The organism is Enterococcus sp. H57, from assembly GCF_003112495.1.
In the GTDB taxonomy this organism is placed as follows: domain Bacteria; phylum Bacillota; class Bacilli; order Lactobacillales; family Enterococcaceae; genus Enterococcus_B; species Enterococcus_B faecium.
In genome coordinates, this window is sequence record NZ_BEHC01000010.1 from 1 (window position 1) to 57671 (window position 57671).

Below are 57671 nucleotides of genomic sequence, written 5' to 3' on the forward strand. Positions count from 1 at the left end.
TTTGTTCAGTTTTCAAAGGTCTACTTCATCGGGAGTGTTTCCCGATTCGTTTTTGGCTGCCGTAGCAACTTTTATATCATATCAGAGAGACAAGTAATTGTCAACTCTTTTTTAAAAGTTTTTTTTGATTTCGTTTTTCGAAATCTTACAGCAACTCATTTATCATAACTTGTCGTTTGTTATTTGTCAAGAACTTTTTTGAAGTTTTTTTCGATAGAATCAAGCTTCGCAAGCGGTCCTTTTTTAACGACTCAGTTATCTTATCATGTCATTTCTAACATGTCAACAACTATTTTATATGTTTTTTAAAATACTATTTTATTGCTTTGCTACTTAAAACAACAGAAATGAATATATCATGTAAATTTACACATGTCAATATATTTTTAACTCTATATCCCCACCTAGATTTGAATTTTGACCACATAAATTGAGCATGTCTCTATAGTAGAAAAATAAAGTCAAAAAAAGAACACATAACACGCTTGATGCTAAGTGTTCGACTGTTACAACTGTATGGAATGCTCAGTGACTTGATTAAAACAGTTAAAGTCTATTTATTTAAGATAAGCTGTTCCATCAACTGCTCATTGTATCCAATAAATAGAACTTCATCGATAATAATCAAAGGACGTCTGAGGAGGTTGGTATGTTGTGTGCATAAAAAAATCAGTTGTTTTTTTTCTACACAGGAAAGGTCAATCGCAATGTTGTGAAAAGCCTCAGACCAAGTCGCAAATAGCTGTTCTGCTTGCACTTCTTCAAAACTGCATAATTCTTCTGCTTCTTCTGTACTTAGATCGCGTTCTTCTAAGTCAACAAATTGATAAGGCAATTGATGGTGTTCTAACCATTGTTTCGCCTTCAGACTTGTTACACAGTGCGCTGATCCATAGACTTTCACTTCCACGAAGGCTCCCTCCCTATGAATTTAAGATGTTATTGTTTTGTAAATAGATCAGATTTCTGGCAACACATCGAATTTCACGAGGGACAAATGACCGGATCTCATCTTCATTAAATCCGATTAGTATTCTTTTTTCATCAATCAAAATAGGTCGTCTCAATAATGAAGGATATTCTTTGAATAAGACGATCATTTGCTTTAAAGTTAATTCGTTAAAATCTATGCCCAGCTTTTCGTAAATTTTCGACCGAGTGGAAATAATATCTTGAACTCCTCCTTCAGTCGCTGCCAAGATCTTTTTGATCTCACTTTCTGTTAACGGTTCGGCAAAAATATTCTTCTCTTCAAATTCAAGTTGATTCGCTTGCAACCATGCTCTTGCTTTTCTACAGGAAGTACAGCTAGGCGAAGTATATACTTTTATCATTTTCTCACTCCTTTTTAATTATAATCCAATTCTACAGTAATTTCTTTTAAAATACCAATTATTAGCTAATAAAATATAAAAAAAAATCAAAATAACTGATTATTTACGTTTGAATAATGAGAATTATTCTATATATTCTCTATTTTGATAATAGTATTCTCATTTTCAAAATAAATAAGGGAGGTGTGACAAAATTCTTGTCACACCTCCTTTTTCCGAATAAACGGTGTTCCAGAAATAACTTCTTCGAAAATAAGCTGAAATTTCACAAAAATTTGAGAAGCAATTTTCGTACATTCCTTCTTCTTTCTTGAAACTGACCACTTCTGTCACACCCTCTCTTCTATCACTTTCCTTTTTTCACACGACTCCCGGTTTCTTTGATAAATCTCGATACTTTCAATTTTCTTGAATTTTTCATTTGAGGTACACATAGATACAGACGATTTCTTGCTCTAGTCATCGCAACATAAAATAGTCTTCGTTCTTCTTCTATCGTCGTCACTGGTTCTGCTTTTATTTCATTAAAGTCGATTACTTTCTTTTCTGTCGCTCCGTTATAAGGCAAACTTCCTTCGTTACAACCAATCAAAAAGACATTTCGGTAACTAAGACCTTTACTTTTGTGAATGCTCTGGATACATAGTGCATCAAGTTTTCCTTGTCTGTAAGCAATCAAGCGGGTTTTTAATTCTTTAGCTGTCGCTTGGGTTTCTTGCGATAAGGCTTGGAGTCTTCTGAAAGTAGCATGCTGCTTTACTTCTTCTCGTATCCATTCTTGATCACTCTGGTCGATTTCCTTAGCTATACGTGGCAGATGAAGATAGCTTTGAACAAGCGAATAGATTTCTTGATGCTGGTCTGTTTTACGCAACGCTTCCTCAAACTCTCGGATTTCTGCAGATTTCGATTTTAAATTGGGGCTTATCGACAAAATATAATCTGCAACGGCTATATTTTGATATTTAGGAGAAAAGTATTGATCGCATTCACTTTTTTTCAGGTAGCAGTCTGCCATCAGCTGCCGGAGCAATTGCTGGTAGGCCTGATTTTTCTTTTGCAGATTCAGTGCTGTTTGCCAATGAACAATTTTTTGATAGAAATGTTGGAAAGACTTGATACCAAAGATACCTTCATATGGACTATCTGCTTCCAGTACAAAAGGAATATTCGTTTTCAGCAGAGATTGGACAAGCTGCTGCGTTTGTGAAGCTGATCGGTACAATATGATTGATTCCTTATATTTCCCATTTTTTTGAATAAATGTCTGAATTTGTTTGATTAGCCACTGACTTTCTGCTTTAGTATCAGAAAACAAATAGGCTTCCATAACGCCTGCTTCTTTTTGTGCTGGAATCATCGCCTTTGGTATCCGATCATTTTTATTATAGCTGATCAATCTATTTGCTCCTTGGACAATAGCTGCCCGAGAACGATAATTAGTTAATAAGAAAAGAGTTTTGGTAGGATATTCTTTTTCAAAGTTCTTGATGTATGCTGGCTCTGATCCTCTGAATCCATAGATACTCTGATCATCATCTCCAACAACAATCAACTTGATCCTGTTTTCCTTTGTCATCCGTTTCACGATTTCCCATTGAAGTGGATTAGTATCTTGAAATTCATCAATGAATAGATAATCATATTTTTGGCCGATATAATGCTGGATTTCCTCATTCTCCAAAGCGCTTTTCAGATTTTGGAGTACATCATTGAACTCTAGCAATTTCTGGCTTCTTTTTTGTTCTTGGAGTTCCATGAGCAATCCATACAGTCGTTCTGATATCGGCTGTCGTGCATTCTTATCAATGGAATCATATTTTTCTTTAACTAACTGAACCATTTCTTCTACTGAAAGGTTCATATTCTGCCAATAGTCTAACCGAGAAGCAATCGTTTTTTCTCCATATTGATCAAATATATAAAGATTATATTTACGTATCAGCTGTTGCAAAACAGCATTCACTTTTTGTGCAGTATCCTTTGAAAAGTCTCCTTGTATTCCTTGCATTGCTACTTCAGGAAATTTTCGACAAATTTCATTGTATATCCTAAAAAAGATACTATGGAATGTTCCGATATGGACAGCGGTTTTTCTCTGGCTGAAATTATCTACTCGTTTTTTTAGTTCATTTGCAGCGTTCCTTGTAAAAGTGATCATTAGTATGCGTTCTTCGTCTACTTGTTTTTGCGTCATCAGATAAACAGCTTTTGCACAGATTGTTTGCGTTTTGCCGCTCCCAGCTCCTGCTATGATTCGAAGATGTTTCTTCATATCATATGTGATAGCTGCTTTTTGTTCTTGATTGAAGCGATTATAGGAACGTTTCTCCATCATTTTAAAGAAAGAGCTGTTTCCTTCACTTTCTTTTACTTGTACTTCTTCCTCAATAAGTCCGGGTGCTTCGCCATAAGCCGCTTCATAGGTAGCAATGATTTCTTCTTGTAGCCGAAAGACTTGTTGAAGCTTTTTATACTTGTTCTCCCAGCGTTTCAATTCTTTTTGTAATCGGAGAATTTCTTTTTCATTCAACTGATTGATTTCCTTCCCATCTTTCTTCTTTGAATTTGTTTATTTCAAGTTGGTTATTTAAAGTTTCGTTGTCTATTTTTTCTTTATACTAACAGACCTTTCTAAAAATGAAAATGGGAAGCGATATGATTTTAGTTTTCTGAAAATTTTTCCTTTTTTTCAATCGTTTATGCTAAGATAAGGAAGACAAAAATATTCATAAAAGGTGATGAAAAAAATGCAGACTTCCTTTCACGAGGGGCGTACAATAGGACTTTTGCTGACATTTATCGGAGGAGCCATGGACAGTTATACTTATATCCAATATGGTGCTTTTGCCTCTGCTCAAACTGGCAATATCATTCTATCGATCATCCAAGCATTTGACGGAGAATGGCTAAGTGTTGGTAAAAAAGTATTGTCTACCCTTTTCTTTTTCTTAGGGATTCTTCTAACAAAGTATCTAATTGATTATTTTAGAAAAAAAGAAAAACATTTCTGGCGCTTGTTTGTTCTATATTATGAAGCAGTGATTTTTTTCTTTGTTAGTTTGACACCCGTCCATGAGCATCCCGCATTAGTAACGATTTTGATTGCTTTTACTGCATCGATCCAGTGGGTAGCTTTTGATAAAATCAACGGGCGTGCCTACACTAATTTATTTACAACTGGAAATTTAAAAGGGGTAGCAACGAACTTATATGATTATTGTATTTCTAAAGAAAAAGCAGATTTTGATCGATTTTTCCACTATCTAAGTGTCGTTCTTGCCTTTATCGCAGGAGCTATTGTCCTTGTTTTCTGTCATCATCTGTTTGGCGCCCATTCGATTTTGATCGTTTCCATTTTATTTTTGATCATGGCCCTCACTCAGACATTTCATTTATGGCAATTTTATCATACGAATCGGTTCACTATTTGATCTCAATGAATCAAAAAAACTAAGCAAGATGCTGCTCACAGAGAAATATCTGCGAGTGAGCAATTTGCTTAGTTTTTATATTATTTAGTTGTAAAGATTCCCTTTGCTTTCGGGTTATTTGTATTGTAGCGGATCGACTGGGCATCTGCCTCTTCTGTCATTTTCTTTGCCCGCATCTTGATTTCTTGTACGATTTGTTCTCCACATGCCGGATCGGCTACGAAATCATATTTGTCCCCATCGATCACTATTTTGGGACATATATCAAACTGTTCATACCACTCTTCGTATCGTCGATTGAGTTCTTTATAGTAGGAATAGAGTTCAGGATCTTGTTCTAGCTGTTCATATTCCCGGCCTCTTTTTTTGATTCTCGCTAACATAGTTTCAAAGGATACACGAATATAAACCAGTAGATCTGGTTTCTTTTGTGGCGAAATTTCTTCTAACTCCTTCAGCATCGTTTCTAAAAGACCTTCATACTGCTTTACTTCTACTTCAGAAACACGCCCTAAATCTGCATTCAAATGAAACAGCATACTATCTTCGTAGATGGAGCGGTCTAGTACGTTGTCATCATGGCTGAAAGCATCTTTGATTGCCAAAAAGCGTTTGTTCAAAAAGAAAATCTGTAATAAAAAAGTATACTTTTCTGGATTAGAATAAAATAGCGGCAATACTTCATTATCTTCCACGTTCTCATAAAAAGGTTTTGTTTCTAAATCTTGGGCAAGCATTTCAGTCAGTGTGCTTTTCCCTGCACCGATCGTTCCTGCAACAATGATCACAATTATCGGCATCCTTCCTGTAATAAAATCTGTTCTTCATTTTACTACTTCATTTATAGAAATAAAAGCCTTGACTTTATCTGCTCCTTAAAAGCTACTTCTCTAAAAGTAGCCAAAAGTAACTCCTATTCATGAAAATAAAGGCTGTGACAAAAGTCTTGTCGCAGCCCTTTTTTCAAATAAACAGTATTCTCCTGCCAACACCTCGGTCACAAGTGGCAATATTCATAAAACATGAAAAGCTGTTTTTTAACATTATTCCTTGTAACTCAGAGCTAAACGGGAGACTCACAACCTCTTTATGCTCTCAACATTTTATCTGTTTTTATTCTTCTATTGTACTTGATTTGCGTACAACTAACTGCCAGTGCAGATTATGAGCGGTATCATTGTCTTCTACTGCGCATTTCATGACACGTATCATCACACTATTTTCATAGATTTTTTCTATTTTTCCTTTTATTGGTGATTCAAATAAATCAGATTTAAATGCATATGTTTCGCCGACTTCAAACAATTGTTCATTTTCCATAAGAATCCCTCCATCACCTTTTATAAGGTCAGTAATTTTTTTAACATAAATCACTCGAAAAAGCACAAACTTGTCATAAAAAGTACTTTTCGTATCAAAACTGTCACTTTTTTTGGTAAGGTTCTTGGAAAACGAAGATTTTTTTAGGAAATCATGACGGTTTTGATGTCAAAACCACTTTTTATGAAACAAAAGACGTTTTTTATTTTTTTTAGCATAAAATTTGTGGTGGAGGTACGTATGAGATGAAAGATAAAGTTGTGAACAAATTATTAGAAGCCTTATTCAGCGGAGACAAATCGGAAGAAGATATGGTGTATGTCCAAGTAAAATTTGCCTTAGAAGTTTTATTGAATAATCTTGGAAAACTAGCGGTCGTTCTAGTCTTTTCTCTGGTGACAGGCTCATGGGCGGAAACAGGAATCACCTTTCTTTCTTATATATGCATCCGCAGATATGCTTATGGATTGCATTCCGACTCTGAATTCGTTTGTCTGCTGTGGACACTACTTTATTTATGGGGCGTTCCCTTGGTGATGAAACATCTGCAATTGACTATCTCCTTCCCAATGATGGTCTTTTTGTTACTGCTTCGCTATGGATCAAGAGGTACAGCAATCAATCCCATTGAACCCGAGAAACGTCCCCCATTATTAAAGAAGGCGATCAGCATGTTTCTAATTTTTTCTCTCATTACTTTATTTTCTCAGCTTCTTACTTTTCTACCTATTTGCTACTTGGGATTGTTTTAGAAATAGCTACGTTGCTTCCTATTACAAACTACTTGATGAATTTTGTAGGAATCTTTCATGAAAAAACAATCATTAAACAATTAACTAACTTATCTGACTTTTTTGTATCTGGCTGCTGCTTTGGTATGAGTTCTGAATTCAAAATCCCTGAAAAATTAAAAAAATAATACGCTAATTGTGCTATAATTTGGTAAAAATCAATGGGAGCTGTACTTTATGTTTTTATGGTCCATAGCGTTGCAATATTTGATTTACACAATTTGTATCTTATTGATTGACCATCACATCCGATACAAATATCTGTTTGCGGGAGTCATTCTGATTTCTTGTATTTTGATTGGATGGGTCTATTCGATTTTAGGGATTTTTACTGCTCTAATTGCTATAGGAATGCTGATGCTTACTTTTTTCTTCTTTTCGACTTCGCGTCAACAATTGGTTTACGCCCTTCCTTTTGGGTTATTGACGTCGCTTTTAGGAGATCACTTAACAAGCATCGGCGATTTTTTTGTTTTGAAATCTTCGGTTATTGAACCAGGAGATTCATTGCAGTATTTTCACATTGCCTTATCCGCTTTTTTATCTGCTTTATTAGCTTTTTGTTTTAAAAAAACGTTAGAGACTTGGTTTCACACTGTGGACCGCCGTATGATCGGTACGATCGGGACATTGATATTATTTACATACTATATCATTATTTTTTATACCCGTTTTTCTGGTGAAACACCTGATGTCTTAGCTTTGAATACGAGTTTTTTCATTCTATATCTGTGTGTTGGCCTGATCATCTTGGTTTATTATTGGAAAATCTCTAATAAGAAATTAGCTGATCAGTTATTAGAGCAACAAGTCAGGATGCAACAGGATTATATCAAAGATCTAGAAAAAAACTATCAAGACTTGAGAGAATTCAAACATGATTACCAAAATCTGCTTTTTTCTCTTCACAGCTATATTTCAGAAGGCGACTTAGAAGGATTACGGTCTTATTATGATCAAACGATATTACCTACACGCCAGATGATGAACCTTTTTCCGGCCAATCTAAGTATGTTGGATAATATGAAAGTTCCTGAGATCCGTAGTTTACTGTCATTAAAACTCATGATGGCACAGGAAAAAGGGTTGGTCGTCCAGCTTCATTTTCCTGAGCCAATCGAACTGGATACGAAACATACGGTAAACCTTGTACGTATGCTTGGTATTATCTTGGACAATGCGATTGAAGGAGCTAGTGCTGCAAAGAAGAAAAAAATCGAATTGACCATACTCAAGAAGAATCATTCCGTGATGATTCGTGTGATCAATACAACAACAAATACATTGCCGTTAAACCAGTTGAAACAAAAAGGGTTCTCAACAAAAACAAATCCAAAAAACGAAGGCCTTGGCTTGTTTATCTTGGATGAATTGACAAAGAACAATCCTTATCTTTTCCTTGAAACATCAATTGAAAACCAGCGTTTTTCTCAAACGATTTATATACAAATAAAATAAAGGAGTAATGATATGATTCCCATTTATATTTGTGAAGACGATCCAAAACAATTAGAAGTTTTATCAACGGTGATCAAAAATAGAATCATGATTGAAAACTTAGACAGTTATGTCCATATTTCTACCTCTGATCCGGAAGAACTTCTCAATGCAGCCAAGATCAGAACTTCTTCTTTTGGTATTTACTTTTTAGATATCGAACTAGAAGACAGTGAAATGGATGGTGTAGCGATCGGTAAATTGATCCGTGAATTAGATCCTTTAGGAAAAATAATCTATGTGACTTCCCATACGGAAATGTCGATGAAAATCTTAAAAAGCAACATTGAACCGACTGATTATATCGTCAAAGAAGATCTTTATGATTTAAAAGAAAATGTCGAGCATATCCTGAGCAAAATTTTCGAAGATTTTCAAATGTCCCAGATCCAAAAAGATATCTTCAAAATAGAGTTTAATGATGAGATCAAATTTTTACCGATCAAAGACATCCAATATTTTTCTACTTCGCTAGGAGCACCACATAAACTGGAAGTCCATTTGACTCATGCCCAATTACAATTCTATGAGAAGATCAAAGAAATCGAGAAAATGCATCGGAATTTTATCCGTTGTCATAAATCCTATGTTATCAATACACAAAATGTGCGGTCGATTAATAAAAAAACCAGAGAAGTCACGTTGGCAAACGGCGAGACCATCCCAGCCTCTATCCGTGGATTAAAGAAATTGATTTCATAAAAAGAACCGAATAGTTTGGACCGACTAAATGACCAGCCGATCCAAACCCTTCGGTTCTTTTTTGCCTATCAGTGCAAAAGCATTTCCTGTGCAATTTCACGTCCATCCATTGTATCTGGATAAAATGTTGGCCAATTCTCCATTTCTTTCAGCAATGCTTCTTGACTTTCATTTCCTGCATATAAATGAAAATGTTCGGAGTCAGCCGGTGCAATCGTGTGATCACTGAATTGAATATATCTAAAAGCGCCACTTTCCTTATCTTCTGCTTCGAATAGATACCTTACGCCACGGTTTCCTGCCTCGTAGGTCAAGATTTCTTTCCCTACATAACGATAATTTGAACGTTTCGTTGTTCCATCCTTAAACGTAAATGCCATCTCTTTCTCACTGATCTTGATTGAAGCAATATCTGTTTGATAGCCCTTCGTATAATATTCTTTATATTCTTGTGCTGTCTTATCCTGATTCAATTTTTCTTTATATTCAAAAACAGGATCAAATGTCCCATCTTCTATATACGTATCTACTGTTTGCCAAGTTCCTGCCCAATCTGAAAGAGAGCGATCTTGTACATCCTCGTCTTCGAAATAACCGTTATAGACGCTCTTTTCTTTTTTGGGGGTCAAAGTATCTTCTAACGGGTTTTCTGTCTCTGTCGTTTTTTTCAACGCTTCGAGGTTTGATTCCATGATAGAAAGATAGTTTTCTCCATTTTCTATTTGTTCATTCGTCAATCCCTCCAAAGGATTCAATACTTCTAAAGATACACCTGCTTCGTTTGCTAACGTTCTGGCAATACTATCTTTGGCGTTTTCTTCAAAATAAATATAGTTGATTCCATGTTCTTTAACAAAGTGTTTCAGTTCAGCAATTCTCGCCGCAGACGGTTCTTCACTAGAAGAAAGACCAGCAATCGATACTTGATTCAATCCATATTCTAATGCCAGATAGTTGAATGCAGCATGTTGCGTGACAAAAGATCTTTGTTTTGCTTGCTTAAAGGTTTCTTGATAAAGCTGATGGAGTGCTTGAAGTTTCTCGGTATAGGCTGCTGCATTTTTTGTCCATACTTCCTGTTTTTCTGGGTAAGCTTCAATCAGCTGATCACGTATGTTTGCTACCTGCTTGATTGCTAAACTTGGAGCTAGCCATACATGTGGGTCTAGCTCGTGTGTATGGCCTTCTTCCCCGTGTTCATGGTCATGATCATGTCCTTCTTCACTTCCCGGAAGTAAAAGCATACCTTCTGTCGCTTTTATCGTATGGACATTGCCTTCTTGTAATGTTTTTTGGATTGCGGGGACCCATGTTTCCATGTTTTCATCATTATAAACAAAGATATCTGTATCTTGGATCTTTGCCATGTCTTTAGCAGAAGGTTCATAATCGTGGGAATCAGTCCCTGCTGGAATCAATAACTCTACTTCTCCTTCATCCCCGACGATTGCTTTTGTAAAATCATACATAGGATAAAAGGTCGTCATCACGCTCAATTTTTCTTTACTGTCCTCGGCTTTCCTACTTGCCCCGCAAGCAGTTAACATACCTGCTAAAACCAGCATGGCCAATATACCTATCAATCGTTTCATTTATGACACTCCTCTTCTCATCTTCTTTCATTTGAATGTTCCGATTCGTCTTTCTCAAACCGTAATAGTTACGTTTTAGCAACAGGATTTAATTTATCATATGGTTAAAAGAACTGTCAAGCGTTTTCTTATTTTAATTGATGAGAAAGTTTATATGAATGATTGACGATATTTTTGCAATCAACCTCTATCATTTTCCTTTTATACCCGCTTTTGTCTATAATGAAGTTATAGATAAAGGAGGAAAAAGAGTGAAAAAAGAAACAGATACAACGAATCGTTTGATCCGCTTTTTAGGAGGAAAAACCTCTTACTATGTTTTAGGAATAGTTATCTTACTTGCGCTGATCATTTATTTTTTCCATCAGATCTCGTTTATATTCAAGCCTGTCGGGATCATTATCGCTACTATCTTGCCCCCATTATTGTTTGCACTGATCTTGTATTATCTTTTGGAACCAGTCATCAAACGTTTGAGCAAGCACCTTTCGAGGAACTTGTCAGTCATTATCGTTTATGTGATTATTTTATTTTTATTGGGGCTTGGAAGCGTATGGCTTGTTCCTTTTCTTGAAGAACAGGCAAAGACATTGATCAGTAGTTTGCCAGATTTGTTTCAAGATTTCCAAGAGAGTCTCCGACAATTTTTGGAGAAAACACCTTTTGCCGATTCATTTAATCAATTTTTCGCTTCTATTGACGACGTGACGTCTGATATAGCTGGATTTATTGGAAATTATTGGGAAAGTGGCGCACAACGGATCAGCAACATTTTTTCAACTGTTACAGCTATTTTTATTACTTTATTTACTGGTCCAATTGTCGCTTTTTTCCTTTTGAGAGATCCTCAAAAATTTTATCAGTCAGTTTTAGCGATTGTCCCACCAGCATTTCGTACAGATTTTAAAAATTTGACAAAGATTGCTAATCAACAATTGGGTTCATTTCTAAAGGGGCAAATCATTGCTTCATTTATCCTTGGAGCAGTCTACTGGGTTTGTTTCTTACTGATCGGATTAGAATTTGCTAGTGTTTTAGCTATTTCTGCTGGGTTGTTATGTATCATTCCATATATTGGGCCGTTTATCGCCTTCTTTCCAGGTTTGATCATTGCATTCCAAGACTCTACTTTTATGGCTGTCAAATTTGTCATTGTCTGGTTTGCCGTACAACTTCTCCACGGTGACTTGGTGATTCCTCGAGTAATGGGTGATCGTTTACAGATCCATCCGATTACGATCTTAATCGTTTTACTTGTCATGGGTGATCTAATGGGAATTGTGGGCGTTATTTTTGGTATTCCTATCTATACGTTAGTCAAATTACTCGTTACTTTTATTTTCCGTAAATTCAAACAACGCTACAATAAATTTTATGGCGATAAAGGAGAGTATGAAAACTCTTCATTTTCTGAAGAAGATTATTTTAAATAAAACACAAAGCGTCGATCTTACGAGAATAGCTCGTAGGAACGACGCTTTGTGTTTTTGTTTTAATTTTTCAGCAAAGCAATTGCCTGGTATGGTTTTAGCTCCAGACTTTGATGAAGAACAGTATCGGAATAATTATCGATAAGAATATTGGCTTCTGTGAATCCTTCTGGGATGGCGATCCTTGTATCTTTATCATAGAAATTTGTTAATACAAGCAGCTGCTGTCCTTCAAATTGGCGAAGAAAGCCATAAACTTCCGGATGATTTGCTTCATAAGAATGATAATCTCCTTGTGCAACGATTGGATATGTTTTTCTCAGCCGAATCAATTTCTTGTAATAGGACAAAATAGAATCTTCAGAAGATAGTTCTTTTTCTACATTAATCTCTTCTAGCTTGCCTCCAACTTTTAACCAAGGTTTCCCTGTAGTAAATCCTGCTTGTTCTGTGTCTGACCATTGCATGGGTGTTCGAGAGTTATCGCGAGATTTTGCTTTGATCCGACGAAACGCTTCTTTTTCTGTGAATCCTTGTTCAAGGAGTAACTTATAAGCATTCAAACTTTCTACGTCAATATAGTCGGAAATCGATGAATAGTCTGGGTCGATCATGCCGATTTCTTCTCCCATATAAATATAGGGCGTCCCACGGTTCAAATGGATCATGGTTGCTAGCATCTCTGCTCCTTGTTTTCGATACTGATCGATAGCTACAAATCGATTTAGCGCACGTGGCTGATCATGATTATTAAAAAATAGAGCATTCCAGCCGTTACCCTCACTCATCTTTTCTCCCCATGTATGAAATAGTCGCTTTAATTCTGCAAAATCAAATGGAGGAGTAGACCATTTATTCCCATTTTCATAATCGACTTTCAAATGATGGAAATTAAAGACCATTGATAATTCTTCTCTACTAGGTTCTGTATACAAGATACAATTTTCGATCGTCGTAGAGCTCATTTCACCGACTGTGATGATAGTGGAATCCGTCCCAAACGTTGCTTGGTTCAATTCTTTTAGATACGTATGGGTGATTGGTTTGTCCGTATATTCAGGTTTGCCATCATTTTCTTTATTATTTTTCAATTGTTCGTCTTTACCGATAACATTGATAACATCGAAACGGAATCCTTTTACCCCTTTTTCCATCCAAAAACGAACAACTTTGAATAGTTCCTCTCTTACTGCTTGGTTCCGCCAGTTCAAGTCAGCTTGTGTCCGATCATATAAGTGCAAATAATATTTCCCCGTATCTCCAAATGGCGACCAAGCACTTCCACCAAATTTTGATACCCAATCCGTTGGCTCTTCTCTTAAAATGAAGAAGTCCTGATAATGCTGGTCCCCTGCTAGTGCTTTTTTGAACCATTCATGTTCTGTCGAAACGTGATTCAGCACCATATCGAGCATGATTTCTATCCGGTATTTCTTTGCTTCGGCTATTAGCTGTTCGAATTCCTCCATCGTACCAAAGATAGGATCGATGGCTGTGTAATCAGAGATATCATAACCGTTGTCTTTTTGAGGGCTTGGATAAATAGGGTTTAGCCAAATCATGTCGATGCCTAGATCATTCAGATACGGGAGTTTTTCTTTGATTCCTTTTAAATCTCCAATTCCATCACCATTACTGTCTTTGTAAGATTTGGGATAGATTTGGTAAATGACTTTGTCTTTAAATGTCATGGATATTTACCTCCATTCAACTGATTTATTACCTACCACAACTTATATATACAAGTTATCATTTATTATTATAACTGAACCGAAAGCGTTTGTAAAATTTATCTTTATACATTCTAAGAGGTCTGTTGCCCAATAAAAAACAAGAGATCAGACATGTATTTGTCTATCCTCTTGTTTAAAATAGCAAAATATTCTTGTTTCTTCTATAAATGGTGCTCAAAAGCTTTTATCTACGGCAATCAGTCTTCTCAAATGTAAAACATGAGGAGCTAATTTTATTTGAGTATTCTTTTTGCTCGATGCAGGACAGCTTTTTCACAACCGCTGATTTCACAACCTCTGTTTTTATTCATTCGATTTCAACGCATCAATCATATCGATATGCTTTAATTTGAAATGGGTAACGATCATCACAATAACCGTGAATACGATAGTTAATCCTGCTGATAAGACATAAGCCCACCATGTGATCACTAATGGAAAGATGACATTCTCCATAGACGCTTGTTGCAAGATGAAGTCAGTCAATATATATCCTACACCAAATCCTCCGATGATTCCTAAAAGAGTAAAGATGATATTTTCTCGAACAATGTACATCGTGACTTCTTTATCAAAAAATCCAAGGACTTTTATTGTAGATAATTCGCGTACACGCTCGGAAATATTGATATTAGTTAGATTATACAAGACGATAAAAGCCAGCAGTCCTGATAATACGACAAAGATTAAGACAACCGAGTCTAAGTTCGCCATTGATTCTTCTTGCGTTTCGATTTGTTTGGACATGAAAGACGTATTTGTCACAGCGTCTGTGGCAAGCAGTTTCTCGGAAAGCATTTCTTCTTCTTTCGTTGTCATCTTATCTGTACGCAGCAAAAATGCATTATCCATCATCGATTGATCAGTAACTGAAGCATAATATTCAGGGGACATATAAATAAAGCTACCTAGATAGTTTTTCACGATTTCTTTTACTTCGACTTTCCATTCTTTTTGATCTTCATCATAAAGCGAAATATGATCTCCTGTAGATAAGTCAAATAGTTCTGCTGCTTTTTGCGTAATAGCGATTCCTGTTTTAGGCAAGGAGCGTGGGTTCTCTTCAAGATCAGTTAAATGGATAAAACGATCCAAATCAGCTGTTTTACTTGGTACGATCACTGTCAGACTTTGCGAAGCATGTCCTTTTTTTCTCAATTCTACGGTTTGAGTATGAATAGCTAGGATCTCATTTACTTTTTCTTGCTTCTGCAGCATATCCGCTGCTTTTTGACGACTATCTTCCGTGGATGAATCCAATGTAACGATTGCTTGATAGTCAATGATCGGTCCAAATTGTTTGGCTGAGACAGAACTTAGAGAATCTTTTAATCCCACGCCTGCAACCATCAGCCCGGCACATCCAGCAATTCCGATAATCGCCATAAGCATTCTTGACTTATATCGGAAGAGATTTCGGTAACTGATTTTTTGATTAAAGCTAAGGCGTGACCACAGCGGAGTGATGTATTCAAGAAAAATGCGTTTCCCTGGCTTCGGTGCTTTCGGTTGAAGCAATGCAGCAGGCCGTTCTCTTAAATCTTTGAATAAAACGATCATTGCAGCGCCAAATGCGGCAATGAAGAATGCGGCAGCTGCTTGTAAAATCGGCGGCCAGTCATAAAAAATAAGCGCACTCCCAATATCATACCGCTCGTTAGACAGCTCAAAAATGATCCTTGGCAAAAGATTCGTTCCTAATATCGTTCCTAAAACAATGCCTATCCCTGAGGCTAGACTTGCATAGATTGCATATTTTTTTGCGATTTCAACTTTCGTATAACCTAACGCCTTTAATGTCCCGATTTCCCTGCGGTTTTCTTCTACCATACGTGTCATTGTCGTAAAGGTGATCAATGCGGCAATAAAGAAAAAGAAAACAGGAAAAACATTAGCAATCGCAGCGATACGATCAGACAGATCACCAAATTCTTGAAAACCGACATTTTCTGAACGTTCATTGTATAGGTATGATGGTTTAGTTAAATTTTCAATTTTTTCTGCATTTCGATTCAATTCTTCCTCTGCAGAGGCCAGTTCACGTTCTTTCTCAACTAATTGCCTTTCTTGTTCAGCAAGTTGAGCTTCTTGTTGAGATAATGTTTGAACAGCGATTGTTCGTTGCGCTTCAGGAAGCTGCTGGATAGCTGCTGACTGTTGCGCTAACTGTTTTTTAGCATCTTCTAACTGTGTTCTTCCCTGTGCTATTTGTGCTTTGCCTTCTGTTATTTTTTGCTGTGCTGGTTCTAATTCTTCGTTGGCCGATTTTTTCAGCTCTTCTAAGCGTTCTTCGGGTCGATCTTGTAAATACTTTTCTGCCTTTTCTTGATTTTGCTCCATTTTATCTTTGTAAGCTTTGCTGTACGTATTCAAATTCTTTACGTTTGTAAAATCAAGATATAAGACAGAATAAATATCTGTTTTAAAAGCGGATTCAGGCAAATAGACAAAATAATCGACGCTACCATTTCCGATGTTCGCGTATCCTCTCTCCAAATTGTTGATGAACAATGGAGAACGGACAAAGCCCGTGATGGTATACTCTTTTTCTTTCAATTCATCTGAATCAATCTGATAAATATCACCGATTTTATACCCTTCATCTTCCGCTTTTTCATCCAATACAAGCTGGTTTGGTTTTTCCGGGAGTTTTCCATCAGTTAATTGTAGCTTGTTCTGCTTGTTATTTTTGTTATAAGAAAATATTTGAATCACTTCGTTTTTGCCAGTATTGGAATAATAGATCTGTTTTCCTGTTTCTACTTTTGCATCTGGGATCTTTTCTGCTTGAGCAATATCTTTTTGTGTCAAGCCACCAGTAGAAACGATTTGCAAATCAGAAAGTCCTGCTGTACCAACATAGTGATCCATCGTTTTTTGCATGACAGGTCCAGCAGTTTTGACACCTACAAATAAAAGTGTTCCTAGCATGACAATAAGGATGATTGCAATGAATCGTCCTTTAGATTGCCGAATTTCGCGAAAACCTGCTTTAAGATATGTTCTTGTTTTCATAAAATCCCCCTACCATACAATCTCATCAATGGATGAAGGATGATCATTTAATTCAACAGACCTTACTTTAGCATCATTAATGTGAATGACTCTATCAGCGATGGGCGCTAAAGCAGAATTATATGTAATGATCAAAACGGTATTGCCGTGTTGTCTGCTAGCGTTTTGCAATAATTTCAATACTTGCTTGCCCGTTTCAAAATCCAGCGCGCCTGTCGGTTCATCACATAAAAGAAGTTTGGGATTTTTAGCTAGTGCACGAGCAATTGAAACCCTCTGCTGTTCGCCTCCTGATAATTGGGACGGAAAGTTATTCAATCGATGAGCTAGGCCCACTTGCCTCAATACCTCTACAGGATCAAGCGCATCAGGAGAAACTTCCGTTGCCAATTCCACATTTTCTTTTGCTGTTAGATTAGGAACGAGATTGTAGAATTGGAAAACGAACCCTACATCTGTTCGTCGGTAAGCAGTAAGCTGTTTATCTGAAAATTGCGCAATATCTGTGTCATCAATAATGATCTGACCTTCATCAGGTGTATCCATCCCACCTAAAATATTAAGAATCGTTGACTTTCCTGCTCCACTTGGACCAAGTATAATCACTAATTCGCCTTTTTCAATTGAAAAAGAAATATCGTCATTTGCTGTAATGGTCGTTTCTCCCATTTTGTATCGTTTGTATTCATTTTTTACTTCGACATACTTCACTCTGATTCCTCCATTTTCACGATATTTCTCGCTATATCTATGCATCGAATGCGTTTTCTCACACTTATTTATTTTACCACTGAATTTCTCTAGACTAAAGAAAGGAATCCTTTATTTAGTTGACAAATAAACGATTTATGATTTACTTACATAAAAAACATTGTTATTTGAAAGAAGGAACATCATGAATGATTTAAAGGAAAATATGATTTTTGATTTATCAAAAACTGCTTTTGTCGCGATCGACATGCAAAAAGGGATCGTAAATAACGGTACACTCTCTCCACACACTGCACAATCTATTCTGACAAACAATGATTTGTTAGCAAAAACATTGAAACGTACCGCTGCCTTGAAAGTTTTAGTGAATGTAGACATCACTACTTTCTCTTATCTAAGTCATCAGACAGATGCTGGAGGAATATCTGCTTTGTCTGCTCCGGCAGAATTCACTGACTTGTTGTTGAAGGATTCCTTGAAAGATACAAACAATATGTTGACTATCACAAAATACAATCCAAGTGCCTTTTTTGGTACTTCTCTTGATCTTCAACTTCGCCGGCGTGGAATCGAAACTATCGTTTTAAGCGGTGTAGCGACAACAAAGGGTGTATATGCTACTGCATTAGATGCCTTCCAACATGGGTATCATGTCGTACTTGCTGAAGATGCTTGCAGTGATCGTGACAAAGAATCCCATCAATTGTTCATAAAAAAGATATTTCCGAAAACTGCACGAGTACGCTCAACGAAACAAATAATCGAAGCTATCCAACAAAGCAAATAAGTACTGGCACACGTGATTTTCATTTACTTCTTTTTGATTTCATGGGAAAATAACCACAGGATTTAGATAGGAGTATGAACATGGTGAAAAAAAAGATCACAATCAAAGAAGTCGCTAAACTTTCCGGCGTTTCAATCACAACTGTCTCCTTGATATTAAATGGAAATACGGAGAAATTCAGTCCGAAAACTGTTCAGAAAGTTTTAGCTGCCAAAGAAGAATTAGGCTATCAGCCTGACTATTTTGCTAGACAAATGATTACCAAGGAAACGAAAACAATTGGTGTACTCGTTCCTGATATCACGAATCCATTCTTCAGTACACTGATGCGAGGAATTGAGGATATCTTGTATAAGCAGAATTTCGTCACGATATTATGTAATGCTGATTCTGATCATCAAAAAGAAATCGAATATCTAGCCGAGCTCACACGTCGAGGTGTGGATGGATTCATTATCGCGACTTCTGCTGTCTCTACAGATGCAATCAACGAAAATTTGAAAAAACAAGGCCGGCCCTTCATTGTTTTGGATCAGAAAAAATCTGAAGGATTTAGTGATGCCGTACGAACAGACGATTTTCGCGGTGGTTACCTAGCGGGCATGCACTTGCTTAGTCTAGGTCATCAAACGATCGCCCTTGTCTATCCTGAAAATCCGCCGGAAAATGTCCACGCTCGGATTGAGGGGTTTAAATCTGCTCTTGATGTTTACCAAATCTCTCACGACCAACTGATCCTCTTACCTACACAGTTCTCAAAACAAGGTGGCTACCAAATCACAGCAGAACTTCTTGATTCTGCTGCAACTGGTGTGTTTGCTTTAAATGATGAATTAGCTTTTGGATTATATCGCGGATTAGAGGAATCTGGAAAAAGCATTCCTGAAGACTACAGCATTATTGGCTATGATAATATAGATATGTGCGAGTATATCAAGCCGAAACTGACAACGATCGCACAACCGATCTTCGAATTGGGACAAACATCTGCCAAATTATTGTTAGATCGGATCCAATTCCCAGAAAAAGAATGGGAAGAAAAAAGATTACCTGTACGATTAGAAAAAAGATTTTCAACTGCACCCTTGAAATAGCTTTCAAGGTGTGCTATATTTTTATCGAACTATTAAAACGTTTTACTAAAACGTTTTAAAAAATAATTTTTCCCATCAAAATAAATGAGATAGTTGGAGGTTTGTAAAATGAACACGGTTACAGTAATTGGAAGTATTAATATGGACACTACCCTTCGTTTAACCAACATGCCCAAGCCAGGCGAAACAATGCATGCGCATGAGATTTTTCACGCTGGCGGAGGTAAAGGTGCCAATCAAGCAGTGGCAGCCAAACGTTCAGGCGCACGGACATCTTTTATTGGAGGCGTTGGGGCTGACAGCGAAGGACAACAGTTATTAGATCTACTGACAAAAGAAAACATCGATACATCTGGGATAGCTGAAATCCAAGGCGCCACAACCGGACAAGCAATGATTATGGTAGACGCAGCAGGAGAAAATAGTATCTTGATCCATGCAGGTGCAAATAATGCTTTCCATGAACAAGAAGTCCTAAAAAACAAGCAACTGATTACAAACAGTGACTTTATTATTGCTCAGTTTGAAAGTAGCTTAGATGCGACGATCCTAGCTTTTTCTATTGCAAAAGACGCAGGAAAAACAACGATCCTGAATCCTGCACCAGCTCGTGAAACGATCCCTACTGAACTACTTGAAAAAACAGATATCATTATACCAAATGAAACAGAAACAGAAATCATTACAGGAATCAGAGTGACAGATCATAACAGTTTGGTCGCAGCAGCCGAAAAACTCCATGAATTAGGTATTGGAACAGTAATCATTACACTAGGCAGTGCCGGCGCTTTCTATCATACAGAAAAAGAACACGGTATCGTCCCTGCTTTTAAAGTGGATGCCGTTGACACAACAGCCGCAGGTGATACATTTATTGGCGCATTAAGCAGCACACTTCAGCCAGACCTTAGTAACTTGAAAGAAGCGATCCTTTATGGAAATCTAGCCTCTTCTGTTGCTGTGCAGTCTTATGGTGCGCAACCTTCTATCCCTTACCGCGAAGCTTTAGAACAATCAGCAGTCTAAAATTAACAATGAGAGGAAGAAACAAACATGAAAAAAGGAAAAGTAATCAATTCAGATATTTCACGAGTAATCGCACAAATGGGGCACTTTGATAAATTAAGTATCGGGGATGCAGGCATGCCTGTCCCCTTTGGTACTGAAAAAATAGATTTGGCTGTCTCAAACGGTCTTCCAAGCTTTTTATCTGTTTTAGAAAACGTTTTAGAAGAACTTGAGGTACAATCGATTGAATTGGCGGAAGAAATAAAGACAATGAACCCGGAAATATTGGAAAAAATCAAATTATTGTTACCAGATACACCGATTAGCTTTATCCCACATGAAGAAATGAAAAAAGAGTTGAATAACTGTCATGCATTTATTCGTACAGGCGAAATGACACCTTACGCCAATATTATATTAGTGAGTGGAGTGGTCTTCTAATGGAAACGACAATGAATCCTGAACAGATGGTACTGTCCGAGCAGATTCATATGCTGATTGAACAGTTGGGAGGAAAAGACAATATTGATTCTGTCCTTCCATGTGCGACTCGGCTTCGTATCAAATTGAAAAAACAGCCAGTAGCCAATGCAGAAAAATTAAAACAGCAAATCCCTTCCATTAAGTATTTCATTTTACTCGATAGATATGCAGAAATAATCATGGATCAGGGATTGGCTCCTGCTTACAAGGAATTAACGCGTCAAATCGATCATTCAGCTCCTAAAGAAAAGCTAAATCCGATCGAAAAACTATTTGGTTTGATATCGGAAATCTTTACGCCGATCATTCCGCTGTTTGCCGGTTCTGGTATATTAAAAGGTCTGGTTGTTTTAGCGACTACGATTGGCTGGCTTAGTGAAACAAGCGGAACTTATCATATTTTGTCTGCTGCGTCGAATGCCGTCTTTTATTTTCTGCCAATCTTTCTTGCTTTTTCTGCCGCCAAAACGTTTAAAGTGAATGGATATATTGCGGCTGTCATTGCTGCAGCACTGATTGAACCGAATCTGACCTCTTTACTTTCAGACAGTGGCAAAGCAGCTACTGATTTTCTGGGGATTCCTGTAGTACTGATGCAGTATACGTCTACTGTCATGCCGGCGATTTTAGGTATTTTCTTTTATTCTTTTGTTGAAAAATTCCTCAAAAAATATATTCGCGAAAATATGCAATTAGTATTTGTACCTTTACTTTCATTAGTTATCACGGTTCCTTTGACGTTAATGGTATTCGGGCCTGCGGGTGTTTACCTTGGCGAAGGTTTAGCTGCCGCAATTACTTGGATGATGGATATTAACGGACCGATCAGCGGCGCAATCATCGCTGGTGGTTGGAATATTTTGGTAATATTTGGTATCCAATGGGCTGTAAACCCTGTCATGATCAGTAATATTTCTGCTTATGGGTTCGACCGAATCGTTCCGTTGACAGGAGCAGCCAATTTTGGAATGGCTGGTGCAGCTTTAGGTGTATTTCTACGAAGTAAACGTTCAAAAACTCGTTCGATCTCCGGTTCTGCTTTTGCTTCGATTTTACTTGCGGGAGTGACCGAACCAACTGTTTACGGAATTGCGATCCCATTGAAAAAACCATTTGTTGCTGCTTGCATTGGTGCAGCTGCTGGTGGAGCTGTAATGGGATTTGCCCAAGTGAAAGCGATCGCTTTTGTATTTGGTAGTCTGACCACATTGCCTGCATTCATTTCCGGTACTTTTTTCTGGTACTTAGCAGGACTGGCTGTTAGTCTAGTCGTAGCAATGATTACTACTCTCGTTAGCGGGTTTGATGAAGACCTAATGTCTTATGAATAGTTAATGAAAAAGACTGAAGTATGAGATGTTTATCACATATTTCAGTCTTTTTCTTTTTAGGATCATTATTTTTATAAATTTTTGTGATACTTTCCAAACTTTGGTATAATTTACATATGCATAACCATTTTTATCCCACTTGTTTATCCCCAAACAAAGGTGGTCTATGCAATAAAATGAACGTCAATGAAAAACGAATGAATGCTCGTTGCTTATTTACAAATTGTTTTATTTAGAATACACAGACAGATTTATGAAAAGAAAAAGCTTTTCGACACGATTATCTGTTCCAAAAAATGTCTAATGAATGCTGAATAAGACAGAAAATCAATGAAAGGAAAAGGACTAGTTTATTATGAAAAATAAAAAAACGATACGTTTGCTAGCTGCTACTTGGCTGATTGCTCCGTCTGTTTTGTCGACCAATACCGTATTTGCCGTAGATAATCAAACAGCTGATCAAACAGTCACAACAGATACGACTACATCCAGCTCAGCTACTAGTGAAACAACGGATTCTTTTACAGAAGACCCAACTGGAACAACTAACTCAACAACAGGATCGACCGAGCCAACTGAAATTGATCCGGCTGATCCATCAGAAAATGAAAAGCCAGCCGAGACATATTCCCTTACAATTGCTCCTTCTTTGATTGGTAAGATCCAACTGACTGCTTCGACAGCGGATTCCCCTGAACAGCAACCTTTGGATATTACGGAAAGTGGAACGGTAGAAGGTTTATTAGCGGAAACGAAGGTAACTTACACTATTACGCCAGCTGAAGGTGAACAAATTGCTTCAGTCGCTGTTAATGGTGCCAAAGAAGTAAATTATGATGCAAAGACCTTTACAGTAGGTACGAACAATTTATCTATTACTGCAGAATTTGAACCTGTACCGGATACTTCAACAGAGAAACCAACTGATCCTAGTGAAGAAGTCCCTAGTACACCACATCCGGAAACGCCAAACAAACCAGATGTGGGTAATAACAACAATAATAATGGTTCAAACAATAATAACAATAATTCGAACAGCGGGAATTCTTCGAATCAAACAAACCCATCTGGATCGAATAACAATGGAAATACTCAGAGAGAACCAAACCATCCAAACAATGGTTCATCAAATGGCGGAACGAACAATGCTTCATCTCGTCCAAATACAGCAAATCAAAGCGGTATAGAGAATCCATCTTCTGCTTCTTCTGATTTTGTTGTAAAATCACCAATTGATGCTGTATTGCCTACAAATACAACGAATGTCCAACAAGCAATCGTTCGAGAAGCATTCAAGCATCTTGGAAAACCATATGTATGGGGAGCAAAAGGTCCAAATACTTTTGACTGTTCTGGTTTGACTTATTACGTATATATGAAAGCAACCGGTCATTATATCGGTGGCTGGACAGGCGAACAGCAATATGCAGGTACACAGATTCCAGTAAGTCAGGCCCAACCTGGTGATCTCGTCTTCTGGGGACCTTCTTCTGGTGTTACCCACCACGTAGGTATCTATATTGGGAACGGACAATTTATCCATGCGCCTCAACCAGGAGATAAAGTTCGAGTAACTTCTATTTCAGATTTCACGCCTGATTTTGCTGTCCGAGTAAACTTAGCAGGTTTACCTGCTGCTTCAGGTTCGCTGACAGGCGGCTCATCTATTTTAGATGGATTAGATGGCTCGTTCCATTTCAGTCAAAACCAAACAACTGATCAGTTCTTGAAAAAGATTGCAGATGATGCACAGGAAATCGGGCAAAAAGAAGGAATCTACGCATCAGTCATGATGGCTCAAGCTATCCTTGAAAGTGGATCTGGAAACAGCTTATTATCAAGCGAACCAAATCATAACCTTTTTGGTATCAAAGGATCATATAAAGGAAGCAGCGTGACCTTCAATACACTTGAACAAGATAGTTCCGGACAAAGCTACCAAATCCGCGCACAATTCCGTAAATATCCTTCTTACAAGGAAAGTTTGGAAGACTATGCCGACTTGATCAAAAATGGACTGACTGGCAATCCTGATTTCTACAAACCAACTTGGAAGTCGGAAACAAAAGACTACAAAGAAGCAACCAAATATTTGGAAGGACGTTATGCTACAGATCGCCAATATTCACAAAAATTGAACGCGATCATCGAAGCGTACGACCTGACAAAATATGATGAACCGAAAAAAGAAGCAGCAACAACTGAAGAAGCAAACGCTGAAATCCTCAATATGTCTAAGCGATTCGATGTGCCAATCAAATGTACAACAGATGGCGTGCCAATCACAGGATTAGAATTTTCAACGATAAAACGCGTCAACAACGCTTCTTCCATCTTCCGTGTCGCTTCAATCTGGGATTTGTGGAACAATTTTACGGCAAGACAGATACCAGAAACAACTACTCGTACAGTTAAAGCTGCAACTGTTCCTGTACTAACCTTGTTAAGTTTAGACAAATCATTCTGGCTTGATCTGCCTTTAAAGAAATAGAATAAATTAAAAAGGGGATGTGACACTGTCACACTCCCTTTTTAATTTATTCTATTTCTTTATATTTATTTTGTATTCCGTTACAAACTCGCGTACTTGGTTAGGTTCCAGAGTGACATCTCCAAAACTTTCAAGTCGCTCCGCTCCTGGCAGTTCTTGAGTCTCAAATGTGATACCGCCATGATTTACTAATTTATTCCCGCGCATTTCCGGTCCATCTTCTCCAAAATTTGCTGTAAAAATCACGATTCCTGAAGCATCTGTTTTTACTTGGATCGATACTTTTTCATCTGGGCTTGTCAATTCCGCAGCATTTAGTAAACCAGATTGTTTTTTCAACAAAAATGGATGATCGATACCGCCCACTATCATTGATTGGCGAAAATCACTGGCAAAGACCTCACCTAATTTTTTAGGACGTTGGAAGTCAAATGCTGTGCCACTTACTGAAACTACTTCTCCTGTAGGCGTTGTATCTTTATTGAGCGTAGCAAATAATCGGCTATTCAACCAAAGTATATGTTCGTCGATTGACTGTGCTGGATCACCGGTTAAATTGAAATAGACATGATTTGTAGGATTGAATACTGTTTTGCGGTCACTGATCCCTTGGACCGTCACTCGCCATGTATCATCGTTCGTCAGCGTATACCGTACTTCTACATCTAAAGTTCCAGGAAATCCGTTTTCCATGTCTGGGCTAGTCTGATAGAAAATGACCGATGCTTCGTTTTCACCATTGATGACTGTATAATGCCACTGCTTGGCTTCAAAGCTAGGTGCACCACCATGTAAACAATGACCAGTGTCCGGGTCTGTTTTTACTTCGAACGTTTCATCATCTAATTTGAATGTGCCATTCGTAATCCGTCCAGCCATACGTCCGATTGAAGCACCGATATAAGGGTCTTTTTCTAGATATTCTTTTGCTTCATCAAAACCTAAGATCAACTCTCGTTTTTCATTATCGATTATTGTTTGAAAATGAACAACCCGTGCCCCAAGATCACTGACAGACAAAGATGTCCCATTTTGATTCGTGATCGTAATCAAGTGATAGTTTTCGCCAAAATTTTGTTCATTGATTTCCATGTTCCTTGCACCCTCTTTTCTTTCATTTGCACTGATTCCAGTATACATGGAAACCGTTTTCTTAACAGCTTATTCCGTGAGTAACGAGAAAAAATTTACTATATTCTAATAAAAGACCGTGAAAAAAAGGTTGTGACAAAAATATTGTCACAACCTCTTTTTCCGAACAAACGGTGTTCAAAAGCTTGCATCCGCGGTAATAAGCCCAACCAAACGAAAAATATGAGGAGCTATTTTTGCTTGGCTGTTCTTATTACTTGATGCAGGACAGCTTTTTCACAATCTCTTTTTCAATACGATTCCAGTATATAACCATGTCGTCAGTACATAGTAGATGAAATACAATACGAAGAAGATCGTAAACGGAACCCAAATATCTTTGTATGGATTTTGCATGAATAGACCAAACATTTGTAATCCGAATAAGACATGGACTACACCTAAGATTCCTGGTGCTAAGAATAACACGCCTACTTCTCTACGGATCGATTGTTTAAGCAACCCGCGTCGTGTTCCTATCTTTTCAAGCATTTCATAACGAGCAATGTCACTCTTGCTTCCTGACAAGATCTTGAACATCAAACAGCTAGCAAGCATGGTCAAGAAAGCTAAACCTAGGAAGAATCCCATAAATTCAAAACCAGAGAATAGACCATTATACACTTCATACATTTCATATTTCTGGTTGCTGTACTCTACTTTTTGCAAAGATGGATTGTTCATTTTATTTTGAGCAACAAGTGTTTCGATTGGTTTCAGGTTTGCTTGGAAGTCTTTTACCTGAACTAGCTGTAAAGTGGATTGTGGCAAGTTCAGTTGATCAAATTCTGATTGACTGACTACCTTGATTTCTTTTTCTTGCTGTTCCGGCAATTCATAGCTTCGAAGTTCCTCTTGTACAGTCAGTTCATTCATTTTTTCAGCAGGAACTTTTTCTTTCGTGATCTTCGGCGGTGTTCCATCTTCATGTTTTATCATGATCAATGGTTGAGCCGCAAATTCACTTGCATTATAGTAAATCGTTCCCGCATCTTCTTTTTGAGTATAAGAAGCAGAAAGTGTTGGTGAAAGTTCTTTGATTTTTTGCTGATCTTCTGCCCGAGGATTATTCATCACTAGATCATATCCAGAATTGTTTTCTGTCAAGTCTGCAATTTCATTTTTAAAACCTAATCCTACCGTCAAAGCGCCCAGTGCCAAGGCAAACAGCATAGCGACCATTGAGAGCATTTGTGTATATTCACGAATACGAAAGTTTAACTGTGACAATGTGAAATTGTTCAATTTTTTCAATGAAATCTGTTCTGATTTCTTTAGTAATGATAAAAAGAAAATGATCACAGAATGGAAAATGAAATAAGTTCCTAATACGATCGTAACTAAGGCTACTCCTATACCAAAGACTTGATAGGTCCCCACGTGTTTCATCATATAGTAACCGCAGCCTAGAAAAGCAATTCCCAGTACTACTTCAAGGAAAAACAAGAATTTATGCTGCTTGATTCTTGTTGGTGTCTGATCCGCACGAATCAATGCTAATATCGGTTTTTTGACAATCGAAAAAGCATTGACAACAGCAGCTAATAAAAACAAAACAGCAAAAAACAAAACAGTGATCAACAACCCGTGAATACTAAAAGGTGTAAAATGCGAAATATTGAGATCTAACTGATCCACTAATAATCGGTGGACGATACTTGTCAATCCTACACCGACAGCTGAACCCACTAAAGTAGCTGCGATCCCTACTAAGAATGTTTCAGAAAAAATCATCTGTGCGATTTTTCTGCCTTTTGCTCCTAGCATCATAAACATTGCATAGTCTTTTTGCCGCATCGTCATCAAAAAGGAATTTGCATATAAAATATAAACGAATGTGATGATCCCTAGTAAAACAGAACCGAATCGGAAAATGATAACTGTAGCCGCAACGATCGTATTACTTTTCAAAAAAGCTTCGTTGCTTGCCATTGATTCAAACATGTAAAAAATAGCAGATGCCATAACTAATCCTGAGAATAACACCAAGTAGTCTCTTAAACGGCTCTTGATCCCAGTAAGTGATAATTTCCAAAGCATAGTCAATCTCCCCCTACTGTTCCAAGTTTCCAAGAATAGATAGTATTTCTCGATAGAAGGAATCACGGCTTTGATCTCCACGTTTCACTTCTTGATGGATACCGCCATCCTTGATGAATAAAATACGTTGGCAATAACTTGCAGAAAACGGATCATGCGTCACAAGAAGAATCGATACATGATCTTTTGTATTCAATTCATCCATCGTATCTAAAAGATCCCGGGCACTTTTGGAATCCAGCGCACCTGTAGGCTCATCCCCTAATAGAATCGTTGGTTGTGTGATCAATGCACGTGCGGCGGCGACCCGTTGTTTTTGTCCACCGGAAATCTCAGAAGGATAGCTTTCCAAAATATGAGAGATGGATAAACGTTCTGCAATTTTTTGGACACGTTGCTTGATTTCTTTTGGTCTGACGCCTTGTAAAGAAAGAGGAACAGCGATATTTTCTTGTGCTGTCAAGCTTTCTAATAAATTGAAATCTTGGAAAATAAAGCCAATCTCATTCGCACGAAAATCTGCTAGTTGATTTCCTTTTAATGTGGTCACATCTTTTTGATTGATTCGGATATGCCCATCTGTTGGTTTATCTAATGTGGATAAAATATTCAAAAGTGTCGATTTACCAGAACCAGAAGCGCCCATGATCCCAATAAATTCGCCTTTTTCTACATCGAAGCTGATGCCGCTTAATGCTTGCGTCTTTTTCTCATTGTTTTTTCCGTATACTTTTGTTACATTCTGTACTTCGACTATTTTGTTCATTTCTTTCCCTACCCTTTAATTAGTTTTTCCAGTGCTGTTTTCGGCACGTCTTTTTTTTCGACTTCTTCATACGAAGTGACACCTTTATTTTTGTTCCAGGTGATTTTTAAATATGCTCCTTTACGAAGCGGTCGAGTCAATTGTCCCTTGAAGTCCAGTTCTTTTTCCTTACCCTCTTTCGTATAGCCAGGCAGGATATATCTATAGTTGACTGTTTCTTGTCCAGAGTCTAACTTTGAAACTGTTTTTGTACCATCTGTCGTAATTTGTACATAGTATTCTTCTCCACCCATAACTACGTAATCTGCGATTTTCACCCCTGCAAGTACCACAACGATGAAAACAAGTAGACCGATCAGAAGTTTTTTCACTTTTTCCCCTTCTCTCTTACTTTGTATACTGATTATAGAAAAAAGCGAACAATTCTGCCTTCGAATCAACTATCATTCTTCTTTCAATTTTGTCATTTTCTTTAAAACAACTAAAAAAAGAGTTCAAGACAATAATCCGTCCTAAACTCCTTCTTCCTATCTTACAAAAAGTATGTCACTTACGGTCTTTCATGTCGCCTGTATTGATAACAGGTTGCGTTCCCTTGTCTGTAATGATTGAGACAAGTAAATTATTGATCAATTGGACTTTCCGATCATCGGTGAAATTGATTTCTTGTCCATCTTCGATTTGCTCTAAGGCCATTTGAGTGATTGTGACAGCTCCTTCAACAATGGTTTGTCGAGCAGACAAAATGGCTTTTGCTTGTTGACGTTGGAGCATGGCACTAGCGATTTCTGTTGCATAGGCTAAATGGTTCAAGCGTGTTTCGATTACTTCGACACCTGCTACTGCTAAACGCTCTTGCAGCTCTTTTTGCAACTCGTCAGACACTGCCGTCGTGTTTCCTCGAAGCGTCAAATCATTCTCATTGAATGTATCATACGGGTATTGGCTAGCGATATGCCGAATGGCTGTCTCACTTTGGATTTCTACAAAATCTTGATAATACGCTACATCGAATAATGCCTTTGCTGTATCAACGACTTTAAAGACTACTACTGCTGAGATTTCGATGGGGTTTCCATCCAAATCATTGACTTTTAAAACAGAACTATTGAAATTCCGAACTTTCAACGAAACAGTCATTTTTTGTGCCAAAGGTATCGTAAGGAAAAAGCCATTTTCTCGAATCGTACCTAAATATTGTCCAAAAAACAAAATTACTTTTGCTTGATTAGGACTGACTACAGTTGCCGAACTTAACAACAATAACGTGATCAACCAAAGAAAAATACTTAAAAAAAGTGCCCAAACTTTCGCTTGCCACATGCCTAAATAGAAGAAAAACAATCCAACTAAAGCTAATACGACCAATCCGACAATCCCTGCATAGCCATTGATATAAAATGCTCTTTTTTCTCTCATGCTACTTCCTGCGCTCCTTTATCCTTCAATAAATATCTAATGTTACTTTTTTAATTTTTTTTTCGAATACGCGCCATTACACCTTCTAGTTCTAACTCTTTGTCTTCAGTGATGTACCAACCGCTTGCCTGTGTCCCTCCGGCTGCCTGCGGTAAATAATCCAATTTTGTTCGAACCCAGTGCTTTTCTTCTGTAAAATAGTCTTCTACCAAGATCTCTAGATCCATCCCTGCTGAAAGAGGCAAATCTTCCCGAACAGATTTAAAGATAAATCGTTCCTTCTTCCCATCATACTTCAATATTCCTGTATCGATAATCGGTAAAGAATAATAATCCAGCTCTTTCTTCACCGTCAATAAATGTTTGAAAACTTCATGGTATACTTGCTCTAATTGACGACCTTCTGAATTGTTCGGGTAATTAACCATCACTTTTTCTTTGTCTGGATCATAGAAGGTTTGGCTTAGTTGAGTGATATAAGTATGTAATCTTTCCATTTCTGTCTTTAACTTTTCTCTTTGACCTTCTTCTACCTTCATATACTCTTTCACCCTGTTTTCTTTTTAGATATTTTCTTTCTTATTTTACTATAGTTATGTGCGTTAAGCGATGAAAAACAGCAAAGATTGGAAGGATCTTTGCTGTTTTTTCTTAAAATATCCAGTTGAGTACAGGATCAATCTGTTTCATTGTCCTCTTGATCCGTCGTAATATTGATCGATGTGTCTTTAGCAGTGATCTTTAGCTTTTTCTGTCCTTGTTCTAACAAAGTATTTGTTATTGGCTGGTAGTCTTTTTCAATATAAGATTCACCAGACGTTTGGATAGTATAGCCACTGTTTTCCATCTCATGCAAAGATAAATTACCACCGTTTAGGATGACTTTTCCTTCTTTGCTGATCAAACTGTCTTCTAGATGGAAGTTGCTGTTTTCACCTGTGACGATCAAGTTATCCACATTGGCCTCATCTAGTCGAAGTGAGCCTAATTCATCTTTCGCAGTTATTGTTCCTCCTGTAAATTCATTGAACGATACCCAGCCATCATGTGTCTTAGTATTCACTTTTTTGATTGATACTTCGTTGATATCAATTGCACTATTATTCCCTTCGATTGTCAATTCAGATAATTCATGATCTGCAGGGACAACAATAGTGATTTGTGCACTTGTGTCTTCTAAACTAATGATTGCACCTGTTGATTTTTTGACTGCATTCACAGTCAACACGCCATTTTTCTCCTTTATTTCTGGCTTTTCTGTCTTATCATAAGTCGTTTTTATCTCAAAATCCAATCCGCGTATGACCGAAACTGTTTGATTTTCTGCATGGATGACGATTTTGTTTGCATCCTTGATTTTTTTTGTCTCAGTAACCATATCGATCAACCGAGGACCATTATCCCAAGTCAGACTTTTTTGAGCGCCTAATGTATAAGTTGCACCTGCTAGGAGGCCACCAGTAAGCATCAGACCAATACCGGTAATCAAAAAATGTTTCAATCTCAATTTATGTGTCCTCCTTCAAACGCCCGCTGAATGCAGTTCTCTTTTTGTAATAAAACGTCGTCCCATCCATTTAACAAAGTTCATCATGACATAAAAAAGCCCTTTTGTTCCTTTCAGCAACAGTGGCGAAATAAATACTGCGCTTCCTGTGGCGAACAGACCGACACCGATAAAGAATAATCCACTCAGAATCGATTGTCCAAACACACTTATTCCTGATATGATCATGAATAGGCCAACACCTAAGATACTGATACATAAAACATAGATACTAAAAATGAGCGCTAGTAAAGCAACCAATAGTCCCCCAATAACCAATATAAACCCCAGTGCTAGTGGAATGAGGACAGGAGAAGCAAATAAACCGATAATGATTAACCAAATCAGGCGAATTTGTCTTTTTGGATTTTTCACTAACTCGTTTTCTGCTTGTTCTTCTTCTGAAAAGTAACTGATTTTTAATTTTAAGGCAAACTGCTTTGGTGTACCATATTCATCAATGATCTGATCTAATGTTTTTCCAGAATCTAAAAAATATTCCTCATAATACTGGATCAAATCAAAACGATCGTCTTCAGGAATTTCTTGAAGATGATCCACAACTTCATTCAAATATTCATTCATTTGTGCTCTCCTCCAATAACCGGTCTAAAGAATCTCGAAAAACAATCCATTCATCAATAATTTCTTCTAAATGACGACTTCCCATTGGTGTCAACGAGTAATATCGACGGTTTCTGCCTTCAAAAGGTTCATCATAGGTCTCAAGATATCCTTCTTTTTTCAATCTTCTCAAAACCGGATATAGTGTAGATTCACTGACAGAGAGACTTTCTTGTACGATTTTTGTTAAGGCATACCCATACATATCTTCCTTGCTTAATGCTGCTAGCACAGTACCATCAAGAAGAACAGTTGGAATCTGGATGTGCATTACGTCACCTTCTATTCTCAAGTGTAATATTTTATTTCAATCTATATTATACAACATATAATATAGTTTCAAAATCAGTTTGTCAAATACAAAAAAACTGACTAAAAGATTTGATCCTTTTTAGTCAGCAAAAAAATGGCTTCTCTTTGATTTTTATTATAACAGTGGCATAATCCAATTTGTCCACATCCAGCTCAGTGGCATGATAACGATCATTGCAGGTATCATGTCAGCTACTGGGAACATTTTCACGTTGATCATTCTAAAACCGGTAGCGACCATCAAGAATCCGCCGCAAGCTTTAAAATCTAAGATCATGTCTGGTGTAGTCAATGGATAAATAAATTTTGCCAATAAGAACAAAATATAAAAAATAATGAATTGGGGAATTGCTATCACAGAAACGACATACCCTAAATTACACGCAAAAATAGCTGCTGTGAAAAAATCAAGGACAGATTTAGAAATCAAAATCGTACTGTCTCCTGTCATCCCAGAATCTAAACTTCCATAGATCCCCGTACCACTTGCACAAAATAGAACAATGACCGTCACTAATGTACTGATAAATTCATCGTGGGTCATACCAAGCTTTTCACTAGGGAAGATTTTAGAAATAGGTACTTGCATCAGCGCAGCCCCCTTATTTATCCCATTACCTAAATGAACAATCAGACCAATCGCTGTTCCTATCACTAAAGCAAAAATAACAGCCGGCATATTTTTCATCGGCGCAATGGAATAGATTCCCATCCCCATCGAACACACACCAAAAACCATCGTCAGCTGTGCTTTAAAATGTTCACTTAATTTATTTCCTACTAATCCGCCAATTAGTCCGCCAAGCAAAACGGAACCTACATTGATCAAAACTCCAGTTGGCATCAAAAAACTCCTCTCTTTTTCTACGAAGCGAAAAAAATCAGAAAAATTTCTGTAATTATTGCTTTCGCTGCAAGAAAGATTGTACCAGACAGAGTAGGTTACACCAATTCATTTTTTGTGTTAAAGTATTCTTTATTGGAATAAGTAGGAGGAATATGATGGATATCCATAAATTTGAAGTTTTTCTTGATTTAGCCGAAACAATGAATTTCACCAAAACTGCTGAACGACAATTCACCACCCAAGGAAACATTTCTAAACAGATTCTTTCGTTAGAAACAGAACTAGACGTCAAATTATTCGAACGTGCCCATAGAAAAATCGAGTTGACCGAAGCTGGAAGCTTGTTGCTCCCTTATGTAAAAAATGTCGTAGAACAATACCATGCCATGCAAGAAGTGCTTGAAACCTATACGCAAGAAAACAATCTTTCATTAAATATCTTAACGATACCAACCATGATCAATTACCAAGGCTTTTCCAAAATTACCGAATTTTTGAAACGCCATCCTGAATTTACGGTCCAGTTGAAAGAAGTGGAAAGTATCGAACTGACTTATGACGATACAAATGAACATAGTGATACGATCCACTTTGCCAGAAGCTTTCAGGCCCCACCAAGTTCGATTGAGTGGTTGCCTACTGAAACAGACGATTTTGTAGCAGTTCTACCTAAAAATCATCCTTTAGCTAGTAAAAAGAAATTGGATCTAAGCGAACTGAAAAAGGAGAATTTTTTGGTTCTTGGCCCTACTACGAACTTGTATCAACCTGTGCTGGACTTGTGTCGCGAAGCTGGATTTGAACCGAGAATCTCTTATAAAGGATCAAGGATCGACTTGATCATCAATATGATTGCAAATGACATGGGGATTGCTATTGTTATGGAAAAAACAGTCAAAAATCTGTTAAAAGAAAATACTGTGATCCTCCCCATCTCTCCAACAAAAGAAAGTTATCTCGCATTTACGCGTAAAATCGGTGAACATTCTTTGGCTTCAGACACATTTTGGGAGTATTTGAGACAAGAAGAGAACTAAGCCCTTCATTTTCTATCTATCCATCAAAAAAGAGAGCGACTCATGACTTTCGCTCTCTTTCTTGCATCATGTCCTTGTTTCAATAACACCTCTAACATTTCTCGTAGTTCAATAGGAAAGCAGCGATTTTTATGCCAAAAGAACCGTAAGAACATTTCCCTAATCACAAAAAAACGACTAAAAACCCCTAAAAACCTTCAATAGAATTTTTAGGGGTTTTATTCTTTTTCCTATTGTTTACTTAACCGTATCATTGCTGTCGTTCCTACTCCTTCGATACTACTATAATCAATACGTCCATCATGCAGTTCTAGAATTTTTTTAACCAGTGAAAGTCCTAGCCCATTCCCAGAAATTTGACGACTTGTATCTCCTTGATAAATTTTTCAAACATTCGATCTCTGGTCTCTTCATTCATTCCTACACCTGAATCGGTCACTTCCAGTACAATCTCTGTGGCTGTCTCAAATAGTTTGATATGAATCTGTCCATTGATTTGATTGTACTTTATGGCGTTATCCATGATATTCAACCACACTTGGTACAAAAACTCTTCATTACCTGTGTAATTTACTGCAGCAAGTTCGATATCCAATTCTAGCTGTTCTTTCTCCCATTTAGGCTGCAAAAAAACGATTACTTCTCGAATTTGTTCATCTAATCGGTACTCTTTCTTTTCCAGTTGGATACGCTGGTTTTCCAGTTTGTTCAATTTTAAGATGTTCTCTGTTAATTGTGAAAGCTGCGTGATACTTTCGATAATCCGATATAAAAATATTTGGCGTTCTTCGTCAGAGAGATTTGGGGCTTGTAACAATTGTACATATCCTTGGATCGTTGCTAATGGTGTTTTGAATTCATGGGATACACTGGACACAAAATCATTCCTCAATGTTTCGATACTATTGAGTTCTTGGACCATAACATTGAAATCTTTATACAGTTGCTGTACTTCTGCTACTTTCTGCTGTTCATCCATTCGAATCGAAAAATCTCCCGTTGCTACCAGACTCATATTTGTCCCTAGCGCACTGATTGGATGCAGGATACGCCGCCCAACAAAAATCGATATTCCTGTACCCACGACCATACTGAACCCCGCAAAGACGAATAACGGGTATAACGTTGGTTTTCCAGCCGATTCAGCAGGCGAGATAGAATGTCGAGACAATAAGAAAATAAAACCAAGAAAACACAGCAGTGTTACTAAGATCGAAATAAATACGATACTAGCAAAATAGATCCATAATTGTGAAAATAGCTTCTTTTTCATCTTTAAATAACCGCCTTATAGCCTAGTCCCCGTACTGTGATGATTTGAAAATCTTCTGTCTTTTCAAAACGGGTCCTTAAACGTTTGATATGTACATCGATCGTTCGTTCTTCTGTATTCGTGTCTAATCCCCAAATATCGTCCATCAACTGCTGGCGAGTGAAAATCTTGTTTGGATAAGACAGTAATTTATACAGAAGCAGAAATTCTTTTTGAGGCAGAATAAAAGAATGCTGATTTTGTACCACAGTATAAGTATCCAGCTCTAATTTTGTTTGCCCAATCGTCAAGATACTGCTGTAATTGATTTTTGAACGTCGAAGCAATGCTTCCACACGCAGGATCATTTCATTGACATCGATGGGTTTTGTCATATAATCATCTGCACCTAATTTGAACCCACGTTTCTTGTCCTCGAAATCAGCCTTTGCTGTAATCATCAGAACTGGCATGTCGAATCTGGCGTTACGTAATGATCCTACCAAGTCATAGCCATCCATTTCAGGCATCATGACATCTGTAATGATCAATTCTATATGTGTCGCTTCTAGTTTTTTCAGCGCATCCTCTCCATTCAGTGCGGTGATGACTGAAAAGCCCGCTCGTTCCAACACAGAACGGTAAAGCAACTGTAATTGCGGATCATCTTCTACTACTAAAATACGATTCATTGATCTCCCTCTGTTTTTTGAAAAATTTCTAGATTTTTTCTTGTAGTTCATCTTCAGTTAACATTTATTTCGTATACTACGATCATTGTTCTGATATACTTATTAGTATACCGAATATTTCAATACGGGAGAAGGGTGATTATGCTTCAATTAAAAGATATAAAAAAATATTATAAAGTCGGCGAAACCACCACCAAAGCATTGGATGGTGTGTCTGTCGCTTTCAGACAAAAAGAATTCGTAGCAATTTTAGGTCCTAGTGGTTCTGGTAAAACGACTATGCTGAATGTGATTGGTGGACTAGATAATTATGATTCCGGTGATATGGTAATCAACGGAAAGTCTACTAAAGACTTTAAGGACAGTGACTGGGATGCCTACCGAAACAACTCTATCGGTTTCATTTTTCAAAGTTACAACTTGATTGGTCATCTAGACATTATTGAAAACGTTGAACTTGGGATGACATTAAGTGGTGTTTCTAAAGACGAAAAACGAAAACGGGCAGAAGATGCATTGCACCGGGTCGGCTTGACAGATCATATGCATAAAAAGCCAAATCAGTTATCTGGTGGACAAATGCAGCGAGTGGCCATCGCTCGAGCACTAGCCAATGACCCAGATATCCTTTTGTGCGATGAACCAACCGGAGCGTTAGATACAGAAACAAGTATCCAGATCATGGAATTGATCCAAGAGTTATCGAAAGAAAAATTAGTGATCATGGTCACACATAATCCTGAATTGGCCCATCAATACGCAGATCGGATCATTGAATTTTCTGATGGTAAGATCTTAACAGATTCCCATCCTCACATCGAACGACCAAAAGATGATCAATTTAACTTACGCAGAACAAAGATGAGTTTTTGGACAGCGTTGAAGCTTTCCTTCAACAATATCCGAACAAAAAAAGGACGTACTTTCTTGACCTCCTTTGCTTCCAGTATTGGGATCATCGGAATCGCGATCGTTCTGTCCCTTTCTTCTGGATTCCAAAAACAAATCGATAACACGCAAGCTGAAACGATGGCGAAATTTCCGATTACTATTTCTAAGGTAACGACTAACCAGACTCGTGACGATGCCGGATTGGGTGCAAGCAAAGCGGATTATCCAGACAGCAAAACGATTACTGCAAAAGTCAGCGAAGAAGATAAAGCACAGCACACGAATAAGATTGATCAAACATACGTCGATTACGTAACAGACATCGATCCTAACTTAAGTAATAATATCGGATTTACCCGTACTACAGGAATCAATCTTTTACGTGATGTAAATGGCAAAGTACAGCCTGTCAGCTTCTCGAATCAAAATCCTGATACGGAATCTCTTTCTTTATCTAGTACGATGTCAGCAATGACAGGTGTGGGAGTGTCAAGTTTCCCTACACAGCTTGACACTAGCAAAGAAAACTTTTTAAAAGACAATTATTCTTTACTTGCCGGAAGTTATCCAGCCTCAGCAACAGATGTCGTGCTGATCGTAGACGGCAATAATAATACTAATATCAACGCATTGAAGAATCTTGGATTTGATGTGAAAGAAGACGAAAAACTTGATTTTGATGATATCGTTGGTACAACATTCAAATTAGTAAACAACAATACTTACTATACAAAACTTCCAACTGGGAATTTTATCCCTAATACAGATTATGATGCGATGTATCAGAATGCTTCTGATGAATTGAAGATCTCGGGGATCCTACGCGTGAAATCTTCTTCTACAATGAATCTCTTATCTCCAGGAATCGCTTATAGCGATCAATTAACGACTCAAATCGTCAACGAAAACAAAGAATCAGAAATCGTCAAAGCTCAAAGAGACAGTGATGTAAATGTCTTAACTACTGAAAAAGTTGACGAAAATGCCAAACAAACATTGCTTAGTTATTTAGGTGGAGACAGCTTGCCTTCAAGTATCATGATTTATCCGAACAATTTTGAAGACAAAGAAAAGATCTTGGATTATCTAGATGATTACAATAAAGGCAAATCAGATGAAGATAAAATCATTTATACTGATTTAGCTGGAACGATGACTGAACTGACTGGCGGATTGATGGATGCTATCACTTATGTCCTTATTGCTTTTGCAGGGATCTCTTTAGTAACAAGTATGATCATGATCAGTATCATTACTTATACATCTGTGATTGAACGGACAAAAGAAATCGGTGTACTAAAAGCTTTAGGTGCACGTAAAAAAGACATCACTCGCGTATTTGACGCAGAAACGTGTATTTTAGGTATTTCTTCTGGGATATTAGGTGTGTTTATTGCATGGCTAGCTACGTTCCCTATCAATAGCATCTTATACAACATGACGGATCTAAAAAATGTTGCTCAACTAAATCCTGTCCATGCGATTATTCTAGTGATCGTCTCTACTATATTGACGATGCTTGGCGGTCATCTTCCTGCACGAATGGCAGCGAAAAAAGACGCCGCTATCGCTTTGCGTGCAGAATAAGGTTGTGACAACCACATTTAGATTTGAGTCATAAGAGCGCTGAAATAGTAGAAAACAGCAAGAAACGAGGAAGTAATATGTTCCTTGTTTCGCGCTGTTTTTTTTAATTATTTTTTATAATTCTGGTATACTTTTCTTTCCTTTGTACCACAACTCTTCTGGCGTATACCTGTCTTTTCCATTTATGAATACTGTTCCATCTGCTTCAATCGTTACTTCAGTCCCAATCCACATATTACGAGAAAGTGCGAGAAGATTTTTTCTTTTTCCTCTTCCTTTTTTTCCAAATTGCAAGGCATCGGTTATCTCTTCTGTCCAATGAGATTTCACGTATTTTACTTCTCCGTTTTCAAATGTAACTTTCAAAATATTCGCTATATTTTCCACTTTTACTGCTTTAGGAAATGACTCCTCCATTTTTTTCACTTTCCTTCCTCCAACACTAAGTATGCGCTTTCTTTTAGTGATAAGTATATCATAGTTTATTCTATTATCAAAAAACGCATCCATTCCATTGTAGAATACTTTACCGAACAAGTTGAATTGTTTTCCTCTTTTTCACCTTTTACTATAGATAGGTAAAGACAACTAAGGAGGAATCTCTCATGACAGATCAACCGTATGATTTAAGAAAAGTCATCGAAGAACTAAAAACACTTCCAGGTCAATATCACGAAACAGATATTGAAATCGATCCTGAAGCAGAATTATCTGGTGTTTACCGTTATATCGGTGCTGGCGGTACAGTAAAACGTCCGACTCAAGAAGGACCAGCTATGACTTTCAACAATATCAAAGGTTTCCCCGGCACACGTGTGAACATCGGAACAATGGCTAGTCGTAAACGTGTAGGTGAAATTTTGCACCATGATTATCGAACACTTGGTCGTTTCTTGAAAGACGCTGTAGAAAATCCAATCAAACCTGTGAAAGTAGACAAAGCAGACGCTCCAGCACAAGAAGTCGTTCATCTAGCTACCGATGCAGACTTCGATATTCGCAACATTTTGCCTGCACCTACAAATACTCCTGAAGATGCTGGTCCATACATCACAATGGGTGTAGTCTTAGGATCAGATCCAGAAAAAACAATGAGCGATGTAACGATCCATCGTATGGTTCTAGAAGATAAAGATACGATCGGTATGTACATCATGCCTGGCGGACGCCACATTGGTCACTTCCAAAAACAATTCGAAGCCTTGAATAAACCAATGCCTATCACTATCAATATTGGTTTAGATCCAGCAATTGCCATTGGCACGACTTTCGAACCACCTACCACTCCACTTGGCTACAATGAACTATGGTGTGCAGGAGCTTTGCGTAACGAACCTATTCAAATCGTTGATGGTATAGCAGTCGATGAAGTGGGTATTGCTCGTGCTGAATTCATCATTGAAGCAGAAATCATGCCAAATGAAACAATGCAAGAAGATATCAACACGAACTCAGGAAAAGCAATGCCAGAATTTCCTGGCTATACTGGGGATGCTAATCCAGCTGTACAAGTAGTGAAAGTCAAAGCAGTTACTCACCGAAAAGACAATCCAATCATGCAAACAACGATTGGTCCCAGTGAAGAACACGTATCTATGGCCGGTATTCCTACAGAAGCAAGTATTCTTGCCTTGGTCGATAAAGCTATTCCAGGAAAAGTAGTAAATGTCTACAATCCTCCTGCAGGTGGTGGTAAATTGATGACCATCATGCAAATCCGTAAAGAAAACGAAGCGGATGAAGGTATTCAGCGTCAAGCAGCTATTCTTGCTTTATCAGCCTTCAAAGAATTGAAGACAGTCATTTTAGTCGATGAAGATGTTGATATTTTCGACATGAACGATGTAGTTTGGACTTTCAACACTCGTTTCCAAGGAGATAAAGATATCATCGTGATCCCAGGAATGAGGAACCATCCATTGGACCCATCAGAATTACCAGAATATAATCCTGGCTCTATTCGTTTCCGTGGGATGAGTGCAAAAACTATCTTTGACGGTACAGTTCCTTTCGATATGAAAGAACATTTTGTACGTGCAAAATTCCAAGAAGTAGAAGATTGGGAAAAATATTTGAAATAATGAATGATCTGCAACTGTTTTGACATCATAAAAAGGAGTGCGGAAAATGGAACAATTGGCACAACGGAAGAAAAAAATCGTGATTGGTGTAAGTGGCGCTTCAGGCACCATTTATGCCATCAACCTAGTGAAGAAACTAAAAGAATATCCGATGATAGAAACACACGGAATCATCAGTCCATGGGCAAAACAGAACTTAAAGCTGGAATCCGACTTATCACTAACTGAATTCGAAAGCCTGTTTGATTACCATTATTCAAACAAAGATTTAGGTGCTGCTGTCGCCAGCGGATCATTTTTGACCGATGGAATGATCATCGTACCGGCAAGTATGAAAACAGTCGCAGGTATCTCTGTTGGTTTAGGCGACAACCTGATTGCACGTGCTGCTGATGTAACAATGAAGGAGCAACGAAAGTTAGTCATTGTTTCTCGTGAAACGCCATTAAATGCCATTCACTTGGAAAACTTGACTAAATTAGCACGACTAGGTGTGCAAATCATACCACCAATTCCTGCTTTTTATAATCAGCCTCAAACGATCCAAGATCTTGTTAATCACCATACAATGAAACTTTTGGATCAATTTGGAATTGTAAATGAGCATTCAAAACGTTGGCAGGGTGATTAATATGGAAAAAGAAACGATAGTTGAAGTAACCAAACTAGGTTTCACGATCCAAGCTGCTGTTAAAGTAATCGGTAAAGACTTATTGATCACTTTAACAGGCGGAGATACACCACATATCGGAACAGTCACTACATTTTCTCGTGATACAGAGATGCAAACTGTACGTTTCCCTAGCCACGATGGTCGGTTCCATAAAGACGATGTCTTAGCCGAAAAAATAGCTGTGATCATCAAAACTGCCGTTCCGGGAAGTTGTACGATCACTTCCGGTATCCATGTTGACCATATCTCCAATGCACAAATCAACGCCTCTTTTCCGATGTCAGAAGAGTTAGGTTACAAGATTTTAGATTGGTTGGAAAAAATAGATTTCCATATCAAAGAACCAGTTTATTATAAAGATGGTGAAAAACCATTATGAAAGAAGAGGTTGTGAAATCAGCGTTATGACCTGAGTATGAGAGAAAAAAATGGAAAAATAGCTTCTCATATTTTGCCGTTTTTGAGCTAATACCGAGGGACAGCTGATTGAACGCCGTTTATCAAGAGGTTGTGATAAAGCCGCTTCGTTTCGAGTAGTAAGAAAAATTTTGTAAACATGGGTTTCCACATTTTTGCATAAATTTGACTTACTACCGAGAAACTGGCTTTTGAACACCGTTTATCAAGAGGTTGTGACACGTCTTTTGTCACAACCTCTTTTATTTTTGCTTCACTGTAACTGCTACAATATCACCGATTTCTTTTCCGATGTTTTTACGAATATCTTTTCGTAGTCCAAGGATGTAGCAGACTGAACCATCTGGATTTTTCACGCCCATATTCACGATACTGCCTTCATACGGCACATTGTCAAAAGTTGCTTGGACTTTAACTCTTCCAGCACCGAATTCTTTTCTTATATCATACGGAAAAATAATATATGCCCCGCCCTTGCCGACTTCGGAAGCATAGATTTTTGATTCAAAAGAATAAATTTCCCTCATTTTATTTCTCCTATTTTTTACATCTAGTATAGCATAGCAAAAAAAAGAAGGAACTGTGACAAAAGTCTTGTCGCAGTTCCTTTTTTCGAATAAACGGTGTTCTCCTGCCAACTCCTCGGTCACAAGTCACAATAGTCAACAAACATGAGAAGCTGTTTTTTGAAATTGCTCCTTGTGACTCAGAGTTAAACGGCAGGCTCACAACCTCTTCCTTAAACGGTGTTCAAAAGCTTGCATCTACGGCACTAAGCCCAATCAGATGAAAAATATGGAGTGCTATTTTTATCTGATTGTTCTTACTGCTTGATGCAGAGCAGCTTTTTCACAACCTCCTACATGGTGTTCAAAATATTATTCGCCTTTTGCTTCTTTCACTAATTTTGCGAATGCTTGTTGTTGGAATTCAGCAGCTAAGGCTTTCGTACGTTGTTCTTGCTCTGCTTTGCTCATTTTTGGATTTTCAGTCATTGCTTTTACCATACCGTCTTGAACATAAGCTTTTGCTTCACTTTCCATCGTACTTTGCTGTTTCTTCACTAATTCAGCTAACTTGGCTGCTTGGTCCGTACTTAATTCTACCCATGTCTCTGGGATTTTGAATTTATTCACTCGGCTGTCATATTCGTGATTGTTATCAGCAATATTGAACCAGAATTTATACATGTCGTTTTTGTATTCCCAATAAGTAGTTTTCGTCACTTTTTCAGCATCGCCGTCTGTCTTTTCTACTTTATTTGTTTCGTTATCCGTACCAGTTGCTTTTGGTTTTTCTTGTTTTTCATTTGTTCGGTAAAGATACACTTTTTCTTTTCCATTCCCTAAAGCTTTATACAAAAGCATATCTGCTCCTTGGGAATCAGCACTGGAAACAATTTTTTCTGTTTTTGTTTCCGTTACTTTTTCCATTCCAAAGTGATTGGACAAATTAGCGACGATCAAACTTAGTGAAGCGACGAAGATTAGTCCGAAAATCAAAGATAAAAAGGTTTGCCATGTTTTTTTAGCGAACACGTTCGTTAAAGCAAAAGCAAGCAAGCTGACAATCAAAACTCCAATAATCATGCATTATCCCCCGCTTTCGTTAGAACAGGTTCTTTTTTCTTCAATAAAAAGGCAATAATAAAGCCAAGGATCCCAAAGATGATCGCTACGATAAACGCGGCATGGTAACCTGACAGTGTGGCATTGATTGCCTGATCTTTATAAGCTAATGGTGTATTATCCAATACAGATTTGCTTGGGATATTTGCTTTTGTCACATTCGTCAACACACTGATCAAAATAGCTGTACCAATCGAGCTTGCGATTTGACGGAATGTATTATTTACCGCTGTCCCGTGACTGATCAAGTTATTTGGCAATGCATTCATACCAGAAGTCGTTACCGGCATCATGACCATGGAGATCCCAAACATACGGATCGCATAAAGGATCACGATATATAAAACTGGAGTCGTTTTTGTCAAGAAAGCAAATGGTGCAGTTGCCGCTGTCAAAATGAACATCCCTGTGATGGCTAAACGTTTCGCGCCATATTTATCGAAAATCGCACCCGTAACAGGCATCATAGCCCCCATGATCAATGCACCCGGCAACAACATCAAGCCAGAATGGAATGCTGATTCTCCACGAATATTTTGAATATACAATGGTACGACCATTTCTGCCCCTACCATCGCCATATTTGTTACACCAGCTAAAACAGCGGCAATCGTGAATGTAGATGATTTGAATACGCGAAGTTCCAAGAATGGATGTTCCAAATGTAATTGACGCCATGAGAACAAGGCGATGAAAATCACACCAACAACTAAGAAACCAATTACTTTCAAGCTTCCCCAGCCGTCATCTCCTACACTAGAAAATCCGTAAAGTAAACTACCGAATCCAATCGTTGATAAAATAGCGGATAAAATATCAATGCTAGGATTTGACAATGGAATAACACTTTTCATTAGGAAGAATGCTAAAACCAAGACAAGAACAACGATTGGCAGTACCATACCAAACAAGTCACGCCAATGGTAGTTATCAATGATATAACCAGATAATGTAGGGCCTAAAGCAGGAGCAAGTCCAATAACGATCCCTGACATCCCCATTGCTGATCCTCTTTTTTCTGGCGGGAAAATAGATAGCATGATATTTTGCAATAATGGCATCGATACTCCCACACCGCAAGCTTGGATCAAGCGACCGATTAGTAATGTACTAAAATTAGGTGCTGTAAAGCAAGTAATTGTTCCGATCAAAAAGATCGTCATGGCAGAAAGATATAAATTTCTTGAACTGAATTTATTGATCAGCCATGCTGTTATTGGGATCATGATCCCGTTGACTAGCAAGAAACCAGTCGTTAACCATTGCACATCAGACGCTGAAATATCGAAAGCTTTCATCAATGTAGGAAAAGCTGTCGTCAATAAGGTCTGATTCAAAACGGTACAAAATGTACCAATTAATAAGACAACAACTAAAAGTGTCCGATTATATGGTTTTCCGTAAATATCTACGGGTTGGTTGTTACTCATATTTCTCCTTCTTTCTGAATTTTTTCTGAAACTACTAGAATACTTTAGTCCTAAATTCGCTATTTGTCAACCTACTTGACACATAAGTTAATACGGATATAATTAAGGGAAGCAAGAGGACAAAAGGAGTGACAAAAATGGTTGGGGCTTCCCTTAAACGTTTGTTGGAAAATGATCAATTGGTTGTTGGCATCAGTGAATTAAGTGATATCGTAGGTGTGTCTCCACGTCAATTAAGGTATTGGGAACAAAAGGGATTCATTCGTTCGATCGAAGCTGATGCGAATTGTCCTAGAAAATATCGTTTACCTACAGTCATAAAAGTAGAACTGATCAAAAAATATTTAGATGACGGATTTACTTTGTCAAAAGCTGCAGAAAAGGCAGAAATCCGCCAAAAGAAAATGCACCATGTCCGTAAAGTTTTTTCAAAAGCAATCAAAGATATCGAATTGATCGACGAACGCTATACGATTTTACAAATCGGTAACTTCAAAGAAGAGAATGCTAAGATGTACATCATTCATGACAACGAGACAGACGAATTAACTTACAAGCTCCTTCCTGTCGATGAAAAAGCTGACTACGAACAGTTGTTAAAAGAACTCTAAACGCCACTAATCTCCTAAGTACCAAGCTTTTTAATAAGTAGATGCTACATAAATACTTGAAAAAAGGCCTGTTTGAACATAAGAATATCCGAACGGTGATCTGCGTTTCTTTCATATAGAAAGGAATTCTCCATCACTGTTCGGATATTTTTTTATTTTTTTCGGTTACTTTCTTCTAATACATCTGTTAGCCAATTTGCATATTCTGTTTCCCGATTGATCGCATGCGCTAAAATCAGGTAGTGTCCGTAATTTTCATGTTTTTCTTTTTCAGTAGGAAAGATCGTTTTTTTTCGCTCTAATAGATGAAGTCGTTTTTCTTCATGAAGGTCACGCTGCTGCTGAATAATTTCTACTAATGCCGGATCATTCACGTCTTTGACGAAATACAATTTCAGAACAAATTCGTCTCGATTAACCGGTAGTTCATTGGTGGGTGTATGAATCCACTCTGCCAATTGTTCCTTCCCTTCTTCTGTTAATTCATAAACTTTCTTTTCCAATTTTTCACCTGTGATCTCTACTTGATGCTGAATGATTCCTTGCTCTTCCATTTTTGCAAGTTCAGGATAAATCTGACTATGTTTTGCTTGCCAAAATTCTCCTATTTCATTTTTGAACGATTGATTCAATTCATATCCTGTCATCTTCTTCTTACTTAATAACCCTAACAAAATATATCGAAGTGTATTTTTTCTTGCCATCAGTTTTCCCTCCTTGACAAATCTTTAAATCCATTCTATCATAAATGAGTAATCGAAAACATGTAGTTTATTACATGTTTTAATTTATAAGGAGATGCTTAAACATGAAAGAATTTAAAGAATTGGAAGATTTTATTGGAACTCACTTTATCTATACGTATGACAATGGTTGGGAATATGAATGGTATGCCAAAAATGACCATACTGTTGATTACCGTATCCATGGCGGAATGGTCAAAGGCCGTTGGGTAAAAGACCAAGAAGCTGATATCGTTAAATTGACGGACGGCGTATTCAAAATCACTTGGACAGAGCCAACAGGGACAGACGTGGCATTGGACTTTATGCCAAATGAAAAGAAACTTCACGGAATGATCTTTTTCCCTAAATGGGTTGAAGAACATCCAGAAATCACTGTTACTTTCCAAAACGAACATATCGCAGAAATGGAAGCAGCTCGTGAAAAATATGAAACTTATCCAAAATTACTTGTTCCTGAATTTGCTACGATCACTTATATGGGTGATGCAGGTATAGACAATGAAGATGTTATTAGCGAAGAACCATACGATGGAATGCCAGATGATATCCGTAGCGGAAAATACTTCGATGAAAATTATAAACGAGTAAAATAAGGTTGTGAAAGAGAGGTTGTGAAATCAGCGTTCTGACCTGAGTATTAGAGAAAGAAACGGAAAAATAGTTCCTCATGTTTTGCCGTTTTTTGAGCTAATACCGAGGGTCAGCTGATTGAACACCGTTTATCAAGAGGTTGTGAAATCAGCGTTATGCTTTGAGTAATAAGAACGCTAGTTAGAAAATAGCTTTTCATATTTTCTAGGCTAGTGGGCTTATTACCGAGAAGCAGCCGTTTGAACACCGTTTATCAAGAGGTTGTGAAATCAGCGTTTTGACCTGAGTATTAGAGAAACAAATGGAAAAATAGTTCCTCATGTTTTACCGTTTGTTGAGCTAATACCGAGGGGTCAGCTGATTGAACACCGTTTAGTGGAGAGGTTGTGAAAAAGCTGTTCTGCATCAAGTAATAAGAACAGCCAAATAAAAATAGCTCCTCATATTTTTTGTTTGGTTGGGCTTATTACCGCAGATGCAAGCTTTTGAACACTGTTTATCAAAGATTGTAACAACTGCATATTCACACAGTTAAATTAGTGACTTCAAAATGAAATAATGCTCCCAGCAAAAAATTAGGCTGGGAGCATTATTTCGTTATTCTGTTCATCAAAAATCAGCGTTTTGATTCCATTTCATCACAAGTTCCTCCTCATTTACTGCTTCATCTTTTTGCTGTGTTTGAATTGTAAAACCTTGTGAAAGATAGAAATGAATAGCTGATTGATTTTTTTGATAGACTGTCAAAGTCAGTGTTTTATTGGTTTCTTTTATTTTTTTCATTAGTTGCGTACCGATTCTTTGTTGCCGGTATTCCCTTTTCACAAAGATTCCTGCGATAAACTGATCAATCACCCCAGCAAAACCAATAATTTCTTGATCTATTTCTGCTAAGTAAATCACTGCATCTGGTAAAGCTTTCCTAACAGATTCTACTTGATTCTCCCAATAAGTTGATGGAATGAATTCATGAGAATCCAAGTTAGCATGCAGCCAAATCGATAGAACAGATTCCAGTTCTTTGGCAGACAATTTTGTTGTTGTGCGGATCATTTTTTCTCTCCTTACTTATTCATTGATTTTAAAATAAAAACCATTTTTTTGAAGCTCTTTTACAAGTTTTCGCCCCTCAAAAAAGTATATCTTCTCTTGTTTTACTTTTCTAATACCAAAAGAAACAGCAACTTTAGGATCATCAGCTGAAACGATTCGATAAGTTCCACCAGGCAATTGATCCAGCTTGACTTTCCCATGATGGTCGCTTTGTACTGAAAACGGCACACCATTTCTAGTAAGTGTTTTTTTCTTATGTTTCAAAATGAATGAACTACCATTTACCGGTTTCCCTGACGAATCACTAATAATAAATGAAAAATCAAGCACTTTTTTACTTAATCTATACTGATAGATTAGTCGTCCGATAAACACTAACAGTATGACTACAGCTATTATCGTTCCTGCAAGAATAAACCATTGCCGCATGGTTCTTTCCTGATTTCCTTTTCCTTCTTCTTTTTTTACCGATTCGTTATAAGGAATCCGATGTCCTGTCACTAGCAAACGATGCGTGTTGATCATATACGGCGTACATGTAAGCAAGGTAACTAAGTCTTCTCCTTCTGAAATCGTTAGAACAGACGTGTCATCTGGCAGTACCACTTGTATATTTTTAACTTGATAAGCCAATTTCTCCCCCAAAACAGTCAAAATAAACGTGTCTCCGTTTTCTAAACGATCTAATTCGGTAAATAACCGTCGATTAGGTAAACCGCTGTGAGCAGAGATCACTGAATGCGTCGAATTTCCACCAAGCGGGAAAGAGGTTCCTTGCAAGACGCCTGCTCCATTTTCAAGGATCCTACCATTGAGCCGATCATAAAGTGAAATATTTAATTGGATCTTAGGTATATTGATACTTCCGATCAGCCATTCCTCTAATTGGCTGGATGTTGTACTTTCATTTCTGTTCTTTTCATTGAAAGGATCAGTACCAGGATTGAATCCTTGGTCAGTTAATCGTTGGTTTTTCTCCTCCATTTTCTTTCGCTGCACTTCAATTTCAGCTGCGGTCCGTTTTTGTACTTGTTCGATACGTTTTTGATCAATAAAACTATTTAAAGAATCCACATAAAATGGATATAAAGCGATCAGTAACCCTACGACGATACATATTAATAAAAACAAACGAAACAAAAGTCGACGAGACTGTTTTTGCTTACTCTGCTTCACATGTGTCCTCCCTTGCAAGTTTTTTTGTTCTTTCTTTTATTATATGGGTTCAGGAAAAAAATAGAAAATGAAAGCCGATGAGGTTGTGAAAAAGCTGTCCTGCATCAAGTAATAAGTACAGCCCAAAAAAATAGCTACTCATATTTTTTGTTGGGTTGGGCTTATTACCGCAGATGCAAGCTTTTGAACACCGTTTAAGGAAGAGGTTGTGAAAACTGCGTTATGCTTTGAGTAATAAGAGCGCTAGTCAGAAAATAGCTTCTCATATTTTCTAGGCTAGTGAGCTTATTACCGAGAAGCAGCTGATTGAACACCGTTTACCGAGAGGTCATGAAAAAGCTACTTTGTTTCGAGTATTAAGAAAAATTCTGTTTCAAAACAAGGAGATGCAACAAAACTTATGTCGCATCCTCTCTCCTTAGAACTTTCACTTATGTTTTTCTTGTAAAATTCATAAATATTTTCATGAATTTTCTAATTTCTTGCCTACCTCTCGCATAGGATATATGATGAATTTATCTAAAGTTTGCAAAGGAGTTCGACAATTGAAAAAATATGGCCCATTTTTAGCAATTTTTTTCATTGCTTTGGCATTTCTCATGCCGCATTTATTCACACATAAACTAATTTTGGGTGCTGATGCCCCATTCCATTACAATCGGTTCTATGATGCCGCGCAACAAATTAAATATGGGGATTTCCATTATTTTCCTTCCCTTTATGGATTCCAGCAAAGTGGCAGGATCGTGAATGCCGTTTACGGCCCATTTTTCGCTTATTTACAAGGATTGATCGTGTTGCTTGCAGGTAGCTGGTTTCATTATCAGATTCTTTCAAATTTCATTCTTTATCTTATTTCAGGATTTTCTATGCTGATTTTACTGAGATATGTCAATGTTCGAAATTGGGTAAGTGTACCAGTAGCCGTTTTATTCATGAGTACGTATTCTATTCAATACTGGTCTATCAACCAAGGATTCACTAGCTGGGGGACTTGTTTTTATCCTTTATGTATGATCCCTATTGCTGATTTCGTCCTTCATAAAAAGTTCCCTGTTATCAAAGTCGCTGTCTCAGTGGGACTTATGACACAGATCCATTTACTGTCTTCGATCATGTTAGCTTTGATGTATATCCCTTTTTATCTTTATTACTTTTTTAACCAGACTGAAAAAGGAAAAGCACTGCTTCAACTGATTAAGTCGGTCTTGCTTTATTTTGTTCTGACAGCAAATATTTGGGCAGGATTAGCTATTGTTTACAGTGGGAATAAGATTCTTCCTCCCTTTGTTAACAGAGAAATGAGTCAAAAGGCGATAGATCTGGATGGCAGTTATTGGCTCCATTACCCTAAGGCCTTTCCTATATTGATATTATCAGGTTTTTTGCTTTTTATTTTCTTTCAACAAAAGAACACCTTATTCCAAAAAATCGTGTTGTACACAAGTCTTGTTTTCTTTTTTCTTTCTACTAGCTTGATTCCATGGACGACATTGATCGAAAAAAATGTGCCTTTTATTAGTTTGATCCAGTTTCCATTTCGATTTTTCGTGCCATTTACGCTATTGCTTCTACTTTACCTTGCCCTTTCACTGAACCAGTGGTCTGAACAAAAGTGGTTTCGTCTTTTAAGTATATTTGGCATTCTTATTTTTTCAGCACAGACGATCCAGAACTTATACCAGCATCTGGAAAAGTGGGAAAATGAAACATTTGTCAGTCGACATACTTATCTATTCGATACGCCGGAAGAAGCAAGGAAAACATTCTTCAGCAAAGATATGTCTACCAGCTTGTTCGTTTTCCAAAAAACCACACCTGACTATCTGCCAATCTATAAGGAGACAAAAGACAATAAATACGACCGGTATAACGAAGAAATACTAGAAAACGAAACAACTTTTATAAAAACACATCCAGGCGGTCTTCTGACAATCAAGTGGAAAAACACTGGGGACAAAACTGTTCATATCCCTGTTATCGTCTACGATCGGACTGTGCTACAGCAAAATGGAAAAACATTGACTGATTATGAAGTAACAGATATCGGGACCCCAATCGTGAAGCAGCAAAAAGGAATCAACGAGCTCACGCTTCATTATCAAACGCCAATCTATTTCTATTTCATTCTTTCTCTTACTTTGATTGGTTGGTTTACCTTGCTATGTTTATTTATTTATCATAGATACAAGCATTTACGTGCTTAGGCAAAAGGGATAAATGCATCCGATCAAAAAAACTCTCCAAACGGTATAATCGTTTGGAGAGTTTTATTTTAATCAGTTTTTTTATGTTATATGTTATATTTTTTATTCGTTCACATCTAATTCGATTTCCACCCCGTAGTGATCACTGATGATTGGACTATCGATCCCATCAAAAATCCGTTGATATTTTTTAACCTGCATTCCTTCAGGGACGAAAATAAAATCTATACGCAATTTTTCTGTATTTTGTTCCCAACCATCGATTTTCTTTTCCACAGTAGCTGCTTTTCCTTTTTCATTCGCGACAACATACGAATCTTGAAGAAGAAGGCAACTTTCTCTTACAGTATAATAACCTTGAGAGTCTACTGGATTATTGAAATCACCTAGGAAAAAAAGTGGTACGCGAGTTTCCAAAAAGTAGTTTTCCAAGTTTTTCCACTCAAAATAAAAGCCACTTTTTTTATCTGTCCACCAAGAAAAGTGGCAGCTCGAGACAAAAATGTCCTGATCATCTATCTTTGTTTTCCCAATCAAGATCTTGCGTGTCTGATAATCTTCTTTCTTTTGAGATTGGGAGACGGTAAGGACCTGACTTTCCAATGTTTTTTTCGTAAGCAGTGCATTTCCTTCTTCATATTTATCATAACCGATGTGGCTCATTTCCCAACTCCAAAAATACTCTTTTCCGTGTTCCTTTAAAAGCTGAACTAAACGGTAGGCAAAATTATCTTTACGGATAGGTACTTGATTCTTTACCGGACAGAACTTCATTAGCTTCGCAGATTCTACTTCTTCAGATTCCAGTAATTGGTTGATTTCTTGTAAAGCAATCACTTCATAATCTTCTAACAGGATCTTATCTGCTAATTCTTGCAATTTTTTCTCTGGTTCTGGCTCAAGCCAGCTATGCGTGTTGAGTGTCATGAATTTCATTGGTTTTCTCCTTGTCTTCATTTCGAAACAAAAGGGTTGTGACAAAATTTTTGTCACAACCTCTCCAGCAAATAGTGTTCTCCTGCTAACTCCTCAGTAATAAGCTCAATGGACCAGGAGCTATTTTTTGTTTGGCTGTTTTTATCACTTGGTGCAGGGCAGCTTTTTCACGACCTCTCCACTAAACAGTATTCAAACTGCTGCTTCTCGGTAATAAGCTCACTAGCCTAGAAAATATGAAAAGCTATTTTCTGACTAGCGCTCTTATTACTCAATGCATAACGCAGTTTTCACAACCTCTTCCTTAAACGGTGTTCAAAAGCTTGCATCTGCGGTAATAAGCCCAACCAAACGAAAAATAGGAGGAGCTATTTTTGTTTGGCTGTTCTTATGACTTGATGCAGGACAGCTTTTTCACAACCTCTCCTTACATTTTAATGGAGCCGATCACTTTACCAGCTGTCACTGTACCTAATTGCTTGATCACTACTTCTTCTACTTTATCGTTTGTAAATACGATCATGATCGTTGGATCTTTTTCTTCGTTTTGGATCACATCAAGATCCATCTCAGCTAATTTCGTTCCTGTTCCTACTTCTTGGCCTTCTTTGACAGCAATCTCAAAAGCTGGCTGATTCATTTGGACTGTATCGATTCCCATATGGATCAAAACTTCGATACCATCTTTCGTTTCCAGCCCAATTGCATGTTTGCTAGGGAAAATACTTGTCACTTTTCCAGCGATCGGCGCAACAACTTCTCTTGATGTTGGAATAACAGCAAAGCCGTCACCCATCATTTTTTGTGAGAATACCGGATCTTTTACTTCAGATAAAGGAATCACTTCTCCAGAAGCTGCGGAAACTAGTTCTTGTTCTATACCTAAGTATTGCTTACTACCTGCTTGTCCATTTCCTGTAGAAACCATTTCTGGCTCTGGAATCTCTGCTCCTGATTGCAGCAGATCTTCGATATCTGATTTCAAGACATCTGCTTTTGGTCCATAAACTGCTTGGACTCCATTGTCTTTGACGATCAATCCCATCGCCCCTGCTCGTTTCCAGGCTTCTTCAGTCCCTACTTTTTCTCGATCATTTACACTTACGCGTAACCGAGTCATACAAGCATCGACATCTTTGATATTTTCTTTTCCTCCCAGCAAATGAATGATCTGGACCACTTGCTGATCTGCTGTTCCTGTTCCGCTGTTAGATACAACGGTTTCTTCACTGTCATTGTCGTAATTTCCGTTACGTCCCGGTGTAGCAAAGTTGAATTTTTTGATCAAGAAATTTGCTAAGAAATACGTAACAACACCAAAAGCGATCACACACAACACGAAGTTGATAAGATCTCCACCTAGACCCGCTTTGATAGCTAACGGTGTCCGAGTCAGCAATTCGATATTCCCAAATGAATGGACCCGCAATGGCAAGATATCTGCCATCGCAAATGCAGCCCCTTGGATCACTGAATAAATGACATATAATGGCACAGCAGCAAACATAAACATGAACTCCAATGGTTCTGTTACACCTGTTAGAAAGACAGCCAACGCTGCTGAAAAATACATTGATTTATATCTTGCTTTCTTATCAGGATCGACATTACGATACATCGCAAAAGCCATTCCCATCAAGATACCTGAAGAACCAATCATTTGTCCTACTTTGAAACGAGCCGGCGTCCAGTTATGCAACACAAACTCATATTGCGACATATCCCCTGCACCTTTAAGATTCACTAAATCAGTGGCCCAAGCCAACCATAACGGATCTTGCCCAAATACTTGTGTCCCCGCCTGTGCGCCTGATAAAATCTCATACGATCCGCCAAGCTGTGTATAGTTGATAGGAATCGTCAGCATATGATGCAATCCAAATGGCAATAGTAAACGTTCTAATGTTCCAAATAAAAACGGTGCTAGAATCGGTGCGCTTTCTTGTGATTCTGCAATCCATAAACCAAAATTATTGATTCCAGCCTGTACGTTTGGCCACACCACAGCAAGAATCAATGCCACGATTGTTGACCATAAGATAACAACAAACGGAACAAAGCGCTTTCCATTGAAAAATGACAAAGCATCCGGCAATTTTCTATAATTATAGTACTTATTATAAGCCATTGCCCCGACAAATCCAGCGATGATCCCTACGAATACTCCCATATTCAAAGCTGGTGCTTCCAATACACTTGTAAAAAATCCTTTAACCATGATCTTCGTACCGAACAGAGTGTGGGTAAATGCATCTTCATTCGCAAGCATGTCACTTGTGACACCAAAGATAGCCCCAGTGATCCGATTGATTAAAATAAATGAGATCCCAGCTGCAAATGCTCCGCCTGCTCTTTCTTTTGCCCAACTTCCTCCTATTGCTAAAGCAAATAAAATATGAAGATTACCAATAATTGCCCAACCAATATTTTCAATTACTCCGCCCGTTGTGACAAGCGGCGTCCAATCAGGATTGATCAAGGGAATTGATTTCCCTATACTGATCATCAACCCAGCTGCCGGCATAACTGCTACCACAACCATTAAAGCCTTTCCAAATTTTTGCCAAAACTCAAAACTAAATATCTTTTTCATTCCGTTTAGCTCCTTTACGCAATCGGTTTCGTTAAACGTATTATAGCGTGCGTTTTCTTTTTTGTAAATGCTTTATTTTTTATTTTTCTGTCTATACCATTCTATAAAACCTATAATACGTGTGTTCCCTTCTATAATTTTCTCCTAAAAATTTATTTTTTTAAGCTTTTTTCTATGAAATATTTTCTTTTGTCTATTGACTTGTGCAATCGGTTGCGTTTATTATGAACGTATAAAACAGCTCATTAGGAGGAGAAAAATGAAACAGATCAAACGACTATTTGCTATTGATCCATGGAAAATCAGCACGACACAATTAGATAAAAAAAATCTTCGACTGCAAGAATCTTTAACAAGTATTGGAAACGGTTATATGGGGATGCGCGGGAACTTTGAAGAAACTTACTCAGGGGACCACCATCAAGGTACTTATTTGGCGGGTGTCTGGTATCCCGATAAGACACGTGTCGGCTGGTGGAAAAATGGTTATCCAGAATACTTTGGAAAAGTGATCAACGCCTTGAACTTTATCGCGATAGATATTTCGATCAACGATCAGCTGATCGACTTGGCTTCTTTGGAACCAGAAGACTTTTACTGGGAATTAGATATGAAAAATGGTGTATTATCTCGTACATTCACAATCACTACTTCTACTAATAAAGTACGCATTTCCTTCGAACGTTTTCTGAGCATTGTCAAAAAAGAATCAGCTTACATCTATTTAACTATAGAAATGCTTGAAGGTAGCGGAACAGTCAAACTCGTATCAAAATTGGATGGAAATGTTCAAAACGAAGACAGCAACTATGATGAACATTTTTGGAATGAGATTGATCGTGGAACTATAGAAGAAATCGGCTATTTGACGACTAAAACTATTCCAAACAACTTTGGGATTGAACAATTTACTGTTACTGCAGCAATGCGCCATTTCGTTAATGGAAAATCAGTCATCCCTGACTATCACGAAGATACTTTAGCATTACATGGTTGCTTGTCTGCAGAATTATCTCAAGGTGAGACATGGTCAGTGGAAAAAGAAATTATCGTTCTTACTAGTAGAGATATTCCAGAAGCGCAGCAAGCAGAAAAAGCTGTCTCAGAATTAACGAACCAGACAAACAATTATATCCAAGCAAAAGAAGAGCAAACAGCGGCTTGGGCAGAACGATGGAAGCTTGCCGATGTGGTCATCGAAGGAGACGAAGAAGCACAACAAGGTATTCGATTCAATTTGTTCCAACTATTCTCTACTTACTACGGCGAAGATGAACGATTGAATATCGGCCCCAAAGGATTCACAGGAGAAAAATACGGCGGAGCCACTTACTGGGATACAGAAGCGTATGCTGTCCCTCTTTATCTTGCTTTAGCCAAACCTGAAGTAACTAAGAATCTGCTGAAATATCGGCATAATCAACTGCCGCAAGCAATCCACAACGCTCAGCAACAAGGATTAAAAGGCGCGCTTTATCCTATGGTCACCTTCACTGGTGTCGAATGCCATAACGAGTGGGAAATCACATTCGAGGAGATTCACCGAAATGGCGCGATTGCCTATGCAATCTACAATTATACGAATTACACCGGCGATACGGAATATTTGAAAAATGAAGGACTGGAAGTTTTAGCAGAAATCGCACGCTTCTGGGCAGACCGTGTCCATTTTTCAAAACGAGCAAATAAATACATGATCCACGGTGTGACCGGCCCAAACGAATATGAGAACAATATCAATAACAATTGGTATACAAATACGATCGCAGCTTGGGTCTTGCGTTACACGCGAGAAAATTATTTAACTTATCAAAAAGAAGCTGCTATCACTATCAGCGAAGAAGAACTAGCCAAATGGAAAGATATCGCAGAGAACATGTACTTCCCAGTTGACGAAGAATTAGGAATCTTTGTCCAGCATGACACATTCTTAGATAAAGATCTCATGCCTGTATCCGATATTCCCACAAGCGATCTTCCTCTGAATCAGCATTGGTCTTGGGACAAAATCCTTAGATCTTGCTTCATCAAGCAGGCAGATGTACTACAGGGGATTTATTTCTTCAATGATACTTTTACAAAAGAAGAAAAGCAAAAAAACTTTGATTTCTATGAACCAATGACTGTCCATGAGTCTTCCCTTTCGCCAAGTATCCATTCGATTTTAGCAGCAGAATTAGGAATGGAAAGCAAAGCTGTAGAAATGTACCAGCGAACAGCTCGCTTGGATTTGGATAATTACAATAACGACACAGAAGACGGCTTGCACATCACTTCCATGACTGGTAGCTGGTTGTCGATTGTCCAAGGATTTGCTCAAATGAAAACTGCCCATGATCAGTTGAGATTCGCACCATTTCTGCCAAAAACTTGGAAAGCTTATTCTTTCCATATCAATTATCGCGGACGTTTATTGTTCATCTCAGTCACAGATGAACAAGTTACTTTCGAGTTATTAGAAGGTTCTCCTCTAGAAATTTACGTCTATGAACAGTCTTATTCTTTAGCGGATCGTCTAGAAATAACGCTAAGAAAGGAGGAAGCAAATGTTTAAAGGGGTATTGTTTGATTTAGACGGTGTCATTACCGATACTGCTGAATTCCATTATCGTGCTTGGCGAAAGCTTGGTCA

General features: G+C 37.7%; 49 protein-coding genes and 2 pseudogenes (1 of these 51 running past the window's edge). 21 read left to right on the forward strand and 30 right to left on the reverse strand.

Annotated features, from left to right (window positions below; all coding sequences use genetic code 11):
* Positions 1–553 precede the first annotated feature (553 nt).
* The 3 genes from DIZ30_RS03085 to DIZ30_RS03095 form a co-directional block, all read right to left on the reverse strand.
* Positions 554–910, reverse strand: coding sequence for a Spx/MgsR family RNA polymerase-binding regulatory protein (locus DIZ30_RS03085; RefSeq protein ID WP_002297829.1), 357 nt, complete (start codon positions 908–910; stop codon positions 554–556).
* Positions 911–923: 13 nt separating this feature from the next.
* Entirely contained in the window at positions 924–1334 is a 411-nt protein-coding gene (locus DIZ30_RS03090; RefSeq protein WP_002286258.1) for a Spx/MgsR family RNA polymerase-binding regulatory protein, read from the reverse strand.
* A gap of 346 nt (positions 1335–1680) precedes the next feature.
* On the reverse strand, positions 1681–3867 hold the full coding sequence (locus DIZ30_RS03095) for an ATP-dependent helicase (RefSeq protein ID WP_002317494.1): 2187 nt from the start codon (positions 3865–3867) through the stop codon (positions 1681–1683).
* Between the two features lie 217 nt (positions 3868–4084).
* Between DIZ30_RS03095 and DIZ30_RS03100 the strand changes: the two genes are divergently transcribed.
* The gene (locus DIZ30_RS03100; RefSeq protein ID WP_002286265.1) at positions 4085–4768 is read left to right on the forward strand and encodes a YoaK family protein; all 684 of its coding nucleotides are present in this window, start codon (positions 4085–4087) and stop codon (positions 4766–4768) included.
* Positions 4769–4848: 80 nt separating this feature from the next.
* On the opposite strand, the gene DIZ30_RS03110 is transcribed toward DIZ30_RS03100, so the two are convergent.
* Both DIZ30_RS03110 and DIZ30_RS03120 read right to left on the reverse strand, forming a co-directional pair.
* Positions 4849–5568: a deoxynucleoside kinase gene (locus tag DIZ30_RS03110; RefSeq protein WP_109023082.1), complete on the reverse strand. Its 720-nt coding sequence runs from the start codon at positions 5566–5568 to the stop codon at positions 4849–4851.
* A gap of 313 nt (positions 5569–5881) precedes the next feature.
* Positions 5882–6088 carry a hypothetical protein gene (locus DIZ30_RS03120; RefSeq protein ID WP_002286271.1) on the reverse strand — a complete coding sequence of 69 codons (207 nt, stop codon included), beginning with the start codon at positions 6086–6088 and terminating at the stop codon, positions 5882–5884.
* Positions 6089–6333: 245 nt separating this feature from the next.
* Between DIZ30_RS03120 and DIZ30_RS03125 the strand changes: the two are divergent.
* From DIZ30_RS03125 to DIZ30_RS03135, 3 genes and pseudogenes are all read left to right on the forward strand, one after another.
* Positions 6334–6905: pseudogene (locus DIZ30_RS03125) on the forward strand (accessory gene regulator B family protein); the annotation flags it as partial.
* A gap of 151 nt (positions 6906–7056) precedes the next feature.
* Positions 7057–8337, forward strand: a complete 1281-nt coding sequence (locus DIZ30_RS03130) for a sensor histidine kinase (protein WP_109023083.1) — start codon at positions 7057–7059, stop codon at positions 8335–8337.
* Between the two features lie 12 nt (positions 8338–8349).
* Entirely contained in the window at positions 8350–9078 is a 729-nt protein-coding gene (locus DIZ30_RS03135) for a LytTR family DNA-binding domain-containing protein (RefSeq protein ID WP_002286278.1), read from the forward strand.
* A 68-nt stretch (positions 9079–9146) separates the two neighbouring features.
* Here the strand turns inward: DIZ30_RS03135 and DIZ30_RS03140 are convergent, their stop codons facing one another.
* Positions 9147–10670: a zinc ABC transporter substrate-binding protein AdcA gene (locus tag DIZ30_RS03140; protein WP_109023084.1), complete on the reverse strand. Its 1524-nt coding sequence runs from the start codon at positions 10668–10670 to the stop codon at positions 9147–9149.
* Between the two features lie 158 nt (positions 10671–10828).
* Between DIZ30_RS03140 and DIZ30_RS03145 the strand changes: the two genes are divergently transcribed.
* Positions 10829–12103, forward strand: coding sequence for an AI-2E family transporter (locus DIZ30_RS03145; protein WP_002298490.1), 1275 nt, complete (start codon positions 10829–10831; stop codon positions 12101–12103).
* A gap of 59 nt (positions 12104–12162) precedes the next feature.
* Here the strand turns inward: DIZ30_RS03145 and treC are convergent, their stop codons facing one another.
* The 3 genes from treC to DIZ30_RS03165 form a co-directional block, all read right to left on the reverse strand.
* The gene (treC, locus tag DIZ30_RS03155) at positions 12163–13791 is read right to left on the reverse strand and encodes an alpha,alpha-phosphotrehalase (RefSeq protein WP_109023086.1); all 1629 of its coding nucleotides are present in this window, start codon (positions 13789–13791) and stop codon (positions 12163–12165) included.
* 345 nt (positions 13792–14136) lie between these two features.
* Entirely contained in the window at positions 14137–16848 is a 2712-nt protein-coding gene (locus DIZ30_RS03160) for an FtsX-like permease family protein (protein WP_002298486.1), read from the reverse strand.
* Positions 16849–16857: 9 nt separating this feature from the next.
* On the reverse strand, positions 16858–17559 hold the full coding sequence (locus tag DIZ30_RS03165; protein WP_109023087.1) for an ABC transporter ATP-binding protein: 702 nt from the start codon (positions 17557–17559) through the stop codon (positions 16858–16860).
* 184 nt (positions 17560–17743) lie between these two features.
* Here DIZ30_RS03165 and DIZ30_RS03170 point away from each other — a divergent pair, with 184 nt between their 5' ends.
* From DIZ30_RS03170 to DIZ30_RS03195, 6 genes are all read left to right on the forward strand, one after another.
* Positions 17744–18346, forward strand: a complete 603-nt coding sequence (locus DIZ30_RS03170; protein WP_109023088.1) for a cysteine hydrolase — start codon at positions 17744–17746, stop codon at positions 18344–18346.
* A gap of 80 nt (positions 18347–18426) precedes the next feature.
* The gene (gene rbsR, locus DIZ30_RS03175; RefSeq protein ID WP_002298484.1) at positions 18427–19440 is read left to right on the forward strand and encodes a ribose utilization transcriptional repressor RbsR; all 1014 of its coding nucleotides are present in this window, start codon (positions 18427–18429) and stop codon (positions 19438–19440) included.
* Positions 19441–19548: 108 nt separating this feature from the next.
* Positions 19549–20466: a ribokinase gene (gene rbsK, locus DIZ30_RS03180; RefSeq protein ID WP_002286294.1), complete on the forward strand. Its 918-nt coding sequence runs from the start codon at positions 19549–19551 to the stop codon at positions 20464–20466.
* 27 nt (positions 20467–20493) lie between these two features.
* A complete protein-coding gene (gene rbsD, locus DIZ30_RS03185) occupies positions 20494–20889 on the forward strand; it encodes a D-ribose pyranase (RefSeq protein WP_002286295.1) in 396 nt (131 codons plus the stop codon).
* Positions 20889–22262 (forward strand): PTS transporter subunit EIIC, encoded by a 1374-nt coding sequence (locus DIZ30_RS03190; protein WP_002286296.1) that lies wholly within the window; start codon positions 20889–20891, stop codon positions 22260–22262. The genes rbsD and DIZ30_RS03190 overlap by 1 nt, the downstream gene beginning before the upstream one ends.
* A 355-nt stretch (positions 22263–22617) precedes the next feature.
* Entirely contained in the window at positions 22618–24753 is a 2136-nt protein-coding gene (locus tag DIZ30_RS03195; protein WP_109023089.1) for a glucosaminidase domain-containing protein, read from the forward strand.
* Between the two features lie 51 nt (positions 24754–24804).
* Here DIZ30_RS03195 and DIZ30_RS03200 read toward each other — a convergent pair whose 3' ends face one another.
* The 10 genes from DIZ30_RS03200 to DIZ30_RS03245 form a co-directional block, all read right to left on the reverse strand.
* Positions 24805–25845: an aldose epimerase family protein gene (locus tag DIZ30_RS03200; RefSeq protein ID WP_002286298.1), complete on the reverse strand. Its 1041-nt coding sequence runs from the start codon at positions 25843–25845 to the stop codon at positions 24805–24807.
* A 276-nt stretch (positions 25846–26121) separates the two neighbouring features.
* Complete coding sequence (locus tag DIZ30_RS03205) at positions 26122–27924, reverse strand: FtsX-like permease family protein (RefSeq protein WP_002298705.1); 1803 nt, start codon at positions 27922–27924, stop codon at positions 26122–26124.
* A gap of 13 nt (positions 27925–27937) precedes the next feature.
* Positions 27938–28690 (reverse strand): ABC transporter ATP-binding protein, encoded by a 753-nt coding sequence (locus DIZ30_RS03210; protein ID WP_002286304.1) that lies wholly within the window; start codon positions 28688–28690, stop codon positions 27938–27940.
* An 8-nt stretch (positions 28691–28698) separates the two neighbouring features.
* Positions 28699–29061, reverse strand: coding sequence for a YxeA family protein (locus DIZ30_RS03215; RefSeq protein ID WP_002298706.1), 363 nt, complete (start codon positions 29059–29061; stop codon positions 28699–28701).
* A gap of 175 nt (positions 29062–29236) precedes the next feature.
* Entirely contained in the window at positions 29237–30109 is an 873-nt protein-coding gene (locus tag DIZ30_RS03220) for an SPFH domain-containing protein (RefSeq protein WP_002286307.1), read from the reverse strand.
* A 50-nt stretch (positions 30110–30159) separates the two neighbouring features.
* Complete coding sequence (locus DIZ30_RS03225; protein ID WP_002297406.1) at positions 30160–30648, reverse strand: DUF5348 domain-containing protein; 489 nt, start codon at positions 30646–30648, stop codon at positions 30160–30162.
* A 137-nt stretch (positions 30649–30785) separates the two neighbouring features.
* Entirely contained in the window at positions 30786–31577 is a 792-nt protein-coding gene (locus DIZ30_RS03230; RefSeq protein ID WP_002322196.1) for a DUF4097 family beta strand repeat-containing protein, read from the reverse strand.
* Positions 31578–31631: 54 nt separating this feature from the next.
* Positions 31632–32240, reverse strand: a complete 609-nt coding sequence (locus tag DIZ30_RS03235; RefSeq protein ID WP_002297408.1) for a DUF1700 domain-containing protein — start codon at positions 32238–32240, stop codon at positions 31632–31634.
* On the reverse strand, positions 32233–32550 hold the full coding sequence (locus DIZ30_RS03240) for a PadR family transcriptional regulator (RefSeq protein WP_002286315.1): 318 nt from the start codon (positions 32548–32550) through the stop codon (positions 32233–32235). Before DIZ30_RS03240 ends, DIZ30_RS03235 begins: the two co-directional genes overlap by 8 nt.
* 156 nt (positions 32551–32706) lie before the next feature.
* Positions 32707–33435 (reverse strand): DUF554 domain-containing protein, encoded by a 729-nt coding sequence (locus tag DIZ30_RS03245; RefSeq protein ID WP_002294613.1) that lies wholly within the window; start codon positions 33433–33435, stop codon positions 32707–32709.
* A 158-nt stretch (positions 33436–33593) separates the two neighbouring features.
* On the opposite strand from DIZ30_RS03245, the gene DIZ30_RS03250 reads away from it, so the two are divergent.
* The gene (locus DIZ30_RS03250; RefSeq protein WP_002297410.1) at positions 33594–34475 is read left to right on the forward strand and encodes a LysR family transcriptional regulator; all 882 of its coding nucleotides are present in this window, start codon (positions 33594–33596) and stop codon (positions 34473–34475) included.
* 230 nt (positions 34476–34705) lie between these two features.
* On the opposite strand, the pseudogene DIZ30_RS03255 reads toward DIZ30_RS03250, so the two are convergent.
* A pseudogene (locus DIZ30_RS03255) lies at positions 34706–35748 on the reverse strand (ATP-binding protein).
* A 2-nt stretch (positions 35749–35750) separates the two neighbouring features.
* Positions 35751–36419 carry a response regulator transcription factor gene (locus tag DIZ30_RS03260; protein ID WP_002297412.1) on the reverse strand — a complete coding sequence of 223 codons (669 nt, stop codon included), beginning with the start codon at positions 36417–36419 and terminating at the stop codon, positions 35751–35753.
* 141 nt (positions 36420–36560) lie between these two features.
* On the opposite strand from DIZ30_RS03260, the gene DIZ30_RS03265 reads away from it, so the two are divergent.
* Positions 36561–38897: an ATP-binding cassette domain-containing protein gene (locus DIZ30_RS03265; RefSeq protein WP_109023090.1), complete on the forward strand. Its 2337-nt coding sequence runs from the start codon at positions 36561–36563 to the stop codon at positions 38895–38897.
* A gap of 114 nt (positions 38898–39011) precedes the next feature.
* On the opposite strand, the gene DIZ30_RS03270 is transcribed toward DIZ30_RS03265, so the two are convergent.
* Complete coding sequence (locus DIZ30_RS03270; RefSeq protein WP_002296825.1) at positions 39012–39323, reverse strand: hypothetical protein; 312 nt, start codon at positions 39321–39323, stop codon at positions 39012–39014.
* A 179-nt stretch (positions 39324–39502) separates the two neighbouring features.
* Here DIZ30_RS03270 and DIZ30_RS03275 point away from each other — a divergent pair, with 179 nt between their 5' ends.
* The 3 genes from DIZ30_RS03275 to DIZ30_RS03285 are packed head-to-tail and all read left to right on the forward strand — an operon-like array spanning position 39503 to position 42030.
* A complete protein-coding gene (locus DIZ30_RS03275; protein WP_002294617.1) occupies positions 39503–40978 on the forward strand; it encodes a UbiD family decarboxylase in 1476 nt (491 codons plus the stop codon).
* 46 nt (positions 40979–41024) lie between these two features.
* Complete coding sequence (locus tag DIZ30_RS03280) at positions 41025–41609, forward strand: UbiX family flavin prenyltransferase (RefSeq protein WP_109023091.1); 585 nt, start codon at positions 41025–41027, stop codon at positions 41607–41609.
* Between the two features lies 1 nt (position 41610).
* Entirely contained in the window at positions 41611–42030 is a 420-nt protein-coding gene (locus DIZ30_RS03285) for a hypothetical protein (protein WP_002286333.1), read from the forward strand.
* A gap of 280 nt (positions 42031–42310) precedes the next feature.
* On the opposite strand, the gene DIZ30_RS03295 is transcribed toward DIZ30_RS03285, so the two are convergent.
* From DIZ30_RS03295 to DIZ30_RS03310, 3 genes are all read right to left on the reverse strand, one after another.
* Positions 42311–42595, reverse strand: coding sequence for a DUF1905 domain-containing protein (locus DIZ30_RS03295; protein WP_002286335.1), 285 nt, complete (start codon positions 42593–42595; stop codon positions 42311–42313).
* Between the two features lie 351 nt (positions 42596–42946).
* The gene (locus DIZ30_RS03305) at positions 42947–43657 is read right to left on the reverse strand and encodes a DUF4811 domain-containing protein (RefSeq protein ID WP_098381395.1); all 711 of its coding nucleotides are present in this window, start codon (positions 43655–43657) and stop codon (positions 42947–42949) included.
* Complete coding sequence (locus tag DIZ30_RS03310; protein ID WP_002293204.1) at positions 43654–45126, reverse strand: MDR family MFS transporter; 1473 nt, start codon at positions 45124–45126, stop codon at positions 43654–43656. The genes DIZ30_RS03305 and DIZ30_RS03310 overlap by 4 nt, the downstream gene beginning before the upstream one ends.
* A gap of 137 nt (positions 45127–45263) precedes the next feature.
* On the opposite strand from DIZ30_RS03310, the gene DIZ30_RS03315 reads away from it, so the two are divergent.
* Positions 45264–45737 carry a MerR family transcriptional regulator gene (locus DIZ30_RS03315; RefSeq protein ID WP_002286344.1) on the forward strand — a complete coding sequence of 158 codons (474 nt, stop codon included), beginning with the start codon at positions 45264–45266 and terminating at the stop codon, positions 45735–45737.
* A gap of 152 nt (positions 45738–45889) precedes the next feature.
* On the opposite strand, the gene DIZ30_RS03320 is transcribed toward DIZ30_RS03315, so the two are convergent.
* Positions 45890–46441: a PadR family transcriptional regulator gene (locus DIZ30_RS03320; RefSeq protein WP_002286354.1), complete on the reverse strand. Its 552-nt coding sequence runs from the start codon at positions 46439–46441 to the stop codon at positions 45890–45892.
* 104 nt (positions 46442–46545) lie between these two features.
* On the opposite strand from DIZ30_RS03320, the gene DIZ30_RS03325 reads away from it, so the two are divergent.
* Positions 46546–47076 carry a phenolic acid decarboxylase gene (locus DIZ30_RS03325; protein WP_002286355.1) on the forward strand — a complete coding sequence of 177 codons (531 nt, stop codon included), beginning with the start codon at positions 46546–46548 and terminating at the stop codon, positions 47074–47076.
* 607 nt (positions 47077–47683) lie between these two features.
* On the opposite strand, the gene DIZ30_RS03340 is transcribed toward DIZ30_RS03325, so the two are convergent.
* Positions 47684–48127: a GNAT family N-acetyltransferase gene (locus DIZ30_RS03340; protein ID WP_002286361.1), complete on the reverse strand. Its 444-nt coding sequence runs from the start codon at positions 48125–48127 to the stop codon at positions 47684–47686.
* Positions 48128–48142: 15 nt separating this feature from the next.
* A complete protein-coding gene (locus tag DIZ30_RS03345) occupies positions 48143–49303 on the reverse strand; it encodes a class C sortase (RefSeq protein ID WP_002286364.1) in 1161 nt (386 codons plus the stop codon).
* 506 nt (positions 49304–49809) lie between these two features.
* On the opposite strand from DIZ30_RS03345, the gene DIZ30_RS03355 reads away from it, so the two are divergent.
* Positions 49810–51510 (forward strand): hypothetical protein, encoded by a 1701-nt coding sequence (locus DIZ30_RS03355; RefSeq protein WP_025477414.1) that lies wholly within the window; start codon positions 49810–49812, stop codon positions 51508–51510.
* A gap of 102 nt (positions 51511–51612) precedes the next feature.
* On the opposite strand, the gene DIZ30_RS03360 is transcribed toward DIZ30_RS03355, so the two are convergent.
* Positions 51613–52446 (reverse strand): endonuclease/exonuclease/phosphatase family protein, encoded by an 834-nt coding sequence (locus DIZ30_RS03360; RefSeq protein WP_109023092.1) that lies wholly within the window; start codon positions 52444–52446, stop codon positions 51613–51615.
* Between the two features lie 427 nt (positions 52447–52873).
* The gene (locus DIZ30_RS03370) at positions 52874–55039 is read right to left on the reverse strand and encodes a PTS transporter subunit IIBC (RefSeq protein WP_002286368.1); all 2166 of its coding nucleotides are present in this window, start codon (positions 55037–55039) and stop codon (positions 52874–52876) included.
* Positions 55040–55298: 259 nt separating this feature from the next.
* Here DIZ30_RS03370 and DIZ30_RS03375 point away from each other — a divergent pair, with 259 nt between their 5' ends.
* Positions 55299–57593, forward strand: a complete 2295-nt coding sequence (locus DIZ30_RS03375) for a glycoside hydrolase family 65 protein (protein WP_002286373.1) — start codon at positions 55299–55301, stop codon at positions 57591–57593.
* On the forward strand, positions 57586–57671 hold the beginning of the coding sequence (gene pgmB, locus DIZ30_RS03380; RefSeq protein WP_002286375.1) for a beta-phosphoglucomutase. Its footprint extends 580 nt past the window's final position; the window shows 86 of its 666 coding nt (coding positions 1–86); it begins with the start codon at positions 57586–57588; its stop codon lies beyond the right edge, outside the window. Before DIZ30_RS03375 ends, pgmB begins: the two co-directional genes overlap by 8 nt.

Excerpts from the sequence above, each read along its gene's own strand:
- DIZ30_RS03235 (WP_002297408.1), bottom strand. The coding sequence starts at position 32,240 with ATGAATGAATATTTGAATGAAGTTGTGGATCATCTTCAAGAAATTCCT.
- DIZ30_RS03135 (WP_002286278.1), top strand. The coding sequence starts at position 8,350 with ATGATTCCCATTTATATTTGTGAAGACGATCCAAAACAATTAGAAGTT.
- DIZ30_RS03375 (WP_002286373.1), top strand. The coding sequence starts at position 55,299 with ATGAAACAGATCAAACGACTATTTGCTATTGATCCATGGAAAATCAGC.
- DIZ30_RS03190 (WP_002286296.1), top strand. The coding sequence starts at position 20,889 with ATGGAAACGACAATGAATCCTGAACAGATGGTACTGTCCGAGCAGATT.
- DIZ30_RS03310 (WP_002293204.1), bottom strand. The coding sequence starts at position 45,126 with ATGAGTAACAACCAACCCGTAGATATTTACGGAAAACCATATAATCGG.
- DIZ30_RS03320 (WP_002286354.1), bottom strand. The coding sequence starts at position 46,441 with ATGGCAAGAAAAAATACACTTCGATATATTTTGTTAGGGTTATTAAGT.
- treC (WP_109023086.1), bottom strand. The coding sequence starts at position 13,791 with ATGACATTTAAAGACAAAGTCATTTACCAAATCTATCCCAAATCTTAC.
- DIZ30_RS03090 (WP_002286258.1), bottom strand. The coding sequence starts at position 1,334 with ATGATAAAAGTATATACTTCGCCTAGCTGTACTTCCTGTAGAAAAGCA.
- DIZ30_RS03230 (WP_002322196.1), bottom strand. The coding sequence starts at position 31,577 with ATGCTTACTGGTGGCCTCCTAGCAGGTGCAACTTATACATTAGGCGCT.
- DIZ30_RS03355 (WP_025477414.1), top strand. The coding sequence starts at position 49,810 with ATGATGAATTTATCTAAAGTTTGCAAAGGAGTTCGACAATTGAAAAAA.
- rbsD (WP_002286295.1), top strand. The coding sequence starts at position 20,494 with ATGAAAAAAGGAAAAGTAATCAATTCAGATATTTCACGAGTAATCGCA.
- DIZ30_RS03195 (WP_109023089.1), top strand. The coding sequence starts at position 22,618 with ATGAAAAATAAAAAAACGATACGTTTGCTAGCTGCTACTTGGCTGATT.
- DIZ30_RS03240 (WP_002286315.1), bottom strand. The coding sequence starts at position 32,550 with ATGCACATCCAGATTCCAACTGTTCTTCTTGATGGTACTGTGCTAGCA.
- DIZ30_RS03210 (WP_002286304.1), bottom strand. The coding sequence starts at position 28,690 with ATGAACAAAATAGTCGAAGTACAGAATGTAACAAAAGTATACGGAAAA.
- DIZ30_RS03325 (WP_002286355.1), top strand. The coding sequence starts at position 46,546 with ATGAAAGAATTTAAAGAATTGGAAGATTTTATTGGAACTCACTTTATC.
- DIZ30_RS03170 (WP_109023088.1), top strand. The coding sequence starts at position 17,744 with ATGAATGATTTAAAGGAAAATATGATTTTTGATTTATCAAAAACTGCT.
- DIZ30_RS03295 (WP_002286335.1), bottom strand. The coding sequence starts at position 42,595 with ATGAGGGAAATTTATTCTTTTGAATCAAAAATCTATGCTTCCGAAGTC.
- DIZ30_RS03250 (WP_002297410.1), top strand. The coding sequence starts at position 33,594 with ATGGATATCCATAAATTTGAAGTTTTTCTTGATTTAGCCGAAACAATG.
- DIZ30_RS03140 (WP_109023084.1), bottom strand. The coding sequence starts at position 10,670 with ATGAAACGATTGATAGGTATATTGGCCATGCTGGTTTTAGCAGGTATG.
- DIZ30_RS03285 (WP_002286333.1), top strand. The coding sequence starts at position 41,611 with ATGGAAAAAGAAACGATAGTTGAAGTAACCAAACTAGGTTTCACGATC.
- DIZ30_RS03205 (WP_002298705.1), bottom strand. The coding sequence starts at position 27,924 with ATGCTTTGGAAATTATCACTTACTGGGATCAAGAGCCGTTTAAGAGAC.
- rbsK (WP_002286294.1), top strand. The coding sequence starts at position 19,549 with ATGAACACGGTTACAGTAATTGGAAGTATTAATATGGACACTACCCTT.
- DIZ30_RS03100 (WP_002286265.1), top strand. The coding sequence starts at position 4,085 with ATGCAGACTTCCTTTCACGAGGGGCGTACAATAGGACTTTTGCTGACA.
- rbsR (WP_002298484.1), top strand. The coding sequence starts at position 18,427 with ATGGTGAAAAAAAAGATCACAATCAAAGAAGTCGCTAAACTTTCCGGC.
- DIZ30_RS03200 (WP_002286298.1), bottom strand. The coding sequence starts at position 25,845 with ATGGAAATCAATGAACAAAATTTTGGCGAAAACTATCACTTGATTACG.
- DIZ30_RS03225 (WP_002297406.1), bottom strand. The coding sequence starts at position 30,648 with ATGAAGGTAGAAGAAGGTCAAAGAGAAAAGTTAAAGACAGAAATGGAA.
- DIZ30_RS03280 (WP_109023091.1), top strand. The coding sequence starts at position 41,025 with ATGGAACAATTGGCACAACGGAAGAAAAAAATCGTGATTGGTGTAAGT.
- DIZ30_RS03130 (WP_109023083.1), top strand. The coding sequence starts at position 7,057 with ATGTTTTTATGGTCCATAGCGTTGCAATATTTGATTTACACAATTTGT.
- DIZ30_RS03315 (WP_002286344.1), top strand. The coding sequence starts at position 45,264 with ATGGTTGGGGCTTCCCTTAAACGTTTGTTGGAAAATGATCAATTGGTT.
- DIZ30_RS03220 (WP_002286307.1), bottom strand. The coding sequence starts at position 30,109 with ATGAGAGAAAAAAGAGCATTTTATATCAATGGCTATGCAGGGATTGTC.
- DIZ30_RS03145 (WP_002298490.1), top strand. The coding sequence starts at position 10,829 with ATGATTGACGATATTTTTGCAATCAACCTCTATCATTTTCCTTTTATA.
- DIZ30_RS03120 (WP_002286271.1), bottom strand. The coding sequence starts at position 6,088 with ATGGAAAATGAACAATTGTTTGAAGTCGGCGAAACATATGCATTTAAA.
- DIZ30_RS03245 (WP_002294613.1), bottom strand. The coding sequence starts at position 33,435 with ATGCCAACTGGAGTTTTGATCAATGTAGGTTCCGTTTTGCTTGGCGGA.
- DIZ30_RS03160 (WP_002298486.1), bottom strand. The coding sequence starts at position 16,848 with ATGAAAACAAGAACATATCTTAAAGCAGGTTTTCGCGAAATTCGGCAA.
- DIZ30_RS03360 (WP_109023092.1), bottom strand. The coding sequence starts at position 52,446 with ATGAAATTCATGACACTCAACACGCATAGCTGGCTTGAGCCAGAACCA.
- DIZ30_RS03305 (WP_098381395.1), bottom strand. The coding sequence starts at position 43,657 with ATGATTATTGGAGTTTTGATTGTCAGCTTGCTTGCTTTTGCTTTAACG.
- DIZ30_RS03370 (WP_002286368.1), bottom strand. The coding sequence starts at position 55,039 with ATGAAAAAGATATTTAGTTTTGAGTTTTGGCAAAAATTTGGAAAGGCT.
- DIZ30_RS03265 (WP_109023090.1), top strand. The coding sequence starts at position 36,561 with ATGCTTCAATTAAAAGATATAAAAAAATATTATAAAGTCGGCGAAACC.
- DIZ30_RS03340 (WP_002286361.1), bottom strand. The coding sequence starts at position 48,127 with ATGATCCGCACAACAACAAAATTGTCTGCCAAAGAACTGGAATCTGTT.
- DIZ30_RS03260 (WP_002297412.1), bottom strand. The coding sequence starts at position 36,419 with ATGAATCGTATTTTAGTAGTAGAAGATGATCCGCAATTACAGTTGCTT.
- DIZ30_RS03275 (WP_002294617.1), top strand. The coding sequence starts at position 39,503 with ATGACAGATCAACCGTATGATTTAAGAAAAGTCATCGAAGAACTAAAA.
- DIZ30_RS03110 (WP_109023082.1), bottom strand. The coding sequence starts at position 5,568 with ATGCCGATAATTGTGATCATTGTTGCAGGAACGATCGGTGCAGGGAAA.